The organism is Streptomyces sp. NPDC001157 (assembly GCF_053598255.1).
Genome location: NZ_JBSFJW010000032.1, coordinates 57011 through 112295 on the forward strand (window position 1 = coordinate 57011; position 55285 = coordinate 112295).

General features: G+C 71.0%; 51 protein-coding genes and 1 pseudogene (1 of these 52 only partly in view). 20 read left to right on the plus strand and 32 right to left on the minus strand.

Going from position 1 to position 55285, the window contains the following annotated elements; all coding sequences use genetic code 11:
* The 8 genes from ACWDAG_RS37345 to ACWDAG_RS37380 form a co-directional block, all read left to right on the plus strand.
* On the plus strand, positions 1-71 hold the final stretch of the coding sequence (locus tag ACWDAG_RS37345) for a phosphoadenylyl-sulfate reductase (RefSeq protein WP_450700005.1). Its footprint begins 640 nt before the window's first position; only the last 71 of its 711 coding nucleotides appear in the window; its start codon lies off the left edge, out of view; its stop codon occupies positions 69-71.
* Positions 72-94: 23 nt separating this feature from the next.
* On the plus strand, positions 95-631 hold the full coding sequence (gene cysC / locus ACWDAG_RS37350; protein WP_450700006.1) for an adenylyl-sulfate kinase: 537 nt from the start codon (positions 95-97) through the stop codon (positions 629-631).
* Positions 628-1566 (plus strand): sulfate adenylyltransferase subunit CysD, encoded by a 939-nt coding sequence (gene cysD, locus ACWDAG_RS37355; protein ID WP_450700007.1) that lies wholly within the window; start codon positions 628-630, stop codon positions 1564-1566. The genes cysC and cysD overlap by 4 nt, the downstream gene beginning before the upstream one ends.
* A gap of 2 nt (positions 1567-1568) precedes the next feature.
* A complete protein-coding gene (locus ACWDAG_RS37360; protein WP_450700008.1) occupies positions 1569-2897 on the plus strand; it encodes a sulfate adenylyltransferase subunit 1 in 1329 nt (442 codons plus the stop codon).
* A gap of 231 nt (positions 2898-3128) precedes the next feature.
* Positions 3129-4238: an aliphatic sulfonate ABC transporter substrate-binding protein gene (locus tag ACWDAG_RS37365; protein WP_450700009.1), complete on the plus strand. Its 1110-nt coding sequence runs from the start codon at positions 3129-3131 to the stop codon at positions 4236-4238.
* A 34-nt stretch (positions 4239-4272) separates the two neighbouring features.
* The gene (locus ACWDAG_RS37370; RefSeq protein ID WP_450700010.1) at positions 4273-5058 is read left to right on the plus strand and encodes an ABC transporter ATP-binding protein; all 786 of its coding nucleotides are present in this window, start codon (positions 4273-4275) and stop codon (positions 5056-5058) included.
* Positions 5045-5923: an ABC transporter permease gene (locus ACWDAG_RS37375; RefSeq protein WP_450700011.1), complete on the plus strand. Its 879-nt coding sequence runs from the start codon at positions 5045-5047 to the stop codon at positions 5921-5923. The genes ACWDAG_RS37370 and ACWDAG_RS37375 overlap by 14 nt, the downstream gene beginning before the upstream one ends.
* Before the next feature lie 5 nt (positions 5924-5928).
* Complete coding sequence (locus ACWDAG_RS37380; protein WP_450700012.1) at positions 5929-6678, plus strand: sirohydrochlorin chelatase; 750 nt, start codon at positions 5929-5931, stop codon at positions 6676-6678.
* A 27-nt stretch (positions 6679-6705) separates the two neighbouring features.
* Here ACWDAG_RS37380 and ACWDAG_RS37385 read toward each other — a convergent pair whose 3' ends face one another.
* The 4 genes from ACWDAG_RS37385 to ACWDAG_RS37400 are packed head-to-tail and all read right to left on the minus strand — an operon-like array spanning position 6706 to position 9648.
* Positions 6706-7335 (minus strand): mycothiol-dependent nitroreductase Rv2466c family protein, encoded by a 630-nt coding sequence (locus ACWDAG_RS37385; protein ID WP_450700013.1) that lies wholly within the window; start codon positions 7333-7335, stop codon positions 6706-6708.
* Between the two features lie 55 nt (positions 7336-7390).
* Positions 7391-7987, minus strand: coding sequence for a TIGR03086 family metal-binding protein (locus ACWDAG_RS37390; protein ID WP_450700014.1), 597 nt, complete (start codon positions 7985-7987; stop codon positions 7391-7393).
* A 25-nt stretch (positions 7988-8012) separates the two neighbouring features.
* Complete coding sequence (locus tag ACWDAG_RS37395) at positions 8013-9041, minus strand: ketopantoate reductase family protein (protein WP_450700015.1); 1029 nt, start codon at positions 9039-9041, stop codon at positions 8013-8015.
* A 58-nt stretch (positions 9042-9099) separates the two neighbouring features.
* Positions 9100-9648, minus strand: coding sequence for a DUF1697 domain-containing protein (locus tag ACWDAG_RS37400; protein WP_450700016.1), 549 nt, complete (start codon positions 9646-9648; stop codon positions 9100-9102).
* Between the two features lie 389 nt (positions 9649-10037).
* Here ACWDAG_RS37400 and ACWDAG_RS37405 point away from each other — a divergent pair, with 389 nt between their 5' ends.
* Positions 10038-12296, plus strand: a complete 2259-nt coding sequence (locus ACWDAG_RS37405; protein WP_450700017.1) for an MMPL family transporter — start codon at positions 10038-10040, stop codon at positions 12294-12296.
* A 73-nt stretch (positions 12297-12369) separates the two neighbouring features.
* Here the strand turns inward: ACWDAG_RS37405 and mgt are convergent, their stop codons facing one another.
* From mgt to ACWDAG_RS37425, 4 genes are all read right to left on the minus strand, one after another.
* The gene (mgt, locus tag ACWDAG_RS37410; protein WP_450700018.1) at positions 12370-13590 is read right to left on the minus strand and encodes a macrolide-inactivating glycosyltransferase; all 1221 of its coding nucleotides are present in this window, start codon (positions 13588-13590) and stop codon (positions 12370-12372) included.
* 189 nt (positions 13591-13779) lie between these two features.
* Positions 13780-15087, minus strand: a complete 1308-nt coding sequence (locus tag ACWDAG_RS37415) for an ABC transporter substrate-binding protein (RefSeq protein WP_450700019.1) — start codon at positions 15085-15087, stop codon at positions 13780-13782.
* Positions 15087-15938, minus strand: coding sequence for a carbohydrate ABC transporter permease (locus ACWDAG_RS37420; protein ID WP_450700020.1), 852 nt, complete (start codon positions 15936-15938; stop codon positions 15087-15089). Before ACWDAG_RS37420 ends, ACWDAG_RS37415 begins: the two co-directional genes overlap by 1 nt.
* Entirely contained in the window at positions 15935-16870 is a 936-nt protein-coding gene (locus tag ACWDAG_RS37425; protein WP_450700021.1) for a carbohydrate ABC transporter permease, read from the minus strand. The genes ACWDAG_RS37420 and ACWDAG_RS37425 overlap by 4 nt, the downstream gene beginning before the upstream one ends.
* 187 nt (positions 16871-17057) lie before the next feature.
* On the opposite strand from ACWDAG_RS37425, the gene ACWDAG_RS37430 reads away from it, so the two are divergent.
* A complete protein-coding gene (locus ACWDAG_RS37430) occupies positions 17058-17930 on the plus strand; it encodes a phosphotransferase enzyme family protein (RefSeq protein ID WP_450700022.1) in 873 nt (290 codons plus the stop codon).
* Positions 17931-18033: 103 nt separating this feature from the next.
* On the opposite strand, the gene ACWDAG_RS37435 is transcribed toward ACWDAG_RS37430, so the two are convergent.
* The 4 genes from ACWDAG_RS37435 to ACWDAG_RS37450 all read right to left on the minus strand — a co-directional run bounded on the left by ACWDAG_RS37435 (position 18034) and on the right by ACWDAG_RS37450 (position 22395).
* Positions 18034-18756 (minus strand): exonuclease domain-containing protein, encoded by a 723-nt coding sequence (locus ACWDAG_RS37435; RefSeq protein ID WP_450700023.1) that lies wholly within the window; start codon positions 18754-18756, stop codon positions 18034-18036.
* 102 nt (positions 18757-18858) lie between these two features.
* Positions 18859-20136 carry an SAV2148 family HEPN domain-containing protein gene (locus ACWDAG_RS37440; protein WP_450700056.1) on the minus strand — a complete coding sequence of 426 codons (1278 nt, stop codon included), beginning with the start codon at positions 20134-20136 and terminating at the stop codon, positions 18859-18861.
* An 80-nt stretch (positions 20137-20216) separates the two neighbouring features.
* Positions 20217-21539, minus strand: a complete 1323-nt coding sequence (locus ACWDAG_RS37445; RefSeq protein ID WP_450700024.1) for a copper amine oxidase — start codon at positions 21537-21539, stop codon at positions 20217-20219.
* A gap of 55 nt (positions 21540-21594) precedes the next feature.
* Complete coding sequence (locus tag ACWDAG_RS37450) at positions 21595-22395, minus strand: Tat pathway signal sequence domain protein (protein WP_450700025.1); 801 nt, start codon at positions 22393-22395, stop codon at positions 21595-21597.
* 193 nt (positions 22396-22588) lie between these two features.
* On the opposite strand from ACWDAG_RS37450, the gene glgX reads away from it, so the two are divergent.
* Positions 22589-24718, plus strand: a complete 2130-nt coding sequence (glgX, locus tag ACWDAG_RS37455) for a glycogen debranching protein GlgX (protein WP_450700026.1) — start codon at positions 22589-22591, stop codon at positions 24716-24718.
* On the opposite strand, the gene ACWDAG_RS37460 is transcribed toward glgX, so the two are convergent.
* Together ACWDAG_RS37460 and ACWDAG_RS37465 are read right to left on the minus strand one after the other, a co-directional pair.
* Entirely contained in the window at positions 24715-24954 is a 240-nt protein-coding gene (locus ACWDAG_RS37460) for a hypothetical protein (RefSeq protein WP_450700027.1), read from the minus strand. The genes glgX and ACWDAG_RS37460 overlap by 4 nt on opposite strands.
* A gap of 199 nt (positions 24955-25153) precedes the next feature.
* Positions 25154-25702: a hypothetical protein gene (locus ACWDAG_RS37465; protein WP_450700028.1), complete on the minus strand. Its 549-nt coding sequence runs from the start codon at positions 25700-25702 to the stop codon at positions 25154-25156.
* 253 nt (positions 25703-25955) lie between these two features.
* Here ACWDAG_RS37465 and treY point away from each other — a divergent pair, with 253 nt between their 5' ends.
* Positions 25956-28313, plus strand: coding sequence for a malto-oligosyltrehalose synthase (gene treY / locus ACWDAG_RS37470; protein ID WP_450700029.1), 2358 nt, complete (start codon positions 25956-25958; stop codon positions 28311-28313).
* 368 nt (positions 28314-28681) lie between these two features.
* Positions 28682-29932 carry a M14 family zinc carboxypeptidase gene (locus ACWDAG_RS37475; protein ID WP_450700030.1) on the plus strand — a complete coding sequence of 417 codons (1251 nt, stop codon included), beginning with the start codon at positions 28682-28684 and terminating at the stop codon, positions 29930-29932.
* 46 nt (positions 29933-29978) lie between these two features.
* Here ACWDAG_RS37475 and ACWDAG_RS37480 read toward each other — a convergent pair whose 3' ends face one another.
* The 3 genes from ACWDAG_RS37480 to ACWDAG_RS37490 form a co-directional block, all read right to left on the minus strand.
* Positions 29979-30398 carry a subtilase-type protease inhibitor gene (locus ACWDAG_RS37480; RefSeq protein WP_450700031.1) on the minus strand — a complete coding sequence of 140 codons (420 nt, stop codon included), beginning with the start codon at positions 30396-30398 and terminating at the stop codon, positions 29979-29981.
* Positions 30395-31759 (minus strand): M14 family zinc carboxypeptidase, encoded by a 1365-nt coding sequence (locus ACWDAG_RS37485; protein WP_450700032.1) that lies wholly within the window; start codon positions 31757-31759, stop codon positions 30395-30397. The genes ACWDAG_RS37480 and ACWDAG_RS37485 overlap by 4 nt, the downstream gene beginning before the upstream one ends.
* 160 nt (positions 31760-31919) lie before the next feature.
* The gene (locus ACWDAG_RS37490) at positions 31920-32471 is read right to left on the minus strand and encodes an FHA domain-containing protein (protein ID WP_450700033.1); all 552 of its coding nucleotides are present in this window, start codon (positions 32469-32471) and stop codon (positions 31920-31922) included.
* A gap of 173 nt (positions 32472-32644) precedes the next feature.
* Here ACWDAG_RS37490 and treZ point away from each other — a divergent pair, with 173 nt between their 5' ends.
* A complete protein-coding gene (treZ, locus tag ACWDAG_RS37495; RefSeq protein ID WP_450700034.1) occupies positions 32645-34390 on the plus strand; it encodes a malto-oligosyltrehalose trehalohydrolase in 1746 nt (581 codons plus the stop codon).
* Between the two features lie 6 nt (positions 34391-34396).
* On the opposite strand, the gene ACWDAG_RS37500 is transcribed toward treZ, so the two are convergent.
* From ACWDAG_RS37500 to ACWDAG_RS37510, 3 genes are all read right to left on the minus strand, one after another.
* Complete coding sequence (locus ACWDAG_RS37500) at positions 34397-35350, minus strand: aminoglycoside phosphotransferase family protein (protein WP_450700035.1); 954 nt, start codon at positions 35348-35350, stop codon at positions 34397-34399.
* Positions 35351-35397: 47 nt separating this feature from the next.
* A complete protein-coding gene (locus tag ACWDAG_RS37505) occupies positions 35398-36525 on the minus strand; it encodes an aminopeptidase P family protein (RefSeq protein WP_450700036.1) in 1128 nt (375 codons plus the stop codon).
* Positions 36526-36642: 117 nt separating this feature from the next.
* Positions 36643-37260: a LysE family translocator gene (locus tag ACWDAG_RS37510; RefSeq protein ID WP_450700037.1), complete on the minus strand. Its 618-nt coding sequence runs from the start codon at positions 37258-37260 to the stop codon at positions 36643-36645.
* 138 nt (positions 37261-37398) lie between these two features.
* Between ACWDAG_RS37510 and ACWDAG_RS37515 the strand changes: the two genes are divergently transcribed.
* Entirely contained in the window at positions 37399-38154 is a 756-nt protein-coding gene (locus ACWDAG_RS37515) for a metallophosphoesterase (protein WP_450700038.1), read from the plus strand.
* Here ACWDAG_RS37515 and ACWDAG_RS37520 read toward each other — a convergent pair.
* The 7 genes and pseudogenes from ACWDAG_RS37520 to ACWDAG_RS37550 all read right to left on the minus strand — a co-directional run bounded on the left by ACWDAG_RS37520 (position 38147) and on the right by ACWDAG_RS37550 (position 45327).
* The gene (locus tag ACWDAG_RS37520) at positions 38147-38716 is read right to left on the minus strand and encodes a PDZ domain-containing protein (protein WP_450700039.1); all 570 of its coding nucleotides are present in this window, start codon (positions 38714-38716) and stop codon (positions 38147-38149) included. The genes ACWDAG_RS37515 and ACWDAG_RS37520 overlap by 8 nt on opposite strands.
* An 83-nt stretch (positions 38717-38799) precedes the next feature.
* Positions 38800-39816, minus strand: a pseudogene (locus ACWDAG_RS37525) (multicopper oxidase domain-containing protein).
* Complete coding sequence (cyc2, locus tag ACWDAG_RS37530) at positions 39720-41876, minus strand: germacradienol/geosmin synthase Cyc2 (RefSeq protein ID WP_450700040.1); 2157 nt, start codon at positions 41874-41876, stop codon at positions 39720-39722. The pseudogene ACWDAG_RS37525 and the gene cyc2 overlap by 97 nt, the downstream one beginning before the upstream one ends.
* A gap of 99 nt (positions 41877-41975) precedes the next feature.
* Positions 41976-42728: an ABC transporter ATP-binding protein gene (locus ACWDAG_RS37535; protein WP_450700041.1), complete on the minus strand. Its 753-nt coding sequence runs from the start codon at positions 42726-42728 to the stop codon at positions 41976-41978.
* A complete protein-coding gene (locus ACWDAG_RS37540) occupies positions 42725-43480 on the minus strand; it encodes an ABC transporter permease (RefSeq protein WP_450700042.1) in 756 nt (251 codons plus the stop codon). The genes ACWDAG_RS37535 and ACWDAG_RS37540 overlap by 4 nt, the downstream gene beginning before the upstream one ends.
* An 89-nt stretch (positions 43481-43569) precedes the next feature.
* Positions 43570-44388, minus strand: coding sequence for an ABC transporter permease (locus ACWDAG_RS37545; RefSeq protein ID WP_450700043.1), 819 nt, complete (start codon positions 44386-44388; stop codon positions 43570-43572).
* A gap of 6 nt (positions 44389-44394) precedes the next feature.
* Positions 44395-45327 carry an ABC transporter substrate-binding protein gene (locus ACWDAG_RS37550; protein ID WP_450700044.1) on the minus strand — a complete coding sequence of 311 codons (933 nt, stop codon included), beginning with the start codon at positions 45325-45327 and terminating at the stop codon, positions 44395-44397.
* A gap of 285 nt (positions 45328-45612) precedes the next feature.
* Here ACWDAG_RS37550 and ACWDAG_RS37555 point away from each other — a divergent pair, with 285 nt between their 5' ends.
* Positions 45613-46875, plus strand: a complete 1263-nt coding sequence (locus ACWDAG_RS37555; protein ID WP_450700045.1) for a cytochrome P450 — start codon at positions 45613-45615, stop codon at positions 46873-46875.
* A 17-nt stretch (positions 46876-46892) separates the two neighbouring features.
* On the opposite strand, the gene ACWDAG_RS37560 is transcribed toward ACWDAG_RS37555, so the two are convergent.
* The 3 genes from ACWDAG_RS37560 to ACWDAG_RS37570 form a co-directional block, all read right to left on the minus strand.
* Positions 46893-48077 carry a damage-control phosphatase ARMT1 family protein gene (locus ACWDAG_RS37560; RefSeq protein ID WP_450700046.1) on the minus strand — a complete coding sequence of 395 codons (1185 nt, stop codon included), beginning with the start codon at positions 48075-48077 and terminating at the stop codon, positions 46893-46895.
* Between the two features lie 195 nt (positions 48078-48272).
* The gene (locus ACWDAG_RS37565) at positions 48273-48920 is read right to left on the minus strand and encodes a ScbR family autoregulator-binding transcription factor (RefSeq protein ID WP_450700047.1); all 648 of its coding nucleotides are present in this window, start codon (positions 48918-48920) and stop codon (positions 48273-48275) included.
* Positions 48921-48989: 69 nt separating this feature from the next.
* Positions 48990-49733 (minus strand): AfsA-related hotdog domain-containing protein, encoded by a 744-nt coding sequence (locus ACWDAG_RS37570; protein WP_450700048.1) that lies wholly within the window; start codon positions 49731-49733, stop codon positions 48990-48992.
* A 264-nt stretch (positions 49734-49997) separates the two neighbouring features.
* Here ACWDAG_RS37570 and ACWDAG_RS37575 point away from each other — a divergent pair, with 264 nt between their 5' ends.
* A complete protein-coding gene (locus ACWDAG_RS37575) occupies positions 49998-50930 on the plus strand; it encodes a lytic polysaccharide monooxygenase auxiliary activity family 9 protein (protein ID WP_450700049.1) in 933 nt (310 codons plus the stop codon).
* Positions 50931-50948: 18 nt separating this feature from the next.
* Here the strand turns inward: ACWDAG_RS37575 and ACWDAG_RS37580 are convergent, their stop codons facing one another.
* Positions 50949-51602, minus strand: a complete 654-nt coding sequence (locus ACWDAG_RS37580) for a Tat pathway signal sequence domain protein (protein WP_450700050.1) — start codon at positions 51600-51602, stop codon at positions 50949-50951.
* A gap of 662 nt (positions 51603-52264) precedes the next feature.
* Between ACWDAG_RS37580 and ACWDAG_RS37585 the strand changes: the two genes are divergently transcribed.
* Together ACWDAG_RS37585 and ACWDAG_RS37590 are read left to right on the plus strand one after the other, a co-directional pair.
* Positions 52265-52921, plus strand: coding sequence for a DUF6230 family protein (locus tag ACWDAG_RS37585; RefSeq protein ID WP_450700051.1), 657 nt, complete (start codon positions 52265-52267; stop codon positions 52919-52921).
* Positions 52921-53349: a DUF6114 domain-containing protein gene (locus ACWDAG_RS37590; RefSeq protein WP_450700052.1), complete on the plus strand. Its 429-nt coding sequence runs from the start codon at positions 52921-52923 to the stop codon at positions 53347-53349. The genes ACWDAG_RS37585 and ACWDAG_RS37590 overlap by 1 nt, the downstream gene beginning before the upstream one ends.
* Positions 53350-53447: 98 nt before the next feature.
* On the opposite strand, the gene ACWDAG_RS37595 is transcribed toward ACWDAG_RS37590, so the two are convergent.
* A complete protein-coding gene (locus tag ACWDAG_RS37595; RefSeq protein ID WP_450700053.1) occupies positions 53448-53939 on the minus strand; it encodes a magnesium transporter in 492 nt (163 codons plus the stop codon).
* A gap of 159 nt (positions 53940-54098) precedes the next feature.
* Between ACWDAG_RS37595 and ACWDAG_RS37600 the strand changes: the two genes are divergently transcribed.
* Positions 54099-55118 (plus strand): Lrp/AsnC family transcriptional regulator, encoded by a 1020-nt coding sequence (locus tag ACWDAG_RS37600; RefSeq protein ID WP_450700054.1) that lies wholly within the window; start codon positions 54099-54101, stop codon positions 55116-55118.
* Positions 55119-55285 lie beyond the last annotated feature (167 nt).

The window sequence follows — 55285 nt, forward strand, 5'->3', positions numbered from 1 at the left end:
TGGAGGGCGAGGACGCGCGCGCGGGCCGCTGGGCGGGCAGCGCCAAGACCGAGTGCGGGCTGCACGGATGACGACGACGATTCAGGAGACGAACGTGACGACCGGAGCCACCGTCTGGCTCACGGGTCTGCCGAGTGCCGGCAAGACCACCATCGCGTACGAGCTGGCCGGCCGCCTGCGCGCGGAGGGCCACCTCGTCGAGGTGCTCGACGGTGACGAGATCCGCGAGTTCATCTCGGCGGGCCTCGGTTTCAGCCGCGAGGACCGGCACACCAACGTGCAGCGCATCGGCTTCCTCGCCGAACTGCTCGCCCGCAACGGCGTCAAGGCGCTCGTCCCGGTGATCGCGCCCTACGCGGACAGCCGCGAGGCGGTGCGCAAGCGCCACCAGGAGGGCGGGGCCGCGTACATCGAGGTGCATGTGGCGACCCCGGTCGAGGTGTGCTCCGTACGTGATGTGAAGGGCCTGTACGCCAAGCAGGCGGCGGGCGAGCTGTCCGGGCTCACCGGGGTGGACGACCCCTACGAGGAGCCCGAGACGCCCGATCTGCGCATCGAGTCGCAGCACCAGACCGTCCAGGAGTCCGCGGCCGCGGTCCACGCGCTGCTCACCGAAAGGGGACTGGCATGACGACGACCGTCGCTGCGGTCGAGGAGGGTACGGCCGCCCCGTACGCCCTCTCGCACCTGGACGCGCTGGAGTCCGAGGCGGTGCACATCTTCCGCGAGGTGGCCGGCGAGTTCGAGCGGCCGGTGATCCTCTTCTCCGGCGGCAAGGACTCCATCGTCATGCTGCACCTGGCGCTGAAGGCGTTCGCTCCGGCGGCCGTTCCCTTCTCGCTGCTGCACGTGGACACCGGGCACAACTTCCCCGAGGTCCTGGAGTACCGCGACCGCACGGTGGCCCAGCACGGGCTGCGGCTGCATGTCGCGTCCGTGCAGGACTACATCGACCGGGGTGTGCTCAAGGAGCGACCGGACGGGACCCGCAACCCGCTGCAGACGCTGCCGCTGACGGAGAAGATCCAGGCGGAGAAGTTCGACGCGGTCTTCGGCGGCGGCCGCCGCGACGAGGAGAAGGCACGGGCCAAGGAGCGGGTGTTCTCCCTGCGGGACGAGTTCTCGCAGTGGGACCCGCGCCGCCAGCGCCCCGAACTGTGGAACCTGTACAACGGCCGCCACGCGCCCGGCGAGCACGTCCGTGTCTTCCCGCTGTCCAACTGGACCGAGCTGGACGTGTGGCAGTACATCGCCCGCGAGGGCATCGAGCTGCCGGAGATCTACTTCGCACACGAGCGTGAGGTCTTCCAGCGGGCCGGGATGTGGCTGACCGCGGGCGAGTGGGGCGGACCCAAGGACGGCGAGACCGTCGAGAAGCGGCTCGTCCGCTACCGGACCGTCGGCGACATGTCCTGCACGGGTGCCGTCGACTCGGACGCCGTGACGCTGGAGCAGGTCATCACGGAGATCGCCGCCTCCCGGCTCACCGAGCGCGGTGCCACCCGCGCCGACGACAAGATGTCCGAGGCCGCGATGGAAGACCGTAAGCGCGAGGGGTACTTCTAAGCATGAGCACCACCACGGAACTCTCCGAGACGACCCTTCTGCGGTTCGCCACCGCCGGTTCGGTCGACGACGGCAAGTCCACCCTCGTCGGCCGGCTGCTGCACGACTCCAAGTCGGTGCTCGTCGACCAGCTGGAGGCCGTCGAGCGCGTCTCCGCGAGCCGCGGCCAGGAGGCCCCCGACCTCGCGCTGCTCACGGACGGTCTGCGCGCCGAGCGCGAGCAGGGCATCACGATCGACGTGGCCTACCGCTACTTCGCCACGCCCCGGCGGCGGTTCATCCTCGCCGACACCCCCGGCCATGTGCAGTACACCCGCAACATGGTGACGGGTGCCTCCACCGCCGAGCTGACGGTGATCCTGGTCGACGCCCGCAACGGCGTCGTCGAGCAGACGCGTCGCCACGCCGCGATCGCGGCCCTGCTCCGCGTCCCGCACGTCGTCCTCGCCGTCAACAAGATGGACCTGGTCGACTACCAGGAGTCCGTCTTCGCGGCGATCGCCGAGGAGTTCACGGCGTACGCGCTGGAGCTGGGCGTCCCGGAGATCACCGCGATCCCGATCTCGGCGCTGGCCGGCGACAACGTGGTGGACCCGTCGGCGAACATGGACTGGTACGGCGGCCCGACCTTCCTGGAGCACCTGGAGACGGTCCCGGTCACCCACGACCTGAGCCACTGCCACGCGCGCCTCCCCGTGCAGTACGTGATCCGCCCGCAGACCGCCGAGCACCCGGACTACCGGGGCTACGCGGGCCAGATCGCCGCGGGTTCCTTCCACGTCGGCGAGGCCGTCACGGTGCTCCCCTCGGGCCGTGCCTCCCGCATCGCCGGCATCGACCTGCTCGGTGAGCCGGTCGACGTCGCCTGGACCACCCAGTCGGTGACGATCCTCCTGGAGGACGACATCGACATCTCGCGCGGCGACCTGATCGTGCCCAGCAAGGACGCCCCGGCGACCACGCAGGACATCGAGGCGACCGTCTGCCATGTCGCCGACCAGGCGCTGACCATCAACCACCGGGTGCTGCTCAAGCACGGCACCCGCACGGTCAAGGCGATCGTCAAGGACATCCCGTCCCGTCTCACGCTCGACGACCTGTCCCTGCACCCGCACCCGGGACAGCTCGTCGCCAACGACATCGGCCGCGTGAAGATCCGCACGGCGGAGCCGCTGCCGGTGGACTCCTACGCCGACTCGCGCCGCACGGGCTCCTTCATCCTGATCGACCCGAACGACGGCACCACGCTCACCGCGGGCATGGTCGGCGAGTCGTTCGCGTCCCCGGAGCCGGTCAAGGACGAGTCCGAGGACGACGGGTGGGACTTCTGACATGAACTCCACCGATTACTTCTCCACGTTCGCGAAGGAGGGCGGCCGCGTCGGCAGCGGTGCTCTCGGCAGCGGGCAGGGCGGAGTGGCGCGATGTGTGCGTTGACGTACGCGCACTGCCTGCGCGCCCCGTCCCCCCACCCGACGTCCCGGAAGCGACGAAGACCTGCCGACCTCCCGGCCACGACCTGAAAGACCGTGACCGCCGGGCCTCCGAGAGGAACACCTCCCGTGCCTGTCAACCGCTCAACGCTCCTTCGCCGCGGCGTAGCCGTGGTAGCCGCACTTCCCCTGCTCACGCTTGCCGCTTGCGGCTACGGGTCCAAGTCCGACAACAAAGAGACCACGAAGGTCGCCGCCGGGGCCAAGAAGATCGACGGGCTCGACTCCGTCAAGATCGGGTACTTCGGGAACCTGACCCACGGGACCGCGCTGGTCGGCCTCCAGAAGGGCTTCTTCCAGAAGGAGCTCGGCGCCACCAAGGTCTCGCCCGCCGTCTTCAACGCCGGACCGTCCGAGATCGAGGCACTCAACTCGGGCTCCATCGACATCGGCTGGATCGGCCCCTCCCCGTCGATCAACGGCTACGTCAAGTCCAACGGCAAGAGCCTGAAGATCATCGGCGGTGCGGCGGCCGGCGGCGTCAAGCTGGTCGTGAACCCGAAGAAGATCAAGTCCCTGAAGGACGTCAAGGGCAAGAAGATCGCCACCCCGCAGCTCGGCAACACGCAGGACGTGGCGTTCCTCAACTGGGCCGCCGACCAGGGCTGGAAGGTCGACGCGCAGAGCGGCAAGGGCGATGTCACGGTCGTCCGTACGGACAACAAGATCACCCCGGACGCCTACAAGTCCGGTTCCATCGACGGCGCCTGGGTGCCGGAGCCAACCGCGTCGAAGCTGGTCGCCGAGGGCGGCAAGGTGCTGCTCGACGAAGCGTCGCTGTGGCCGGACAAGAAGTTCGTGATCACGAACATCATCGTGTCGCAGAAGTTCCTCAAGGCGCACCCGAAGGCCGTCGAGGCCGTCCTGAAGGCCTCCGTCGAGGCCAACAAGTGGATCAACGCCAACCCCGACCAGGCGAAGGCCGCGGCCAACAAGCAGCTGGAGGTGGCCTCGGGCAAGGCGCTGAAGCCGAACGTCCTGGACCCGGCCTGGAAGTCGATCCAGTTCACCAACGACCCGCTGGCCTCCACCCTCAACACCGAGGCGGAGCACGCGGTCAAGGCCGGTCTGCTGGAGAAGCCGGACCTGAAGGGCATCTACGACCTCACGCTCCTGAACAAGGTCCTCAAGGCCGCGGGCGAGAGCCCTGTCGACGCCGCCGGCCTCGGCACCAGCTGACGTAGCACCGACCAGTTCCCAGGAGGTGACGACCATGGCCACGACCACGACGCTCGCCAAGGCCGAAGAGTCGGTCGAATACGCGGCGCGCCTTGAGCACGTCTCGAAGTCCTTCGCGACTCCGGGTGGACAGCAGCTCGTCCTGGACGACATCAGCATCGATGTCGCGCCGGGCGAGTTCGTCACCCTCCTGGGAGCCTCGGGCTGCGGCAAGTCCACGCTGCTGAACCTGGTGGCGGGGCTCGACCGGCCCACCGCGGGCTCCATCACGACGGACGGGCGCCCCGCCCTGATGTTCCAGGAGCACGCCCTGTTCCCGTGGCTGACCGCGGGCAAGAACATCGAACTCGCCCTGAAGCTCAGGGGAGTTCCCAAGCCGGAGCGGCGCGAGAAGGCCGAGCAGCTGCTCGAACTGGTCCGGCTGAAGGGCGCGTACGGCAAGCGCGTCCACGAACTGTCCGGCGGTATGCGCCAGCGCGCGGCGCTGGCCCGTGCGCTCGCCCAGGAGAGCAATCTGCTGCTGATGGACGAGCCGTTCTCGGCGCTCGACGCCATCACCCGGGACGTGCTGCACGACGAGCTGACCCGCATCTGGGAGGAGACCGGGCTCTCCGTCCTGTTCGTCACCCACAACGTGCGCGAGGCGGTGCGGCTCGCACAGCGGGTCATCCTGCTGTCCTCGCGTCCTGGCCGGATCGCGCGCGAGTGGGCGGTCGACATCCCGCAGCCGCGCCGGATCGAGGACGCGCCGGTGGCCGAACTGTCCCTTGAGATCACCGATGTACTGCGTGGGGAGATCCGCCGTCATGGCCAGCACTGAGACGACGCCGGTCCAGGACGCCGGGAGCGTCGAGGCGGGCCTGGACGCACTGGAGACCACGGCAACCGGCCGCCCGACTCTGCGCCAGACCTTCGTCAACAAGATCCTGCCGCCGATCACCGCGCTCGCCGTGGTCCTCGTGGCCTGGTACCTCCTCTACCCGATCGTCGACGACCCGACCAAGCTGCCCTCGCCGGGCGCTGTAGCCGGCACCTTCAAGGACGCCTGGCTCAAGGGCGACCTGCTCGGCTACATCTGGACCAGCGTCTCGCGCGGTCTGCTCGGCTTCTTCTTCGCGCTGCTCATCGGCACCCCGCTGGGTCTGCTGGTGGCGCGGGTGAAGTTCGTGCGGGCGGCCATCGGCCCGATCCTGTCCGGCCTGCAGTCCCTGCCGTCGGTGGCGTGGGTGCCGCCGGCCGTGATCTGGCTGGGCCTGAACAACTCCATGATGTACGCGGTGATCCTGCTCGGCGCGGTCCCGTCCATCGCCAACGGCCTGGTGTCCGGCGTCGACCAGGTGCCGCCGCTGTTCCTGCGCGCGGGCCGCACGATGGGGGCGACCGGCCTGAAGGGCATCTGGCACGTCACCCTGCCGGCCGCCCTGCCCGGCTATGTGGCCGGCATGAAGCAGGGCTGGGCGTTCTCGTGGCGCTCGCTGATGGCAGCGGAGATCATCGCCCAGTTCCCCGACCTGGGCGTGGGCCTCGGCCAGTTGCTGGAGAACGGGCGCACGGCCGGCGACATGGCCATGGTGTTCGAGGCCATCCTGCTCATCCTCTTCGTCGGCATAGCCATCGACCTGCTGATCTTCAGCCCCCTGGAGCGCTGGGTACTGCGCAGCCGCGGTCTGCTGGTGAAGAGCTGAGTCCCATGCACCCTTCGAAGCCCGTCCTCCTCGTCATCGCCCACGGCAGCCGCGACCCGCGGCACGCCGCGACGGTGCACACTCTCGTACGCCGGGTGCGCTCGCTGCGCCCGGACGTACGGGTGGAGACGGGCTTCCTGGACTTCAACGTCCCCTCGGTGCACGGGGTACTGGAGTCCCTGGCGGCGGAGGACGTCCGTGACGTCGTGGCGCTCCCCCTGCTCCTGACGCGCGCGTTCCACGCGAAGGCGGACATCCCGACGGTGCTGCGGGATGCCCCGCCGCAGCTGCGGATCCGGCAGGCCGAGGTGCTGGGCCCGTCCCCGCTGCTTCTGTCGGCGCTCGAACGCCGTCTGCACGAGGCGGGCCTGAGCCCTGCCGACAAGTCCTCGACCGGGGTCGTACTGGCCTCGGCGGGGTCCACCGACCCGGAGGCGATCGCAGTGATCGCAGAAATCGCGCGGGAGTGGCGGCACACCGGCTGGTGCGCCGTGCGGCCTGCGTTCGCCTCCGCATCGCTGCCGCGCACCGAGGACGCGGTCCGCGAACTGCGGGCGCTGGGCTGCAAGCGGGTGGCCGTGGCGCCGTACGTCCTGGCGCCCGGTTTCCTGCCGGACCGCATCGCACGGGGTGCGGCGGAGGCGGATGTCCTCGCCGAGGTGCTGGGGGCCGCGCCGGAAGTGGCGCGGGTCCTTCTGCACCGGTACGACGAGGCGTCCGCTCGGGCGCTGCTGCCGGTGAGGGCGAGCGCCTGAGGGGTTACAGGCCCTGGTCGACAGGCTCTAGTCGAAGGACAGCCCGCCCGTACGGGTGCGCTTCAGCTCGAAGAAGTCGGGGTCGGTCGCCAACACCCGGAAGCTGTCGAAGAGTTCGGCTGCTCGCGCGCCGCGCGGGATCGCCCTGAGCACGGGTCCGAACCACACCGTTCCGTCGACATGGATGGTCGGCGTCCCCACATAGCCGCCCGATTCCGGCTCCGTGCCCGTCTCGTGGCTGCGGCGTACGGCCTCGTCGTACGAGGGGTCGTGCGCCGCGGACGCGAGATCCGCGGGGAGGCCGAGCTCGGCGAGGGAGTCGGTGATCACCGCGTCGAAGTCCTCGTCCTTGCGTTCGTGGATCCGGGTGCCGAACGCCGTGTACAGGTCGCGCAGGACCTTCTCGCCGTGCCGCTCGGCGGCGGCCACCGCGACCCGTACCGGGCCGATCGACTTGTCGACCAGCTCCCGGTACCAGTCGGGGAGTTCGTTGCCGAGGTTGTGCAGGTAGAGGCTCATCGCGTGGAACCGGAGGTCGAGCGGGCGCTCGCGCTCGACCTCCAGGAGCCAGCGGGAGGTGATCCAGGCGAAGGGGCAGGCCGGGTCGAACCAGAAGTCGACTCGGGTGGGCGAGGTGGCGGGCGAGGTGTTCGTCATGGGGTCGACGGTAGTGGCCAGGTGGTGCAGCGTCTCGACCCAATCCAGGGACTCTTCACTGGCCCAATTCGGGGTTCCGTCCACTCGCGGCGAGCGCCCGGTCGAACACCGGGGCATCGTCCGGCACCGGCACCGGGTCGGCGAAGCCGTCGTACTGCCGGTAGAGCTCACCGTGCTTCTCGACCACGTCGAGGACGAAGCGGGCCGCGTCGTCCGAGACGTGGAACCGCTGGCCGGTGGCGGTGGCGACGTCCCAGCCGTGCACCGCCATCTCCTTGATGACCATCGAGGCGATCTCGGCGGCGGGGATCTTGGCCATGCCCAGGTCGACCTCGCCCTCCCACACCGCGGGGTCGGCCCAGGCCGCGACGGCACGGTCCAGTTGGGCGGCATAGGCCGCGGGCCAGTCGGGGTCGGCGGTGAAGTCGCGGGCGGTCAGCTCCTCGGGGAGCTGTTTGCGCAGGGCGCGGTGCTCCAGGCCGTGGGAGGTGTACAGGACCCAGTGGTTGACCAGGGCGCGGACGTCCCACTCGGGGCAATGGGTGCGGTCGCCGAGGTGGTCCGCCGGGACGCCGCGCGCCACGCGGGACGCCTCGGCGGCACACTCGGTCATGTACGTGTGCAGGTGCTTCGGGTCGTCGTCGTACGTCATGCACCCCACGTTAGGAGGAGGCCGCTCAGGGCTCTTGAACAAACGCGACAGCCTGGTCGGCCAGCGCAGCGAGCTCGGCGATCGGCATCGATCCCGCCGCCCGACCCTCCCGGGCGAACCTGTTGGCGAGGTGCTGCAACAACTCGTTCAGCGGGGTCGGTACGCCGTGCAGACGGCCCAGCAGGGCGATCTCGCCGTTGAGGTGGTCGGCCTCGACGGTGCCGGTGCCGCGGGCGAGGGACTGCCAGGTGGAACCTCCGGTGCGCGGGACGCCGTCGAGCGGCACGAGGTCGACCTTGTGACCGCGTACCGCCTGCTGTTCCTCGACGCTCGCGTACGCGATCCCGGCCGCCGCCAGCACCGCCTCGCCCTCGGCCCTCACCCGTGCCCGCACCGCCGCCGCGGCCTCGGTGCCGTCGGCGGGGCCGCTCAGCGCCATGACGGTGTTGTTGAGGTTGGTCAGCAGCTTGGCGTACTGCCAGCGCGCCACGTCCGGCACGACCGGCGCCTCGAAGAACCCCGTCTTCTCCAGGTCGGCGGCGACCAGCCGGGCCGTCTCGTCGGTGCCGCGCGGGTGGCGGCCCAGGTGCAGGATGCCGGTGAGCGGGGCGCCCGCGGCGGAGACGACGCCCGGTTCGACGAACGTCGACGGCAGCCAGACACAGACGCCGTACACCCGCCGGAAGACGCGCAGGGCGAGCCGCTGGCCCTCCACCCCGTTCTGGGCGCAGAACAGCGGCAGCCGCTCGGCCGCCGTGCCGCCGCCCGCGACCGGCGCCGGGCCCCAGGCCTGCAGGGCGGCCACGGTGTCCTGCGTCTTGACGGCGAGGACGAGCACGTCGTCGGGCCTCAACTCGCCCAGCTCGTCCGGTCCTTCGACGGTCGGCAGGCGATAGGTGTACTCACCGTCCGGCACCTTCAGTCGCAGCCCGCCGTCCCGCAGCGCTGTGTGGTGCGCACCCCGCGCGACCAGGACCACCTCGTGCCCGGACCCCGCAAGACGCCCGCCGATCGAACCGCCGACGGCTCCCGCTCCAATGATGATGTAACGCATGGGGCGAGCCTCGCACAGTCGTGTGTACCTGCCATGAAGAGCCGGGCTTTTCACACGGTCACTCTCCCGTGAGCTCCACCAGCTTCAGGACGGTGTTCCAGTTGCGGCTCGTCGCGATCAGGCCTTTGTTGATACGGGGTTTGGCCAGGTGCACGGCGAGTCGGGAGCGGCCGAGGCCCTCCGGCGCGTACAGGTACAGCGCGCGGTCGCCGAGTCGGAACTCCTCGGGGAGGTAGGCCTCCCGGTCGATCTCCGCGAAGCGTTCGGCGTCGACCGGCGCGGAGAAGTAGGTGACGTGGAGCTGTTTGGCCTCCAGTTCGGCGGCCGGGAACGGGCAGGCCTCGGCGATCGCCTTGAGGTAGGCGTGGTCGCGCACGATCACGTCGACGGCGAAGCCGAAGTGCTTCTGGATGGCCTGCGCGAGTTCGGTGGCCAGGGTCTCCTCGTCGCCGTGTCCGGACGCGAAGACGGCCTGGCCGCTCTGCAGATGGGTGCGTACGTCGTCGTAGCCGAGGCCGTCCATCAGCTGCCGCAGTTCGGCCATCGGGAGCTTCTTCTTGCCGCCCACGTTGATCCCGCGCAGCAGCGCCGCATACGTCGTCGTCATGGCGCACACCATAAAGCGGCCGTCGTGCCCCGTGGGGGTGGGCACGACGGCCGCCACGTCCGCACGGGCGGACTGCCCGAAACTCTGTCCGAACCCGGGGCTCCGGATCAACAGATACACGCACCTGTGACTTGTTCAACAAGGTTTCGCAACAACAAAGAGGAGCGATGCCGACGGACCGGACACCCCGATCTTCATCCCCGAGAAGTCCCGATAGATGTAAGGGGCCGAAATCCTCCCCAGCGGTGAGACGGCGGGGTCCGAGGGGAGGACCCGTGCCTGCCGCACTTCACCGGGCAGCACGACGAGACGTGCTTATCGCGCCCATACCTTCGAAGCTGAAGGTGACGGCAGGGGGCTGTCACCGCAGACGAGGGGGCAAGCCCGTCATGGGGAACGGAGATTCGCGGGTGCGGGGCATAGCCGCCCGGGCCGGCGGCTGGAGCGCCCGGCACCGATGGGCTGCCGTCGGCATCTGGGTGCTGTTCGTCGTCCTGGCGATGGGGCTCGGTTCGGCCGCCGGCCGGGTCGACGTCAAGGAGAGCGAACAGCTCAAGGGCGAGACACACACCGCCGCCAAGATCATCGAGGATGCGGGGATCGAGGAACCGGCCAGCGAGACGATTCTGATCCAGGCGAAGGACGGAAGCGTCAGGGCGACGGACGCCGAGTTCAAGGCGGCTGTGGGCGCGGTCGTGAAGGCGGTCGACGGGACCGGCAAGGCCACGGACGTGAAGTCGCCGTACGCCACGCACACGATCTCCAGGGACGGGCGCAGCGCGCTGGTGCAGTTCGACATGCGCGGCGACGCCGAGACCGCGTACGAGCGCGTGGAGCCGGTGCTGAAGGCCGTCGCAGGGGTGCAGAAGGAGCACGGGACGCTGCGGATCGAGGAGATCGGCAGCGCCAGCATGAACAAGACGTTCAAGGACGCGTTCGGCGACGACTTCAAGAAGGCCGAGCTCTCCGCGGTGCCGGTGGCGCTCGGCATTCTGCTCATCGCCTTCGGCGCGCTGGTGGCCGCACTGCTCCCGGTGGCGCTGGCGATCACCGCGATCATGGCGACGATGGGTCTGATGGGCGTCGTCAGCCATGTGATGCCGATGAGCGACACCGCCAACTCCGTGATGCTGCTGGTCGGTCTGGCGGTCGGCGTCGACTACTGCCTGTTCTATCTGCGCCGTGAGCGCGAGGAGCGCGCGGCCGGACGCGACGCGCAGACGGCCCTGCGGATCGCCGCCGCCACCAGCGGCCGGGCGATCGTCGTCTCCGGCATCACCGTGTGCGTGGCGATGGCGGGCATGCTGTTCACCGGGCTCGTCACGTTCCAGGGGATGGGTCTGGCCTCGCTGATCGTCGTGGCGGTCGCCATGGTCGGGTCGGTGACGGTGCTGCCGGCGCTGCTCTCGCTGCTGGGCGAGCGGGTCGAGAAGGGGCGGATCCCCTTCCTGCGCAAGGCGATGGAGCGCCGGGCCGCCCGCACGGGCGGGGAGAGCCGGTTCTGGACCGCGGTCCTGCGCGGTGTGCTCGCAAGGCCGCTGGTCTCCGTGCTCGTCGCGGCCGGTGCGCTGCTGGCCGTCGCGGCTCCGGCGCTGGGCATGAAGACCCAGAACCTCACACTGGACCAGGAGTTCGGCGACTCGCTGCCGATCGTGCAGACGTACAACCGGGTCAACGACGCCTTCCCCGGCGGTTCCGAGCCGGCCGAGGTCGTCGTCAAGGCGAAGGACATCAACGCGCCCGAGGTGAAGTCCGCGCTCGCCGACTTCAAGGCAAGGGCTATCAGTTCGGGTGCCTCGCGCGGTCCGGTCGAGATCAAGCTGCACGACGCGCAGAACATCGCCTACGTGTACGTCCCGCTGGTCGGCGGCTCGGACCTGGAGAAGGCCGGTGCCAGCCTGGAGAAGCTGCGTGACGAGGTGCGGCCCGCGACGCTCGGCAAGCTGGACGGGGTGCAGGCGCCGATCACCGGGCAGGTGGCCGGTTCGAAGGACTTCAACGACCAGCTCGGCGGCGCGGTCGTCCCGGTCTTCGCGTTCGTCGTGGTCTTCGCCTTCGCGCTGATGCTGCTGTCGTTCCGCTCGCTGACGGTCGCGATCACGTCCATCCTGCTCAACCTGCTGTCCGTGGGTGCGGCCTACGGCATCCTCGTCGCCGTCTTCCAGCACGGCTGGGGTGCCTCGCTGGTGGGCGCGGAGGGCGTCGGCGCGATCATCACCTGGCTGCCGCTGTTCCTGTTCGTGATCCTGTTCGGGCTGAGCATGGACTACCACGTGTTCGTGGTCTCCCGGATCCGCGAGGCGCGGCTGCGCGGCCGTACCACCAGGGATGCGATCCAGCACGGCGTGGTCACCACGGCCGGTGTCGTCACCAGCGCCGCGGTCATCATGGTCGCCGTGTTCGCGATCTTCGGCACCCTGTCCATGCAGTCCATGAAGCAGATGGGTGTCGGCCTCGCGGCCGCGGTGCTCATCGACGCGACGATCATCCGGGGTGTGCTGCTCCCGGCGGTGATGGCGCTGCTGGGCGAGCGCAACTGGTACCTGCCGAAGTGGCTGAACCGGCTGCCCGACCTGACGCACGACGAGTCGGCGGAGGCCATCACGCACTCGGTGCGGCGCGACGAGGGTGAGCGACTGGGCGTCTGAAGGGCTTGAAACCCTCACCGACCGAGAGCCCGCCGGCCACAGGGGAGCCGGCGGGCCCTCGTCATGCCCGGAACTACCCGATTCCTACGGGCAGTTCGGCCTCGATCAGGTCGGCCGCCCGCGAGGTGCCGCCTTCCTTGGCCATGTCGGCCTGGATCTCCCCGAGGCGGCGGGCGACCTCGGGGTCGTCGACGAGAGCGAGGGCGGTCCTGCGGAGAGTCTCTGCGGTGGCCTCCTCCGTGGGGACGTGGCGGGCGACTCCCAGGGCCTGGAGCATGTCCGCGTTGCCGAACTGGTCGACGGCCTGCGGTACGGCGATCATCGGTGTGGCCGTCGCCAGGCCCTCCTGGCTGCCCCCCGCCCCGGCATGGGTGATGAACAGGTCGGCCTGCCGGAGCACCGCCAACTGCGGGATCCAGGACCGTACTTCCACGTTCGCCGGTACGGCCCCGAGGGCCTCGGGGTCCACGCGCCTGCCGATCTGCAGGACGAGGTGCCAGCCGGGCAGGCCGCCGAACGCCTCGACGCACTCGCGGTAGAAGCCGGGCCGGTCGGTGAAGGTCGAGCCCAACGACACCAGCGCCACTTTCTCGGCTCCGGCGGGCCGCTGCCAGTCGCCCTCCGCGGTGCGGTCGCCCTGACAGGCGCCGACGAAGGTGTGGACGGTCTCGTCGACCCGGTCGGCGTGGGGCTGCAGCGCCTTGGGAATCAGGACGAGTGAGCGGTCGGGGCGGCCCGAGAAGTGGTCCGGGTGCTGGGTGATCCCGTTCTCCTCCAGCCAGGTCCGGAAGCGCGCGTAGTACGCCCGGCCGCGCTCGGTCCGCTTCGGCTCCGCCCACATGGGCTCGGCGACCTCCTCCTCGTATCCCTCCCAGGCGACGAGGTTCGGCGAGAGCGAGATCGCGGGGACACCCCAGCGGTGGGCGAGGACGCGGGCCGGATACGCCGTGATGTCGTGCAGCACGAGGTCCGGTACGTCGCCGTCGTACGCCTCGGCGAGCTGCGGCAGCGCCTGGATCGCGTCGTCGAGGAACAGCTCGACGTGGTCCAGCAGTTCACTCCCCCAGGCCGCCGGGTCCGCGTCGGGCCCCGGCAGCGTGGACTTCCACGGCTTCGGCTCGGCGCCGGTCTCGGCGACCTTCTCCGCGAACGCCGGCGGAACGGCGTACGTGACCCGGTGGCCACGGGCGACCAGCTCGCGGATCACCTCCAGGCTGGGGTTCACATGGCCGTGGGCGGCGATGGAGAACATGGCGATATGGGCGGGACGGGGTGTGGGGGTCGGGGTAGGCATGTCGTCGAAAGTAGACGAGACGATACGTCTCGTCCAATCATTTTGAAGCTCACCCGGCCGGCACCTCGTGCAGCGTCGACCACCGCCCCGGTGCCACCTCCGTTGTTCGCTGCCACGAACGGCACGCCAGGGGGGCGGCCGTACGCCGGGCAACGGGTTCTCCAAGGCGGCTGCCCGGCCCGCCGGCTGTCAGCGCTGGTAGCGGGCGAGCACCAGGTTGCCGTCCTTCTCCAGCCGTCTGCGCAGTTCGTCGAGGCCGATGGCCCCGCTGTAGTACTCCTGGAACGCGGGGGTCGCCACCTTGTCCTTCCACTCGGGGTAGCCGCGGACGGACTGGGCGGGCGCCGAGCGGAGGTGGGCGGCCAGGGCTGTGCCGGTCGCCCAGCCGTTCTTGGCCGTGTGCAGGGCGGGGTCCTGGAGCGCCTGGGTTCCCGTCGGCAGCATCCAGTCCCCCAGCGCCAGCCGCACCATGTTCTTCGGCCGGAGCAGGTAGTCGACGAACTCGGCGGCCTCCTTCTTGTGCGGGCTGTCCTCCGCGATGGACAGCGTCTGCGGGCTGACGCCCTGGGCCGGTCCGTCGACGCCTGCCGGGGCGGGCAGCACCTGCCAGTCGAAGCCCTTCGGCGCCTGCTGCACGATCTGCTGGCGGTAGGAGAACCCGAGCGGCACCATCGCGTACTTGCCGCCGAAGAAGCCGGGCAGGGTGTCCGAGCCGCCACTGCCCAGGGTGGTGGGAGAGGCGCTGCGGTCGGTGTTCGCCTGGTCGTGGATCGTGCGCGGCACCACCTGGTCGGCCGCCCCGAAGCGGACCCTCACCTTGCCGTCCGTCCCCCGGTGGAAGAGCTGACCGCCCGTCGACAGGGACAGGTTGAGGGTGGCCGAGACGGGCTCCTTGAGCGGCCAGGCGACACCGTACTTCCCGTGGCCGCTCAGCCGTTTCGTCACCTGCCGGAACTCCGCCCAGCTCCAGGGCCGTTCGGGCGTCGGTATCCGTACGCCCGATTTCTTCAGCCAGGTGGCGTTGGCGACGAGGACGCGCGGCTCCTGGAGGAACGGCACACCGTAGATGCCGTCGCCGAAGGTCGCCGTCCGCCAGCTGCGCTGTGGGATCTCCGACTTGAGCCGCGGGGGGAGCAGGTCGGTCAGATCGGCGAGGTAGCCGCCGTAGGCGAAATCCGCGAGGTCGTCCGAGGCGTCGTGGATGATGTCGGGCGCCTCGCCGCCCTCGAAGGAGGTGAGGAGCTGGTCGTGGACGCTGTCCCAACTCCCCTGCACATACTCGACCTTGACGTCCGGATGGCTGGCGTTCCACTCCTTCACCAGATCCTTGTTGGCCTCGACGGACTCCTGCTGCCAGGCCAGGGACTGGAAGCGGAGGGTGATCCGTCCCCCGGTCGGGCCCGCGCTGCCGCCGCTCGTACAGCCGGCCAGCAGCAGCGTGAGGACGAGAGCCAGTACCCCTCCTGCGTGGCCGGTGAATCGGGTTGTGCTGCGCATCAGTTCTTCACCGCCCCGGTGAGCATGCCACCCGTGATCCGCCGCTGGATGACCGCGAAGACGACCAGGGAGGGGAGGGTGGCGAGGAACGCGGCCGCCGCCAGTGGGCCCAGGTCGGCAACGCCCTCGGCGCCGACGAAATGGCTGAGCACGACCGGCAGTGTCTGTCTGTCCGGCGTCTTGAGCAGGACCAGCGCGAAGAAGAACTCGTTCCACGCGGTGACGAACGCGAACAGCCCGGTGGCCGCGATCCCGGGCGCGAGCAACGGCGCCACCACCGACACCAGCGTCCGCACCCGCCCGGCCCCGTCGACCGCCGCGGCCTCCTCGACCTCGGGCGGCACCGCCCGGACGTACCCGGCCAGCATCCACAGCGCGAACGGCAGCGCCCACACCACGTACACCAGCGTCAGCCCCGCCAGCGAGTTGATCAGCCGCAGGTTCTTCAGCACGAGGAACAGCGGGATGATCACCAGGACCAGCGGAAACGCCTGGCTGACGACCACCCATGCGGTGGCGGCCCGGGTCAGCGGTGTGCGGTGCCGGGCCATGACGTATGCCAGCGGGGTCGCGATCAGTACGGCGATCACCGCCGCCCCGGCCGCCGCGAGCAGGGAGTTGAACGCGGCGTGCAGCAGTGGCTGCTCGTCGAAGGCCTGCCGGAAGTTGCCCAGGGTGGGGTGCCGGGGGATCCAGGCGGGGTGCAGACTCCCCAGTTCACGCGGTGACTTGAACGCCGTGGAGATCAGCCAGAGGAAGGGGAAGGCGAGGAAGACGAGATAGGCGAGCAGGGCGGCGTACTGGCCGACGCGGGTGCCGGTCCTGGTCCTCCTTCCGCTCGTGGTCGTCATGTGTCGTCCCCTCCCCTGAGCCGGCCGGCCAGGAAGACGGCGAGGAGCACCGAGATCACTGCGACCATGACGCATCCCATGGCCGCCGCATACCCGAACTGTCCGTATCGGAAGGCCTCTTCGTAGGCGAACAGCATGGGCAGGCGGGTGCGCCCGCCGGGCCCGCCGTTGGTCAGCACGTAGACCAGGGCGAAGGAGTTGAAGTTCCAGATCAGGTTGAGTGCGGTGATGGCGAGGGCGACCGGCCTGAGAGCCGGCCAGGTGACCGTGCGGAAGCGCCGCCAGGCGCCCGCCCCGTCGACCGCCGCCGCCTCGTGCAGTTCGCGCGGGGTGTTCTGCAGTCCGGCCAGCAGTGCGACCGTGGTCTGCGGCATGCCCGCCCAGACGCCGACGACGACCACCGCGGGCAGAGCGGTCCCGAGGCCGCTGAGCCAGTCCCGCCCGTCGCCGAGTCCGAGGTCGTGCAGGGTCTCGTTGAGGACGCCCGCGTCCGGGTTGTACACCAGCCGCCACATGATGCCGACCACGACCTCGGGCATGGCCCAGGGGACGATCGCGAGGGCGCGGGCGAGCCATCTCAGCCGCAGGTCCTGATTGAGCAGCAGGGCGAGGCCCAGCGCGAGCAGGAACTGCGGGACGGTCACGCCGACCGCCCACACCAGCCCGATCCGGAACGACTCCCAGAACAGCGTGTCGTGCAGCAGGTCCTGGAAATTGAGACCGCCGATCCACTGGGTGGACCGGGTGCGGCCGGACTGGGCGTCGGTGAAGGCAAGCAGGATCCCGTAGAGCAGTGGTCCGACGCTCAGCACCAGGATCGGGATCAGCGCGGGCAGCACCAGGAACCAGGCCCCGCGGTCGCGGAGCCGACGGTCCCCGGCAGTGCGCGGCACGCCCTGTGCCGACCGCCTCGTCGCGGTCACCAGTGTCACGTGATCGGCTCCTTTGCGCGGCTCGTGACGTTCGGACCCGGCGGGCCTCCGTCATGGTCGTGAAGGGGGTTTGCACCGTCAAGGCCGTACGCACACGGTCCGACCTGTGCGAATGCGAGACTGGGCGGGTGGGTGGCGCGAACTCGACGCCGTTCACCGATGCATACGCGGACGTGGGAGGAAGGCGATGGACGAGTCACGGGCGCGGGGCGTACTGGCCGCGGCGCGCGTACTGCCCGGTCCGGCGCGGGACGCACGGCTCCTCGCCCTGGGCGAGAACGCGGTGTTCGCCTCCGGGGACCTGGTCGTCAAGGTGGGCCGGGACGCCGAACTCCTGGACCGGGCGCGCCGCGAGCTGGACATCGCGCTGTGGCTCGCCGAGGCGGGCGTGCCCGCGGTACGGGCGGCGGAGCCCAAGCCACTGCTGGTGGAGGGTCACCCGGTGACGGTGTGGCACCGGATCCCGGATGCCGTACGGCCGGCCGAGCCGCGGGATTTGGCCGAACTGCTACGGGTCGTCCACGCACTGCCCGCTCCCCCCGTCGATGCCTTCGAACTGCCGCCCCGCGAGTTGCTGGGCGGTGTGGAACGCTGGTTGCGGCTCGCGGGCGACGCGATCGACCCCGCGGACGCGGCGTATCTGCGCGAGCGGCGCGACGGGTTCGCCGCGGCGGCCGCGGCGCTCGTTCCGCATCTGCCGCCCGGGCCCATCCATGGCGATGCGCTGCCCCGCAACGTCCATGTCGGCCCGGACGGCCCGGTCCTGGTCGATCTGGAGACCTTCTCCGCCGACCTGCGTGAGCACGACCTGGTGGTCATGGCCCTGTCTCGCGACCGGTACGGCCTGCCGGCCGAGGCCTATGACGCCTTCACCGAGGCGTACGGCTGGGATGTGCGTGAGTGGTCGGGGTGCAGTGTGCTGCGCGGGGCGCGGGAGACGGCGAGCTGTGCGTGGGTTGCGCAGCAGGCTGCGACCAATCCTGACGCTCTAATCGAGTTCGAGCGGCGGGTGGCGTCGTTGCGGGACGGGGACGAGGCGGTGCGGTGGTATTCGTTCTGAGCGCCTATTGATTCGGGACTTGGGGTTGTCGGGCGACTGCAGGTTCTTTGTAGCTGGTCGCGCCGTTCCCCGCGCCCCTTTGGGGCGCTCCCGCACCGGCGGTTCAGACCGGTTCGTCCGCCGGCTCCCGCAGGGGCCACGTGCCGTCGACCACCGCGGTGGGGTCCCCCTTGCGGCGCAGGAAGTTCTGGAAGTCCGCCGCCCACTCCGCGTACCACTCGATCTGGCGGCGGTGCAGTTCCGCCGGGCCGAGGGCTGCGATCTTGGGGTGGCGGGTGGCTATGGCGCAGGCCAGGCCTGCTGCGGCCAGGGCGTCGGCCGAGGCGTTGTGGGCGGACTCCAGGACGACGCCGTATTCCGTGCAGACCGCTTCGAGGTTGCGCTTGCCGCGGCGGTAGCGGTCGACCCAGCGGTCGATCGTGTACGGGTCGATGACCGGGGCGGGGTCGATGCCGCCCAGGCGCTCGCGGAGGGACGGCAGGCCGTAGCGTCGCAGTTCCGCGGAAAGCAGAGTCAGGTCGAAGGCCGCGTTGTAGGCGACGACCGGGACGCCCGTCTTCCAGTAGGTCGTCAGGACGTCCGCGATGGCGTTCGCCACCTCGTCGGCCGGGCGGCCCTGAGCCGCCGCGCGTTCGTTGCTGATGCCGTGCACCGCCACGGCGTCCGCCGGGATCTCCACGCCCGGATCCGCCAGCCACTCCCGGCGCCCTATGGGCTGTCCGCCCCTGACCTCGATCACGGCCCCCGTGACGATGCGCGCCTCGCGCGGATCGGTTCCGGTCGTCTCCAGGTCGAAGCCGATCAGCAGCTCCCGGTGCCAGCCCATGCGTGGCCCCCCTTCTTGGTGGTGCTTTCCCCCAGTGGTCTCCACCTTCCCATGGGCCACTGACAATCCGAGGACCGCATTCCGCTTGGCCGCGGCGACAGTTCAGGACACAGGTCGCGAATCCGCCCAGGACGTTTCGAACTCCTCGCGGTATGTCGGGAAGAGCCCGCTCTCGACTCCCTTGTCCATGTCGTCCGGCTTCACCACCCGGCTGCCGTTGCGCAGGACCAGCACCGGAGCCTCCATGCCGCGCGAGCGCCGCAGATAGGACTGCACGACGGCGACGCCGTCCGTACCGTCCCCGTCGACGAGGTAGGCGGTGAAGCGCGGGGTCTCGTCGTAGACCTGGATCTCGAAGGCGGCCGGGTCGCGCAGCCTGGAGCGGACGCGGCGCATGTGCAGGATGTTCATCTCGACCGCTCGGCTCAACTCACCGCGTTTCATGCCGAGTTCCCGCTCGCGTCGTTTGACGGCGCTGGAGGCCGGGTTGAGGAACAGCAGCCGGACCCGGCAGCCCGCCTCGGCCAGGCGCACCAGCCGGCGTCCGGAGAAGTTCTGCACGAGCAGGTTGAGGCCGATGCCGACGGCGTCGAGGCGGCGGGCGGCGCCGAAGATGTCCTCGGCAGGGAACTGGCGCAGCAGTCGCACCCGGTCGGGGTGCACGGCGACCACGTCCGCGTACCGGTCGCCGACCAGTTCCTCCACCGCGTCCACGGGCAGCCGGCGGGCCGAGGGCACGTCCCCGGACGCGCCGAGAACGTCCAGCAGCTTCGCCGAGGCCCGCTCCGCCTGGTTCAGGACGGCCTCGGACAGGGCCCGGTTGCGGGAGACGACGTTGCGGGTGACCTCGAGCTCGTCCAGGGCGAGTTCGACGTCACGGCGGTCGTCGACGTACGGCTCGAAGCAGGGCCAGTGCTGCACCATCAGCTCGCGCAGTTGGGGCAGGGTGAGGAAGCTGAGCACGTTGTCGTCGGCCGGGTCGAGCAGATAGCCCTTGCGGCGGCTGACCTCGCGTACGGCGACCGCGCGCTGCACCCACTCCTGGCCGGCCGGCCCGGCCGCGGCGACCACCCAGTCGTCGCCGTGGACGGGTTCGTAGATGGGTCGCAGAACAGCGGCCACGACCGCGCGCAGCCGCTGTTCGACGAGGTTCAGCCAGATGTAGGCCCGGCCGGCTCGCTGGGCGCGCGTACGCACCTCGCGCCAGGCGTCGGCATCCCAGTCCAGCTCCGGCCCGATGGAACTCGTCGCCATCGGCCGGGCCAGGGACACCGTGCCGGGCGGGACATCTGTGGAGTTCCCCTCGTGACCCTCGTCACCAGGGGGCAACTCCAGCCCTCCCGACCCCACCCGCGCACCGCCTTCCGCTCCCCCGAGCATCCCCGTGTCAACGATCAAGGAAGGGTACTCCGGGAGCGGTCAGCGGTGCAGCCGGATGGACAGGTCGGTTCTCAACTGCCTTAGTGCCAGTGTCCGTTCTGAGCGGCCAGGGCCGCCGGAGTGAGCGGATTCATAGCCGTGACGTCGCGCGGGGCGATGGAGAAGCCCTGCCAGTGGACCGGCATCGGCTGCTGGTCCTCGTCCCGGGCTATGTGGTGGAAGCCCACGTTCACCCAGACGATGGGGTGGGTGAGGGTCTGCCCGTTGATCCACTTGTCCACGGACTTGCCGTGCCCGGCACCGCAGTTGAGCGGATTGCTGCTGGCGTACTGCTCGCACTTGTTGTACTCGGTGAAGTACACGTCGTGGCTGGTGAAGCTGCGGCCCGGGTACTTCGCGGTGGGGCCCTGGACGATCTCGTACGAGCGCGGGTGGTCGTCCTTGTTCTTGCCGGCCGTGCTGACCACGCGCCACCAGCGCATGTCCTTGGCGTCGCCCGCGAGTTCCTTGGTGACCTTGGTGAGGGTCGTCTTGTTGGTCGGTGCCTGCTGGTTGCCCACCGGGGCACTGACCTTCGAGTCGTACTGCTCGACCTTGGTCTTGGAGGAGCCGTCGAGGCCGAAGTCGAGCCGCCAGAAGACGTTGTGGCTGTGGCTGGTGGCGTAGGCCTTGGCGCCCTTGCCGATGGGCCAGCCGCGGCCGTCACCCGCGTCGTAGTCGTCGGGCGAGAGGCTGCCGGTGGCGCCGGCGTTCATGCTCATCGTGCCGTCGTCCTGGAAGCGCCACTCGGTGATGTACTCGTACCAGCCGACCTTGTTGACCGTGTAGAGGAGCAGGTCCTTGCCCTGCGCCTGGTAGGTCTTGTTCGCGTCGGACAGCAGGTGGTAGGCGTGGCCGCGGGAACGGGTCGTGGCGCACAGACCCTTGACGTCCGAGGAGTCCGAGTAGAAGGGCGTCGCGACCTTGACGGTCTTGATGGTGCCGCCGGGGCATTCGTCGGGCGTGAGGTTCAGCAGGCCGTCGCCGAAGTTGTAGTCCGTGATGTCGTTGTACTCGACGCTGCCGTCGTCGTACGGCACGTCGATCTGAGCGAGCTTGGCGCTGTTGAGGACCTTGATCGGCTGGGACTCTCCGGGCGGCTGGTAGGAGATGTCGTCCAGGATGACCCCGGACCTGCTCTCGAAGCGCCAGCACATCCGCCAGGTGGTGCCGGTGGAGAGCTTCTGTTCGATCTGGTAGGCCGCGCTGCACTGGGGGGCCGCGGCGGCTGCCGCCTCCTTGTGCTGGGCGAAGGCCGGTGCCGCTGCCGTGCCGCCGAGGGCGAGCCCCACCGCGAGCGGGCCCACCAGGGCCCGCCTGCGCAGCGCACTGCGGCGGGCACGGCTGTCTCTGTTGACGTGCATGACGAAGTGACTCCCTTACAGGGGAAGCAAGTGTGAGAAGTGGACGGAGCCCGGTTCAGCCGAGCTTGACGACCTTGCGGGCGCTCAGGTCGATCACGAAGTCCCGGGTGTCGATCCAGGCACCGTTCTTGACCTTCGGGAACAGCCGGGTGCAGCGGTGTTCGCCGCACTTGCCGAGCTCGGCCGGCCGCACGCCGGGAGTCGCCCGGAACACCATGCTGGTGAGCGTCAGCTGGTCCGGGGAGGTGAGCTCCTTGCCCGTGGCGTCCTTGTAGTCCGCCTTCAGGCCCGCGCCCAGCGGGTCCGCGATCAGCAGCCGGGCCGCCTCGGTCTGCTCGGCGATGCTCAGCGGCGGCTGGACGTCGTGCTGGGTGCTCGTCTCCTCGACCTTGCCGGTGTCGAGGTTGACGGTCTTGGTGACGACGCTGTCGCTGCGGTAGTCGTAGAACGTCACGTCCGCGCGCCGGGGCGCGTTCGCGCTGTCCGGCTGGTCGGTGTCCGGCTCGGTCAGCTCCACGGTGAGGCGCTGCGGGCCGCCGGCCCCCTTGACGTTCTCAGCGGAATCGAGCAGCTGCCGGTTGAGCGCGATCTGCTCGACCCGCTTCGTCTCGTCGTCGGTCAGCGGGTCGAGACCCTTGCCCTTCTCGCCCTCGGCCGGGGCCTGCTCGACGACACCGGGAGCGGGCGTGCCGTTCGCCTGAGCCGCCTGCTGGGCCTGCCCTGCCTTGGTCCCTCCCGAATCGTCGGCCCCCGCCGTCCCCGGCAGCGTGATCCCGACCATCACGGCAGTTCCGGCGACCGCTATGGCCGCACCGGCCACCACCTTGCCCAGATGGCGGTGCACTATCTTGCGCACATTTGCCCCCTACTCCCCCTTCATCCCCGGGAGTACTTTTCTGCCCCACTGATAGGCATACGGCGTTGACATACGGCGTATGCACAGGTCGAACGGTAAGAGGGACGTAAGTCATAGGTGGTTCCATCACTTTCGGGGACACTCGACGCCAAGGCGCCCCCTGGGGCGCGCTCCACCTGAAAGAGTCGTGTCCATGCAGGTCTGGCCTGGCGAGGCGTATCCGCTCGGTGCCACGTACGACGGCGCCGGCACCAATTTCGCGGTCTTCACGGAGGCCGCGGACCGAGTAGAGCTGTGTCTGCTGCACGACGACGGCTCGGAGACGGCGGTGGAACTGCGCGAGAGCGACGCATTCGTGCGGCACGCGTACGTGCCCGGCATCATGCCGGGACAGCGGTACGGCTTCCGTGTGCACGGCCCGTACGCCCCTGAGCGCGGCCTGCGCTGCAACTCGGCGAAGCTGCTGCTCGACCCCTACGCGAAGGCGATCAGCGGCGAGGTCCGCTGGGGCGAGGAGGTCTACGGCTACCACTTCGACGCGCCCGACAAGCGCAACGACCTGGACTCGGCGCCGCACACGATGACCTCCGTGGTGGTCAACCCGTACTTCGACTGGGGCGACGACCGGCGGCCGCGGCGCGGATACCACGAGACGGTGATCTACGAGGCCCATGTCAAGGGCCTCACCATGCAGCACCCGGGGCTCCCGGAGGAGCTGCGCGGCACCTACGCGGCCCTCGCGCACCCGGTGATCATCGAGCATCTGGTGGAGCTCGGGGTGACGACGCTGGAGCTGATGCCGGTGCACCAGTTCGTCAACGACCACCGGCTGGTCGACATGGGCCTGAACAACTACTGGGGCTACAACACGATCGGCTTCTTCGCCCCGCACAACGCGTACGCCTCCTGGGGCGACCGCGGCCAGCAGGTCCTGGAGTTCAAGTCGGCGGTCCGGGCACTGCACGAGGCGGGCATCGAGGTCATCCTCGACGTGGTCTACAACCACACGGCCGAGGGCAACCACCTGGGCCCGACGCTGTCCTTCAAGGGCATCGACAACCCGCAGTACTACCGCCTCACCGACGACCCGCGCTACTACATGGACACCACGGGCACCGGGAACTCGCTGCTCATGCGGTCCCCGCACGTCCTGCAGCTGATCATGGACTCGTTGCGCTACTGGGTCACCGAGATGCACGTCGACGGTTTCCGCTTCGACCTCGCGGCGACCCTGGCCCGGCAGTTCCACGAGGTGGACCGGCTGTCGTCGTTCTTCGACCTGGTGCAGCAGGACCCGGTGGTCTCCCAGGTGAAGCTGATCGCCGAGCCGTGGGACGTCGGCGAGGGCGGCTACCAGGTGGGCAACTTCCCGCCGCTGTGGACCGAGTGGAACGGCAAGTACCGCGACACCGTACGGGACATGTGGCGCGGGGAGCAGCGCGCGCTCGCGGAGTTCGCGTCCCGGCTGACCGGCTCCTCGGACCTCTACCAGGACGACGGGCGGCGCCCGCTCGCCTCGATCAACTTCGTCACCTGCCACGACGGTTTCACCCTGCACGACCTCGTCTCGTACAACCAGAAGCACAACAAGGCCAACGGCGAGGACAACCGGGACGGCGAGAGCCACAACCGGTCCTGGAACTGCGGGGAGGAGGGCGAGACCGACAACGCCGAGGTGCTGAAGCTGCGGGCGCGCCAGATGCGGAACTTCGTCGCCACGCTGATGCTCTCCCAGGGCGTGCCGATGATCAGCCACGGCGACGAGTTCGCGCGCACCCAGCGCGGCAACAACAACGCCTACTGCCAGGACAACGAGCTGGCCTGGGTGAAATGGCTCGACCCCGACGCGGAGGAGGACGCGGCCGACGGCGAGCTGCTGGCCTTCACGCGCGCGATGGTGTGGCTGCGCAAGGACCATCCGGTCTTCCGCAGGCGCCGCTTCTTCCACGGGCGACCGGTGGAGGGCACCCATGACGAGCTGTCGGACATCGCCTGGTTCACACCGGAGGGCAAGGAGATGACCCAGCGGGACTGGGACTCGGCGCCGGCCTCGGCGCTGACGGTGTTCCTGAACGGCAACGCGATCTCCGAGCCGGGTACGCGCGGGGAGCGGATCACCGACGACTCGTTCCTGCTGATGTTCAACGCCTCGCCCAGGGCGCTGGACTTCGTGGTGCCCGTCAACCACGGCCGCCAGTGGGAGGTGGTCGTCGACACCGCCCGCTCGGACGGGGTGCCGCCGCACACCGGCCCGAAGGTGCAGGCGGGCGACCGGCTGACGCTGGTGGACCGGAGCCTGACGGTGCTGCAGCGGCCGGTCTAGGTCGGCTCCGGGTCCTGTTTCTGCGTCGGTGTGGTCGGCTGCCGGTCGGGTACGCGCGCGTGGAGGGCGGGTTCGGTGGTGGGCCCGGTGTACGAGGACGGGCGCACCGTCAGGGCGATCGCGCAGGCGAGTGCGGCAGCCGTGCTCGCCGCGGCGAAGGCGGGCCGCCGGGCCGTACGACTCGGCGGGGCGGCCGGTGCCGGCGACCGCGAGGGCCTGCCCGCCGACGATCGCACTCGTCGCGAACGCCATCCTTTCGGCCGGCCGGGTGGGCGACACCGAGGACGGTGACGACCGCGTAGAGACCGCCCATGCTCCGCGTCCACAGCAGGGGCAGCGAGAGCACGTACACGGCCGCGGTCGCCGCCCGCCGGCGGGCCGTGAGGGGGACGCGTGCGGGCACGGCGGCCATTTAAAGGCCCGCCACGGCACTCATCACCCCCATGGCGGCGTACACGAGACCTGCCTGCTCTTCCTGTCCCAGCCGCTCGGCGAGCGCGGTGACACCCGCCTGACAGGCTCCGAACATCGCTCCCATAGGTCGGGAGCGGCACGGACGGCGTGGACGGAGCGGGGCATGCGGGAGCGCGGGACGCTCCGGGCGGGATGGCCCTGCCGTGTCGCCCGCGCTGTCGGGTGCAGTGCGAAGCCGCTGCCGCACAGAGCCACCGGAAGCGCCGCGGCAGCCGGCGCGCAGGCGGGGTGGGCGAGTACGGCGGCCGGGCCGACCAGGGCCGGGCCCAGGACGAAGGAGATCTCGTCGAAGGTGCTCTTGAACGAGAGGGCCGCGCCGACCGTGGACTCCGGGGCTGCGGCCCGGCGGGCCGGCGCCACCAGGCGGGCGTGACCCAGGGGGCCGATCAGTGGCACGGTCGCGCCCGCCACCGCCCCGAGGAGCGCCGGCAACGGGACGGACAGGTCCGCCAGGGCCTCGGCGACGAGCACGGCGATCGCGGCGGCGTCGGCGAGCGAGCAGGCGAGCACGACCGTCCGCCGGCCGTGCCGGCCGGCGACCCGCCCCGCCCGTCAGCCCCGCGGCCGGCGCCCCGCCGGTCCGGGCGACGAGCAGGACGCTGCCGAACTGGATCGTGGCCGTCGGCAGCCGTCCCAGGAACGACACCACCGGCGACAGCGGCCCGGTCAGGCCGCTCCCCATCGCTCGACGCCGGCCACGCGCGCGTGCACCCGTGGAGGGGACGATGACACGAAGGGCGGCAGGGCGGGTACGTAGGTTTGCATGACACCTGAGCGACCCGACCCCGCGGTGCCCACGGCCACCTACCGGCTGCAGCTGCAGCCCGAGTTCCCGTTCGCTGCCGCGGCGGCCGCCGTGCCGTATCTGGCCTCGCTCGGGGTCTCGCACCTGCACCTGTCCCCCGTCCTGGAGGCCGTACCGGGCTCGGCGCACGGCTACGACGTCGTGGACCACGCGCGCGTGCGTGAGGAACTGGGCGGCGAGGAGGGGCTGCGCACACTGGCGCACACCGCGCGGGAGCAGGATCTCGGCCTGGTGGTGGACATCGTGCCGAACCACATGGCCATGGCTCCGCGCCACAACCGCGCCCTGTGGGAGGTGCTGCGGGAGGGCCACAAGTCGCCGTACGCGCGCTGGTTCGACATCGACTGGGAGGCGCAGGGCGGGCAGGTGCTGCTGCCGGTGCTGGGAGGCCCGCTGGGTTCCGTCATCGGTGAGCTGCGGGTCGACGGTGACGTGCTGCGCTACTACGACCATGTGTTCCCGCTGCGCGAGGGCACCGAGGAACTGCCGCTGCCGCAGCTCCTGGACGCGCAGTGGTACCGCCCCGTGTGGTGGCGGCTGGCCCGCACCGAGCTCAACTACCGGCGTTTCTTCAGTATCTCGGAGCTCATCGGGGTCCGGGTCGAGGACCCGGAGGTGTTCGAGGCCACGCACGCGAAGATCCTGCAGCTGCTGCACGAGGGCGTGATCGACGGGCTGCGGGTCGACCACCCCGACGGGCTCGCCGACCCCGACGGGTATCTGCGGCGGCTGCACGAGGCGACCGGCGGCCGCTGGACGGTCGTGGAGAAGATCCTGTCGGACTCCGAGCCCCTCCCGGCCTCCTGGCCCGTCTCGGGCACCACCGGCTACGACGCCCTGCGCCACATCGACGGCCTCTTCACGGACCCGGCCGGGTTCGGGGAACTCCTCGGCCAGTACCGGCGGTTCGCGGCCCCGCAGACCGACCGCGGCGGAGACTGGGCGGCGACGGTACGGCGGGCGGCGTACAAGGTGCTCACGCACGAGCTGGCCACCGAGATCGACCGGCTGACCCGGGTGGCGAGCAGACTGTGCGCCGCCGCCCCCGATCCCGCGCTGCGCGACCGCGCTCCCTGGGCGCTGCGCACGGCGCTGCAGGAGCTGCTGGTCCGCCTGGACGTGTACCGGCCGTACGCCTCCGGGGACGCGGCCTCCGTCGTCACCGAGGAGGCCGCGGCCGAGGCCCGGCTCGCCTTCGTCGTACCGGAGGAGGCCGGTGCGGTCGACGTCGTACGGAATCTGCTCCTAGGTCGCCATGGCGACGGACCCGACCACGTGGAGTTCCGGGCGCGGTTCGCGCAGACCGCGTCCGCCCTGCGCGCCAAGTCCGTGGAGGACACGGCGTTCTACCGCTATGTGCCGCTGCTGTCGGCGACCGAGGTGGGCGGCAACCCGGGGAGCCCGGCGGTGTCCGCGCAGGACTTTCACGCCTACTGCGCGCGCGTGCAGCGCGACTGGCCCGCGACCGGGACCGTCGTGTCGACGCACGACACCAAGCGCAGTGCCGACGTACGGGCCGCTCTGGCCGTGCTCACCGAGTGCCCGCAGCGCTGGGCGGACGTGCTGGCGGAGGTGACGCGCGCGGGTGAGGGCGTGCCGGACGCGCAGGTGGCCTGGGCGGCCTGGCAGACGGTGTTCGGGCTCGGTGCGGCGGCCGAGGAGCGCGTTCAGCAGGCCCTGTTGAAGCATGTGCGCGAGGCGGGGCTGCTGACGAGCTGGACGGAGCAGGAGCCCGCCTACGAGGACGCGGTGGCGGCGTTCGTCTCGGCGGGCCCGTGCGGGGCCCCTGGCGAGCACGTGGTGGCTCTCCGCCGTGCGCTGGAGCCCCACATCCGGGCGAACGTGCTGGGCACCGCACTGGTCCATCTGACGATGCCGGGGGTGCCGGACGTCTACCAGGGCACCGAGGGCGAGTACCTGGCGCTGGTGGACCCGGACAACCGGCGTGCGGTGCGGTTCCCGCCCGCGGCGGACCCCGGCGAGAAGGGCGAGGTGACCGTGGCGGCGCTACGGCTTCGGGCGCGGCGGCCCGGGGCCTTCGGGGACGGGGCGACGTACGAGCCACTGATCGCCGAGGGCCCGGCGGCCGCCCACTGCGTGGCCTTCGCGCGCTCCGGAGAGGTCGTCACGGCCGTGACGCGGCTGTCGCTGCGGCTGGCGGAGGCGGGCGGCTGGCAGGGCACCCGGCTGCCGCTGCCTCCGGGGCGCTGGTCCGACGTGCTGTCTCCGGAGCGGGAGTTCACGGGACACGCGCGCGTGGAGGAGCTTTTCGAACGGCTGCCGGTGGTGCTGCTGGAACGGGCCGACCCGCGGTGAACGGAGCGGGAGCGAGGCCCGGGCGGTGAACCTGCCCCGGGCGTACGGGACTTCGCCGCGCGCCGTCGGATCGTCCTGGCGACCGGATCGCGGCCGCGCACGCTCCCGGGGCTCGAACCCGGCGGACGGCGCGCGGTGACGAACGACTCGGGTCTCCGCACGCCCGGTCTGCGCCGGGATGCGTCCCGCCGGACGAGGCCTGCACCGGCAGTGGGCACCGGTGTCCGCACCTCCTCCGGCAGCAAATGCCCTCGTCGTCGGCGATGAATGCATCTGGGCGCCCCCTGGAGGCTCCCCCCAGGCGTTATTGACACTTCACCAAGAGCGTGGGGTACTGCGGATTGCGAAGCCGGGCGGACGTGACGGGGGTGAGTCTCCTGCCGCAGCTGCGCTACCCCACCCTGACCGAACTCGTCGCGTCCGCACGCGCGCTGGCCGCTCACAGACCCGGCCTGTGCACACTGAGGGAGGTCGGCGTCTCCCGGGCCGGCAGACCCCTGCACCTGCTGTCCGTGGGCCATGCCCGGCGGGCCGTGCTCGTCGTCGCGGGCGCCCACGCCAACGAGCCGACCGGCGGCCCCACGCTGCTCGCCCTCGCCGAACGGGTGCTGTCCGAGCGGGAGTTGCGTGCGGACACCTCCTGGCACTTCCTGCTGTGCGCCGATCCCGACGGGGCGAGCCTGCACCGCACCCCGGCCCCGCGCAGTCTGTTCGACTACCACCTCGGGTTCTTCCGGCCCGCGGCCGAGGAGCAGCCGGAGTGGTCGCCGTCGGTGCTGCCGCCGCACCGGCTGCCGCCCGAGACCCGCGCGCTGACCCGGGTCATCGACGAGCTGCGCCCCTACCTCCAGGCGACCCTGCACGGGACCGACCTGGGCGGCAGCTGGGTCCAGCTGACCAAGGACATACCGGGTCTCGCCGAGCCGTTCGCGAAATCCGCGGCCGAGCTGCACATCCCGGTGGAGACGGGCGCCTCCGACGCCGCGGGCTGGGCCGCGTCCGGGCCCGGGGTGCATGTGATGCCCTCCCCCGGTGCGGGCGCCGCATATCCGAGCATGCCGGACGACGCACGCCACAGCACGTGGTACGACCCCCACCGCCACGGCGGTCTGACGGCGGTGGTCGAGGTGCCGATGTGGGCGAGCGACCTGGTGGACGACCCCGCTCCGCATCCCGCTCCGGCCGCGGCGATGCGACGGCTGTCGCGCCGGCTGCTGCGGGACGCGCTGGAGGTCGAGCAGGTGCTCGCCGAGGCGCTGCCGCGTCTGGAGGGCTTCGACGGTCCGCTGCTGCGGGCCGCCAAGTGGGCGCTGGAGCTGGTTCCGGGCCTGGCCGCGGACTGGATGCACACGCCGCCCGCCGACAACACGATGGCGTACGTCGGCAGTGTGGACGCGTTCGGCCGCCGCCTGCCACTGCGGGCGGCGGCCATGCTGCTGCGGGTCCTGCAAGAGGCCGACGACCGGGCGGCACCGGGTCTGGAACGGCTGGTGGCGACCTGGAGCGACGCCTTCGCGGAGCGCTTCCGCGCCCGCTGGGTGCCTTTGGAGCACCAGGTCGAGCACCAGTCCCGGACGGTGATCGCGGCGGCCCTGTACGCGCGCGACCGGGCGGCCTGACCGCCACGAGTGGCCACGCGCGCGGCAGGCCGCCGCGGTGCCCGTGTCAGTTGTCCATCGCGAACACCGATCCCGTGCGCCCGGCCATGACGCACGAGCTGGAGAAGGTCTGGGTGTACTCGACCGGCCGTCCGTTCCACTCCCCGCGCGCGTGGACGGTCACGGGCGCGTAGATCATCGGGCAGAAGACGTTCTTCTTCGACGGGATGCGGGCGATGTCGCCGTCCGCCGCCGCCAGCTCCGAACACGCGTCGACCGCTCGCGCGTGTCCCTGGGGCGGGTCGCACAGCAGCAGGGTGTCGCGCGTGTGCGGGGAGCGGGCGTCGCCCTTGGTGACCGTGAGGTAGAGCCAGTCGCTCGGCGGGAAACCCGGGGACGCCGCCTGTGCCGGAGCCGCGGCGCCGGCGAGGAGGGCGGCCGCCAGCAGCGAGCCCCGTACCGCTTTCACTGTGGTGCTGATCGTCATTCCCGATGCATCGGCACGGCGGCCTGGGAACCCCACCCCGACTCACCCGAACGGGAGCACGCGGGCGCATGTCGCAGGGCGAGTTCGAACGCGGCGAGCACGACGCGCGACTGGTACTCCACCTGGCGCGCGACCGGGATCCAGCGCGCCCCCATGCCGTCGCGGTAGTCGGCGCACCAGTCGTCGATGAGCCGGTCGAGGTCCGGCAGCACCCCGGCCGGGTCGCGGCCGGCGCGGGTCACGAGCTGGTGCAGCAGCCCCGCGGTGCGCAGGGCGAGCCGCCGTCCGGCGATGCGCAGGGCGGCCAGGTGGGCGGTGCTGAGCTGCGGGAGGGGGCGCGCCCCGCCGGCGACGTCGGGGTCCCATGCGTCGGCGAGCCCTGGGCAGACCAGTAAATAGTCGTCCACCGGGGCGAGCAGGCGGGCCGCGTCCGGCATACCTGCGAGATGGGGCCGCAGCCGCGCGAGGAGCACCTCCAGGAGCCGGGTGTCGTGGCGCAGGGTGTGGCTGACGGTGCGCAGCACGGCGGCCGCGTCGGCGGGCGGGGAGCCGTCCTCCACGGCCGCCACGCCCCACATGGGCGCCTCGACGACCGCCGTGACCGTGCCGTGCCGGTGGGGGTGGAACCAGGTGGACTCGACGGCCGCCTCGGTGATGGCCGCGGCCAGGTCGCCGATGCGGGGCGGCGGGATGCGGTACACGGCGGGGCCGAGGCTCGGCCAGTACAGGGTGTCGTAGGGCCCCAGTTCGCGCGGGATGCCGAGGCGGGCGGCGGTGTGCGCGACGCGTCCCGCGAGGCCCGGCAGGTCGTGGGTGAGCTCGACGAAGCCGCCGCCCACGTCGACGCCGTGCAGGGAGCACTGCAGGACCGGCCGCAGTTCGTCCTGGAGGTCGAGCAGGGTGCGGGTCTCCGGCAGGGCGGCGCCGGCCGCGCCGTCGGGCAGCCACTCGGGCTGTTCCAGGAAGCCGGGCCGGAAGAAGTTCCGGAAGTACCGGCCGAGGGAGTACGGGCCCGGCAGCCAGCCCTCGTTGCGGCGCAGGCCGTCGGGGTCGAGGCTCAGCAGCAGGTTCCAGGTGGCGTCGGCGCCCTCCGTGAACCTGGGGTCGGCGAGGGCCCGTTCGGCCAGCCGCAGCACGGTGCCGCCGCCGACGGGTTCGTTGGCGTGGGGTCCCGCGACGACGAGGGCCTGACGGTTGCCGTGACCGACGGAAAGCAGCCACATGGGGGTGCCGGCGCGTGAGGTGCCGACGCGGCGCAGACGGGCGCCGCCCGGACGCCGGGAGACGAGTGCTGCCGCCCGCGCGCCGAGCTCGTCGACGGTCGGGTAGCGGAGGAGGGGCGGCAGGGCACACCTCCACAATGTGGCGCCGTCGGTTCACCTGATGTACATGGCGTACGCACAGTCAGTCACGACTTGGGGGGTACGTCAACACCACGGAAGGGAAAGCGATTTGCACCATCGCCGCACGTCAACGGGGTGTCATGCTCAGGCCAAAGCTAAGGTGTGACTGAGTGAGGACTCAGTCGACAGCGAGCCGGAACGCCATGCGCCCGAAGCCCACCTGATCGCCCTCGCGGACGACGGCGGCTCCGATGACCCGCCGGCCGTTCACCGTCGTGCCGTTGGTCGAGCCGAGGTCGCGCAGCACCCACATGCCGCCCTGGCGGCTGAGTTCCGCGTGCACGCGGGACACGGTTTCATGCGTGAGGCGCAGTCCGTTGGCCGGATCCCGACCGATGCGCAGCGGGTGGCCGCCCGCCGGGTGGGGCAGCAGCAGCTTGGGGAGGCGCTCGGCCTGCCAGGCCCTGCGCAGCCGTACGGTGAAGCCGGAGACCGCCTCCACGGTGCCGAACACCAGGCGCGCGAGGCGGCTTTCCTGGGGGAGGTCGGCGGTGAGTGCGGCGAGTTCGTCCGAGCGGCGGGCGGTGAGGGCCAGCTCCATACGGCGGATGAACGTGTCGTGCGAGAGCCGTCCCATGGCGACGCCGTCACGCAGCACCTTCAGCGCCTTGTCGCGCTCCACGTCGGACAGCCGCGCGGGGTACGTGTTGAACTCGAAGGACGACGTCACGTTCGTGATTGTCGGTCAGTGGACCCCGGGTGTCCAGAAAACGAAAAAACGACCACCGCGCGCGCGTACCTGACGACACCCGCCGTAAAAGGGGTGATTCAAAAGCGGATTGATCTCGTTTGAAGCACCATGGACGGGCTACATCACGGTGAGCAGACGAAGGGGAACCGTCCGTGCAGTTCGAGGTGTGGGCACCGCAGGCCGGCCGAGTGACGCTCCAGTGCGACGGCGCGACGCGCGCATTGGAGCGTGATCCGGACCGGGAGGGCTGGTGGCGGACGGAGGCGGAGGCGCGGGACGGCTCGCGGTACGGGTTCGCGGTGGACGACGGCCCCGTGCTGCCCGACCCGCGGTCGCGCCGGCAGCCGGACGGCCCGGACGGACTGAGCGCGGTCGTCGAGCACGAGCGCTACCCCTGGCGCACCGAGTGGGCCGGGCGCCCGCTGCCGGGAGCGGTCCTGTACGAGCTCCATGTGGGTACGTACACAAGGGAAGGCACCCTGGACGCGGCCGCCGAGCGGCTCGGGCATCTGGCCGAACTGGGCGTCACCCACGTCGAGTTGATGCCGCTGTGCCCCTTCCCGGGCCGGCACGGCTGGGGTTACGAGGGCGTCTCCCTGTGGGCCGTGCACGAGCCGTACGGGGGGCCCGAGGCGCTGAAACGGTTCGTCGACCGGGCGCACGAACTCGGCCTGGGCGTGGTCCTGGACGTCGTGCACAACCACCTCGGTCCGTCGGGCAACTACCTGCCGGCGTTCGGCCCGTACTTCACGGACACGCACCACACACCGTGGGGTTCCGCGGTAAATCTGGACGCTCCCGGCTCGGACGAGGTGCGGGCCTTTCTGCTGGGCAGCGCGCTGGCGTGGCTGCGCGACTACCGGATCGACGGACTGCGCCTGGACGCGGTGCACGCGCTGGCGGACACGCGCGCGTGCCACTTCCTGGAGGAGCTCTCGACGGCCGTGGACGCCCTCGGGGCCGACCTGGGCAGGCCGCTGTTCCTGATCGCCGAGTCCGACCTCAACGACCCGCGGCTCATCACGCCCCGCGCGCAGGGCGGGTTCGGGCTGCAAGCGCAGTGGAACGACGACTTCCATCACTCCCTGCACACCGCTCTGACCGGCGAATCCCAGGGCTACTACGCGGATTTCGCCCGCGCTCCGCTCGCCGCCGTGGCCCGGACCCTGACCCACGGCTACTTCCACGACGGCACGTACTCCAGCTTCCGCGGCCGGCACCACGGCCGGCCCCTGGACACCACACGCGTGGCCGCGCACCGGCTGCTGGGCTACAGCCAGACCCACGACCAAGTGGGCAACCGCGCCCAGGGCGACCGCCTTTCGGCGTCGCTCTCCCCCGGCCTGCTGGCCTGTGCGGCCGCCCTCACGCTCACCGCGCCCTTCACCCCGATGCTGTTCATGGGCGAGGAGTGGGCGGCCGGTACGCCCTGGCAGTTCTTCACCGACCACACCGATCCGGAGCTCGCCGAGGCCGTACGGCGGGGCAGGCGGCGGGAGTTCGCGGCGCACGGGTGGGCCGAGGAGGACGTCCCGGATCCGCAGGACCCGGCGACCCGTGACCGCTCCTGCCTCGACTGGACCGAACTCGACAGCGAGCCCCACGCGCGCGTGCTGGACTGGTACCGCAGGCTCATCGCCCTGCGGCGCGAGCAGGCCGACCTGACCGATCCCGACCTCGCCGACACCAAGGTGGCGTACGACGAGCGGGAGCGCTGGCTGGCCTTCCGCCGCGGGGACGTCAGCGTGGCGGTGAACCTCGCCAAGGAGCCGGCGGCGATCCCCCTGGGCCCCCGCCACGCGCGCGTGCTCGCCGCGTGGGAGCCCGTCGAGGCGCCGGGTGCGGACGGGGTGCTCCAGGTGCCCGGGGAGTCGGCCGTGGTGCTGCTGCAGGGGTGAACGGCTCTAGATCTCGTCGTCCGCGTCCTCGTCCCGGAACTCCGTCACCCGCTCCAGGAGGATCGCCTCCCAGGCGCGCCGGAGCTGGAGCCTGAGCAGGGGCAGAGGGCCGGTCTCGTGGCCCTGGAGCTGTTCGGCGAGGCGTACGACGGTGTCGCAGCGGGCCAGCCAGAGGCCGCGGAGGCAGGGCCGGGCGGCGTAGCCGGCGAGTGTGGCGGCGCGGACGGCGGCGGGTGAGCCGACCGCGATCGCGAGGCCGGCGATGTCCTCGGCGGGGTCGCCGACGGTCGCGCCGGTCCAGTCGAGGATGCCGCGCACCCGGCCGTCGGCGCTGACCACGAGGTGCTCGCCCTTGAGGCCGTGGTGGACGAGGACCGCGGTGCTCGGCTGCGCGGCGAGCTGGACGGCGGCCTGCGGGGTGAGCTGGTGGAGGCGGACGGGGTCGAACTCGTCGGCCGCGGCGAGGCGTTCGGCGGCGCGCGCGGCGGCCCGGCGCAGCGCCTCCAGGGAGCGCGGGGCGGTACGCGGGACGCCGAGTGTCTCGGCCTGCCGTGCGGGCACCTCGCGCAGCCCGGTGAGCAGCCCCGCGAGGTCGGCCTCGCCGACGGCGGACACGTCGTGCTGCTCCGCCGTCCCGCCGGGCAGCCTGGTGTCGAGCGTGTACGTCAGCCCGGGCGCCCACTCGCCGTGCGCCACGCTGGTCGGCACGGCGACCGGCAGATGCGGGCGTACGAGGTCGCGCAGGCGCAGTTCGCGGCGCTGCCGCAGGGCGGCCTCGCGGTCCGGGGCGAGGCGCAGCACATGGCGGGCGCCGACCCACCAGGTGGAGTGCTCGCCGCCCTCGGCGACGGGCCGCACCTCGGGTCCGGCGGCGGTGGCCCCGCCCCTTGTGCCCTCCTTGAGCAGGGAACTGACCAGTCGGCGGACCGTGTCCGCGGTGGGTGTCGGTGCCTGGGTCATGGTCGCGCCGTTGTCACTCGAAGGTGTGCTGGGGCTCCTGGGATCGCTCAGTCCACTATGACCATCTCGCGGTCGGTGTTGTTGAGGCGGCGGCCGCCGTCCTCGGTGACCGTGACGATGTCCTCGATGCGCACGCCGAAGCGGCCGGGCAGGTAGATCCCCGGCTCGACGGAGAAGCACATGCCGGGCACGAGGGGCTGCCGTTCGCCCTCGATCATGTACGGCGGCTCGTGCGTGGTGACGCCGATGCCGTGCCCGGTGCGGTGGATGAAGTACTCGCCGTACCCGGCCTCCGCGATCACCGCGCGGGCGGCGCGGTCGACTTCCTGGCAGGCGACGCCGGGCCTGACCGCCCGGAAGCCCGCCTCCTGGGCCTCGCGCACCAGGTCGTGCACCCGGCGCTCCTCGTCGGTGGGGTCGCCGACATGGACCGTGCGGGAGGTGTCGGAGCCGTAGCCGTCCTTGAGGCCGCCGAAGTCGAGGACGACCATGTCGCCGCGTTCGATGACGCGCTCGCCGACCTCGTGGTGCGGGTTGGCGCCGTTCGGGCCGGAGGCGACGATGGTGAAGTCGACCTGCGCGTGCCCGAACTGCCGCAGCAGGTCGGCGAGGTCCGCGCCGACCTCTGCCTCCCTGCGGCCGGCGAAGGGAACCTTGCGGATCTCCTCGAACGTTGCATCTGCGGCCGCGGCCGCGGCCGCCATCAGTTCCAGTTCCGCCGGGTCCTTGACGGCACGGAGCATCGGCAGGGCGTCGGTGAGGGATGCGTAGTCGGTGCCCGGCAGCGCGCGCTGCAGTCCGAGGAGGTGCATCGCCCAGGCGTTGTCGCTGATGCCGAAGCGGCCGGAGCCGGCGAGCAGGGCGGCGGTCGCGGCGTAGGGGTCCTTGCCGTCGGTCCAGTCGCGCAGGGCCAGGGCGGGAGCGCCGGGGGACTCGGCCGCGTCCGGGGCCTCCAGGGTGGGGACGACCAGGACCGGGGTGCGTCCCTGGACGAGGACCAGCAGGGTGAGCCGTTCGGTGACCGCGGTGGGCGCATAGCCGGTCAGCCACACCAGGTCCGGGCCCGGCGCCACCAGCAGCCCGGCGAGACCGGCGTCGGCGGCGGCCCGCGCGGCACGGTCCATCCGGACCCAGTAGTCGTCGGCGGTGAAGGGCGCGCGCGTGCTGCCGGTCATCCGGGCCTCCCTGGGCGGGTGAAGGGACCACAAGGGACTACGGGCAGCATCCTGCCCGTACCGCGGGGGCGGCGCGACCGGTCTGCGGGTCTTTCGGGCGCTGCGTCGGCCATGTCGTCAGCTCTCCAGTGCGAGGCGGACACCGAGGAGCAGCAGCACGCCCCCGGAGACCTGCTCCAGGCGCCGGCGCACCCCGGCACGGGACAGGACGGCCCGCATCCGGCCGACGAACCACACGTACAGGCCGTAGTAGCCGACCTCGTAGACCGCCCAGAGCGCGGCGAGAGCCACCATCGCGGGCAGGTGCGGGGCGCCCCGGGGCACGAACTGTGGCAGGAAGGACATGGCGAAGATCGCCGCCTTGGGGTTGGCGAGATTGAGCAGCAGCCCACCGCGGTAGGCGGCCCAGCCGCTCTTCTCGGGGCTCTCCCAGCCGTCCGGGGCCTGGTTGCCGCGCCGTGCCTGCCGCAGCGCCTGGATGCCGAAGCCGACCAGGACGACCGCGCCCACGATCCGCATCACGTCGTACGCCACTTCGGAGGCCGCGAGCAGCGCGGTCAGCCCGAACGCGGCGACCACACCCCAGACGAAGACGCCGGTCTCATTGCCGAGCACGGTCAGGAAGCCGGAGCGCCTGCTGCGCAGCGACTGCTTGATGATCAGCACCGTACTGGGACCGGGCGAGGCGGCGATCAGGGTGCAGGCGCCGAGGAAGGCGATAAGGGTGCTCAGCATGCGGCTCATCGTGGCCCACTCCGTGGACGTGGACCAGTGGTTTCCCGGCGCAACGACGGGTACCGGGCACCTCACCAAGAGAACTAATGCTTAGATGGCCACATAGCATTAGCCACCGATTCGGGGAGGCGTACGGCCGTGCTCGTACTCGCACACATCAGCGATCTGCATCTGGACGGGACCGTGCGGGCGACGGAGCGCGCCGAGCGGGTGCGCGACCGGCTGTGGGCGTTGCCGCGGCCGGTGGACGCGCTGCTGGTGACCGGCGACATCGCGGACAACGGCGCGGAGGCGGAGTACGAGGAGGCCGCCCGGATCCTGGGGCTGCGCGAGGCGGACGCGCCCTTCCCGGTGCTGACCTGCCCGGGCAACCACGACAGCCGGGCGCCCTATCGCAAGGCCCTGCTGGGGCAGCCCGCGGCCGACTCGCCGGTCAACAGCGTGCATGTCTTCGACGACGGCGCCGTGCTCATGTGCGACTCCAGCGTCCCCGGGAGGGACGAGGGAGCGCTGGACGAGGAGACGTACGACTGGATCGAGGCGACGCTCGACGAGCTGGACGGGAGCCTGCCGGCGCTGCTCGCCTTCCACCACCCGCCGGTCGCGCTGCACCATCCTCTGCCCGACTCCTACCAGTTGGGCGATCCCGGCCGGCTCGCCCGGCTGCTGGAGCGGCGGCCGGAGATCGCGGGGCTGGTCACCGGTCATGCGCACACGCCTGCCGCGAGCGTGTTCGCCGGACGGCCGCTGATGGTCGCTCCCGGCGTGACCTGGACACTGCGACTGCCCTGGGAGGGCGAGCAGATCGCCGACCGGGACGCTCCGGTCGGTCTTGCCTTCCATGTGCTCGACGACGACGGGCGACTCACCACTCACTTCCGAGTCGTCACGTGACGACGCCCGGGATCGCCGTCAACTGCTGGTAGCCGCCGCTTCGATGACGAACCGTCAGCGTGATCCCGACGCCAGGGCGGGCGCGGGCGACGGCGCGTGCGAGGTCGGCGGCCGAGTCGATGCGGGTCCTGCCGAACGCGAGGAGTACGTCTCCCCGCACGAGGCCCGCCGCATAGCCCGGGCCGGGCACGTGCACGCCGACGACCAGGGCGCCCGCCCTGTCCGCGTCCACGGCCTCCAGGCCCAGGGTCGCGGTGGCGGGCGCCGGGGACGCGGACGCCGGCGGGGACGACGGACGGGGGTGCGCCCTGGCCGACGGGGTGGCCTGCGCCTGGCGTTGCAGGTCGGCGAGTTTGCTCATGCCGATCACCGTGGCGCCGACCGTGCCGAGACCGACCCCGGACAGCACCAGGACCGTCCCCACGAGCAGGCCGAACAACGCGGCCCTTAGCCGTCGGCCGCGCCGACGCAAGGCGTGCGGGCGCCGGGCGGTGCCGGGTTCGGTGCCGCCGCCGGGCTCCCCACCGGGCATCGGCTTGGGACGCAACGCAGTCTGTTCCATGGATCGCCTCCGGCTGGAGCTCTACCCGGAGCCCCGGCGCCCGACGAGCCACGAACGAGTGAGACTGCGACGGCCCGCGAGGGTCAGCCCGTGTGGCCCTCGCCATGGCCGCCGTGCGCGCCGCCGTGGTCGAACGTCATCGCCTCCTCGGGCATGACGACGAAGGGACGCATCATGCCCATGTCCTCGTACTCGAGAAGGTGGCAGTGGTACATGGACCGGCCGTACGCACCGTCGAACTTCCCCATGACACGCAGTATCTGACCGCCCGGCACCCGGAAGACGTCCTTGTAGCCGCGTTCGTCGGGCGCCAGCGGAATCTGCGTGGCCACGTCGAACGCGATGGGCGCGCGGGTGCCGCCCACCGCCGGGTCGAAGCCCGAGTCGTCGTGGGCGCGGCGATGGTGAAGGCGAGGCCGTCGTTGAACGTCCGGGACGTGCGCCGGTACGTCTTCGTCGTGCCGTCCGGGTCCTTGAGCTGGATGATGCCGTCGGTGGGGACCTGGATGCCGGCGGGGTCGGTGACCTCGGTCATCTCCCAGATCTCCGGGTGTCCGCCGGCGCCGCCCTTGGTGGCGGGCGGGGTGAGCACGACCAGGCGGTGGCCGTGCGGGATGTCGTGGGTGAGTCGCGTTGTCCGCCCATCCGTCGTTGCCGCCGCCCGTCTGCGCTCCGTGCAGGTGCGTCACCGGCCAGGCGGGCAGGGCGGCGACGTCCTTGTTCGGCTCGACGCCCTCCCGGCCGGGCTCGGTGGTGGCCGGCGGGGTGCCGGGCGCGCGGACCGGCACCTCCACCGAAGTCACCGGATACTCGCTGCCCTTGGGAAAGCGGTTGGTCCGGGCGATGCGGACGCGCTGCCCGCGGCGCACCTCGATGGTCGGGCCCGGCACCTGCCCGTCGTACCCCCACATCAGGGTCGGCGGAAGCTGCGGGTGCAGCCGGACCCAGGTCGGACGCAGGGCGATCTCCATCTCCCTGAATGTCCCGTTCCGCGCGAAAAGGTTCAATGTGCGGTCACGACGGCGGGGCGGTCCGGAAGGAAGCCGTGAGTGCGGCGGGCCAGATGCTCCGGCTTGTAACGGTCCACGGCCCGGTGCCAGTTGAGGATGCCCGCCATCCAGTTCTGCAGGTCCTTCACATAGCCGTCCATCGCCTTGCGTGCCTCGCCGGAGAGCTGGAAGTCGTCGTAGACCACGGGCAGTTCGTGTGCGGCGATGTGTTCGAACTGCTGCATGCGCTGGGTCATCAGGTCGTGGACGACGGAGAGTGCGGTCGGGTAGTCGATGCCGAAGAAGTTCTGCACGACGAGGATCGCGTTGTGGATCTCGCCCTCGTACTCGATCTCCTTCTGGTACGAGAAGACGTCGTTGATGAGGCACCCGTAGTCGATGGCGGCGTTCTCCAGGGCGCGGACGGGGCCGCTGCGGTAGATCTCGGGCGGGATCGCGGGGCCGTGACCCATCCGGCACATGCTCAGGGTGAGGTCGGAGCCGAAGGTGGCGCGGCGCATCTCCAGGTAGTCGACCGGGTCGGGGATGCGGTTCTGCAGCTGGTTGGACAGCTCCCACACCCAGCTCTCGGTCATGACGTTCACCGAGTCCTTGAGGGTGCGCCGCTGCTGGGGGGTCATCTGCGCCGTGGTGCGCGCCCAGAGGTCGGTGAGGCCGCGTTCCATGCCGTTGAGCGGGGCGGGGGCCTCCTCGCCGTCGACGGGCATGCAGTCCGCCAGGCGCCGGGTGGTCAGCCGGGCGGCGGCCAGATCGCGGCGGTGGCCGTACACGAGCGGGTAGTAGTCGTCGCCGTAGGTCCCCCAGGCCAGCCACTGCGAACTCAGGTCGAGTTCCTCGGGTGTCGCGTCGGGGTCGAGCCCCGCGGAGCACAGCGGGAGGTCGGCGGCGGCGAGCCGGTCCTCGTCCCAGACGCCCTCCTGGAGCATGCCCATGGCGTGCATCCAGTCGGTGAGCCGGTGCCGGGCGCCGTCCAGGTGGGGGCTGAGTTGGACCTCGAAGGGCATGTGGAAGTCGGGCAGCAGGGACGGGCCGACCTTCTGGTACGGCACGTGCGTGTAGGCGCGCAGGCGCTCGGCGCCGGCCGCCGCGAGCAGCGCGCCGACGTCGGCGGCGGAGGTGCCGGGGCCGGTCAGGCCGTGCCACGGCTGCGTGGTCTGCGCGCGGGCGTTCATGTAGCGGCTGGAGCGCATGTGCCATTCGTGGCCGCCGGACTGCCAGTCCTGAAGTCCCTGGGTGTACTTGGCGACGGCGGCCACCTCGTCCGGGGTGAGGCCCTTCTCCAGGGCCAGTGCGGGCACCTCGGTGAGGGCGGTGTGCTCGAACTGGTGGAGGCGGGAGGTGAGGACGTCGTTGACGGTGTCGGCGGCCTCCTGGGTGGTGCAGTCGAAGAAGGTCTCCAGGACGAGCACGCCGTTGCTGTTCTCGCCCTCGTCCTCGACCTCGCGCTGGTAGGAGAACAGGTCGTTGCGCAGGTGGACGGCGTCGGAGAACGTCTCCATCAGCACCCTGAGCGGCCTCGAACCGGCCACGGACGCGGGGACCTCGGCCGTCGCGTACTCCACAAGCCCCGCCGACCAGGGGGCGCCGCCCACCTTGCGGCGCATCTCGATGTACTCGACGGGGTTGGCGATCCGCCCCTCGTTGATGTTGGACAGCTCCCACAGGGACTCGTTGAGAAGGTGCTCGGTCGCCACGGCGAAACGGCGGCGCCAGTCCACCGACATCGACGGCACGGTGCGGGCCCACAGGTCGGCGAGTCCGGCCTCGACCGGGTTCTGCGGCTCCGGTACGGGAGTTGCGAGGTCGAGCGGCATGAACAGGGGCAGCCGGTCCAGGTAGGCCTTGCCGCCGACGCGGTCCTGGGTGCGCTTGAAGGTCTCCAGGAAGTGGTCGTCGAAGAAGAAGACCCACACGTACCAGTCGGTGATCAGGGAGAGGGCGGGGCCGTCGCACTCTGGGTGGGTGTAGGCGCAGAGAAGTCCGTAGTCGTGCGCGTCGAGGTCGGACTGCTCCCAGATCCCGGACCCCTCCAGCATGCCCATCCCCCGTGCCCACTCGGTCGAATGGGCACGCGCCTCGTCGACATGCGGGTTCAGCCGCGCGGGGTACGGCATGTAGAAGTGCGGGAGTTCGAAGGGCTGCTGCGTCATGGCCGGGGCCCTACCCGTGACTCTCCGGCACCATCCGCGGGCCGGGACATGATCACACCATCGCGTGAATCGCGGGCGAACCGGGAACAGGGCGGGGCCCTACGAACCCCGCACCGCCCGCCCCACCTCCGCGCGCAGCGCCACGAACTCGGGCAGGCCCCGGGTGGCGATCTGGTCGCGCTTGCCCGGGAGTTCGACGGGCAGGTCGAGGACGATGTGGGAGGCGGGGGCCGGGGAGAGGACGACGACGCGGTCGCCGACGTAGACGCTCTCGTCGATGTCGTGGGTGACGAACACGATGGTCGTGCCCTCGGTGCGGTGGACCTCCAGCAGAAGGTCCTCCAGGTCCTCGCGGGTCTGGGCGTCCAGAGAGCCGAAGGGTTCGTCCATGAGCAGCAGGGAGGGGCGGCAGACCAGGGCGCGGGCGATGGCGACGCGCTGCTGCATGCCCCCGGAGAGCTGCCAGGGGTGGCGGCGCCCGGCGCCGTCGAGGCCGACGCGTTCCAGGATCCGCTCGGCCTCGGCGCGGCGCTCGGTCCGTGTGAGGCCGCGACGGCGCAGCGGGAGGGCGACGTTGTCGCGGACGGTGAGCCAGGGGAAGAGGGAACGACCGTAGTCCTGGAAGACGACGGCCAGTCGGTCGGGTACTCCGGTGACCGGCGTTCCGTCGATGGTGACGGTGCCCTCGCGCGCGGGTTGCAGTCCGGCGACGGTGCGCAGGAGGGTGGACTTGCCGCATCCGGACGGGCCCACCACACAGAGGAGTTGGCCGTCGGGCACGGTGAGGGTGATGTCGCGCAGGACGCGCTGATCGCCGTAGCGCTGGCCGAGGGAGTCGAGGCGGAGCGTCATGCCGTGCTCCTTCCCCGTCCGACCATCCGCCTCTCGACCGCCAGAAGCGCGGTGTTGAGGAGGTGGCCGAGGACTCCGAGGAGGAGCAGTGCCGCCCATACGGTGAGCAGGTCGGAGCGGGACTGGGCGTCGGTGAGGGTGTAGCCGATGCCGTTGGCGGTGCCCGGCAGCAGTTCGGAGAACACCATGAGGATGAGGGAGAGCGAGAGGCTCAGGCGCAGGCCCGCGAAGAGGCGGGGCAGTGCTGAGGGCAGGATCAGGAAGCGCAGCCGTTCGACGGGGTTCAGGCGCAGCACGGCGGCGACATCGAGCCGCAGCGGGTCGGTGTTGCGTGCCCCTTCCGCCGTGTTGACCAGCACCGGCCAGACGGCGCTGAAGGCGATCGACGCGATCTGCATCGGCGTGCCGAAGTCGAGGACGACGACGAAGACGGGCACCAGCGCGGGCGGCGGCACGGCCCGCGCGAACTGCAGGACGGGGTTGCAGAGGGCGTACGCCCGTCGCGACCGCCCGACTGCGACACCCATCGCGATCCCGGCGACGGCGGCGATCCCGAATCCGGCCGCCATCCGTCCGAGGCTCGGCAGTACGTCCCCCACGGCGGCCTCGGTGAGAAACGCGTGCCGGACCGGCCCCGAGAACCACAACTCGTAGGCGCGGTGCGCGATGCGACCCGGGGGCGGGAAGTACACGCTGCCGTGGGCCTGGGCGGTCACCTGCCACAGGGCGAGGGCGAGGAGGAGGACCAGCACGCGGAGAAGCAGGTGGCGCCCAGAGGTACTCCGGACGGGCTCCCCCGGCCCCCGGCGTGCCGCGGTTCTCTCCCGCCGGATCATCTGCCTCACGACCGCACCCCGCGCCCTTCCGCCCGCCGCTCCGGTGTCCACGGGAACAGCCGGCGTTCGCACCGGACCAGGACGCCGTTGATGACCAGCCCGAGGGCGCCCGCCCACACCACGCCGGCCAGGACGTCCCGGGTGCCGTCGGTGGACTGGCCCGCCTGGGCGATGAAGATGCCGAGGCCCTCGCCGAAGCCGGAGAGGAGTTCGGTCGCCACGGCGAGGATGAGGGCGACGGCCGCCGAGATACGGATGCCGGCGGCGATGAACGGTGCCGTGCCGGGCAGTTCGACCCGCAGCAGCACCGAGAGCCGGCCAAAGCCGAAGGCCCGCAGGGTGTCCTTGGCGAGCGGGTCGGTCTCGCCGAGGCCGTAGATGGTGTTGAAGAGAACGGGCCAGACCGACGCGTACGTGATCAGCGCGACCTTGGTCTCGGTGCCGGTGCCGAGGAGCAGCGAGACCAGGGGGATCAGTGCGACCGACGGCATTGGCCGCAGGAACTCCACGATCATGCGTACGGCGGAGTCGACGACGGGCACGCTGCCGAGCAGCAGCCCGAGCGGGACGGCGATCGCGACGGCGAGGCCGAGCCCGAGCGCCCAGGCCCGCAGGGTGGCGCCGATCCCGTCCAGGAAGGCGCCGTCGCCCGCCAGCTCGACGGCGCGGGCGAGTACTTCCGAGGCGGGCGGAAGATAGCTGCGCCTCACGACGCCTGCCCGGCCGACCGCCTCGCAGGCTCCGAAGGCCAACAGCACCCCGAGCAGACCGAGCCACAGCTCCTGATGCCGTGCGAGCCGTTCCCGCCGTTTCAGCCGCTTCACCTGGCGTCACTTGACCAGCAGCGTCGCCGGGTCGAGGGCCTTGGTCAACAGCCCCTGTTTCTTCATGAGTTCGGTCAGCCGCCGCAGCTGCGCGGCATCGGTGGAAGCCGGATACGCGGGCAGCCCGATGGATGTGGCCTGGTGGGCGGTCACCTTGGTGTACTTGGGGAGTTCATCCCGTACGGCGTTCGGGTCCTGCGCTGCGATCTTCGAAGCGGCCTCGACGGCACGCTGGAAGGCGGCGGCCTCCTTGGGGTGTCCGGCGGCGAACTTCTGTGTGGTGACGTACCCGCTGATGGGCAGCGACTGGACGGGCGCCGACCCGCCGTCCAGCAGCACCCTCGCCTTCAGCTCCCCCCGGATCGCGCTGTCGAAGGGCTCCACCGCGTGCACGGCGTCCACCTGACCCCGCTCCAGGGCGGGCCCCATCTGCGGGAAGGCGATCTGCCGGTAGTCGGGCCGGCCGACGCCCTGCGCGTCGAGGATCGCGTTGAGAGTGAGCGACTGGATGTTGTTGAGGATGTTGACGGCGACCTTCTTGCCCGCGAGGTCGGCGACGGACTTGATGCCCGAGTCCTTCGGCACCAGGACGTCCATCATGTGCGGCGCCACCCGTACGCCCTCGGCGAGGATGCGGAGGTCGAGGGTGCCCTTCTCGTCGGCCTGCAGGAACGTCACGTAGTTCGCGCTCGCGATCACGTCGACCTGCCCCTTGGCCAGGGCGGGCAGGGCCTGGATGCTCTGCTGGACGGGCTGGATCCTGACGTCCAGTCCCTCCTTCGTGAACAGCCCGCGGTCCCGTGCGAGGTAGAGCGCCGCGGAGTCCGTCAGCGGCAGGGCGGCCACGGTGATCTTCGTGCGGCCGTCCGCGGTCGTGGAGCCCCCGCCGTCGTCACCACAGGCCGCGAGGAGCAGTGTCAGGGCGGCCGCGACAGCCACCGTTTTCCCGATTCCCGTCCGCAATCCCCGTAATGCCATGCGGCATGACTATCAGCTAATTGTCATGATCACCACATAGGGCCGGATTGGGCGGCCACTCTTTGGAGAAATACGAAAGCACCGCCGCACTGCAGCGCCCCCGAAGGGGCGCGGGACGGTATCGATCCGCTCTTCCGCCGCCTGGGCGCGCTCAGCCGCGACGCTGCCCCAGACGAAAGACGCCCACCCCGCGGCGCGCCGCAGGTTCCCTTGCCAGAGCCCCGCAGGGAACCCCACCGTGGTCGCATGAATCTGCGCCAGGCCCCGCCGGTCCCGGACGTCTTCGATCCGCGGCAGTACGCCGCCGGGGTGCCCCACGCCGCCTACCGCGTACTCCGCGACCACCACCCCGTGGCCTGGCAGGACGAGCCCGAGGTGCTGGGCTGGCCGGCCGGGCCCGGGTTCTGGGCGGTGACCCGGCACGCGGACGTCGTACGCGTCCTCAAGGACTCGGCCACGTACTCCTCACACCTCGGCGCAACCCAGATCCGCGACCCCGACCCCGCCGACCTTCCCTTCATCCGGCGCATGATGCTCAATCAGGATCCGCCGCGGCACGGGCGGTTGAGGCGACTGGTCAGCCGCGCCTTCGTCCCGAGCCGCATCGACCGCTTCACGACCCTCGCGCGGAAACGGGCCCGGACCCTGTTCACGCAGGCACGGGAGGCGGCCCGGACGACCGACGGCACCGTCGACCTCGTCACCGCCGTGACCGACGACTACGCCCTCCTCAACCTCGCCGACCTGCTCGGCGTCCCGGACGGCGACCGCGGCCTGCTGCTGCACTGGACGCAGCGGGTCATCGGCTACCAGGACCCCGACGAGGCCGGCACCCCCGTGCTCGACGCGGCGGGCAGACCCGTCAACCCCCGCTCCCCCGCGCTGCTCCGGGACATGTTCGCCTACGCCCAGCAGCTCGCCGCGCACAAGCGCCGCCACCCCGCCGACGACGTGATGACGACGCTCGCCCAGGATCCCGAACTCGCCGACGCCGAGCTGGAGATGTTCTTCTTCCTGCTCACCGTCGCGGGCAACGACACCGTCCGCAGCGCCGCGCCCGGCGGACTGCTGACCCTGGCCGAGCACCCCCAGGCGTACGAGCTGCTGCGCTCGGGGAAGCTCGAACTCTCGGTCGCCGTCGACGAGTTGCTTCGATGGCATCCTCCCGTCCTCACCTTCCGCCGCACCGCCTCCCGCGACACCGAGCTGGCGGGGCGGCTCATCCGTGCGGGCGACAAGGTGGTCGTCTTCCATGCCTCGGCGAACCGCGACGAAAGGGTCTTCCCCGAGCCGGACCGCCTCGACCTGTCCCGTACGCCGAACCCGCACGTCTCCTTCGGGGACGGTCCGCACGTCTGCCTGGGTGCGCACTTCGCCCGGTTGCAGCTGCGGGTGCTGTACGGGGAGGCACTGCGCGCCCTGCCGGTCCTGCGCACGGCGGGGTCGGCCAGACGGCTGACGTCCAACTTCATCAATGGTCTCAAGTCGCTGCCCGTGCAGGTGACTTGAGGTTCAGGGGCGGGCCTTCACACACGCACCTGGATCAGTGCGTGGGTGCCGCCGGTCCGCCACCGCTGCCCCTCGGCCGCCACGAGCGAGGCCTCGGTGTCGGGGTCCAGGCCGGTGATCACGTCAGACTTCAGAGTGCGCAGGGCGGCGACCGGTCCGGGGAAGTGGTCCGTGACGTCCGCGAAGGGTGTGGTCGGATCCCACAGCCGATCTCCCACCAGGCGGCGGTAGTTGAGGTCGCCCTTGACGACGGTCAGCGCGGCGGTGGCGAGTTCCGCACGGAGGTCGCCCGGCATGTCCGCGTACGGCAGCGGCCCGGCGGAGAAGGGATGGGCGCGCAGGGTGAGGCGGCCGTCGGTCATCGCCGACCACAGGATGCGGCCGTACTCGGCGGCTGCTCCCCGCGCCCCGGCCAGCCTCCTGAGCGCGTCGAGCACGTCGGCCGTCGTCGCGTCGGAGACGTAGTAGGGGTACGGCTTGATGTGCAGGACGGCCCGCCCGATGCGCCCGCGTTCGAGGAGGCGGGCGATGAGGAGCAGGTCGGGGATGAGTTCGCGGCCCGCGTTGTCCGCGATGAGGCAGAGCGTGCCCACGCCGGACGGCGGGAGCAGCGACCAGAAGGTCTCGCTGTCGTCGGCGACCAGGCCCGGGGTGGTGTCCACGGTACCGGCACCGGCGGCGGAGAGGCGGAAGCCGAGGTCGGCGCGGTTGCCCCAGAGGGAGCCGTGCAGCAGGGCGCGGTCCTGGTCGTCGGCGGACAGGGCGTCGAGGGCGGCCAGTTCCTCGTCTGTCTCCGGGGAGTCGAGCTCGGCCAGCTTGAAGGGGCGGAACGGGTCGATGCCCTGCCAGGGACCGGGGCCGAAGTAGCCGACGGCGTCGAGGAGTTGGCGGTAGAAGTAGCTCTCGGACCAGAGCCAGGGGATGTCGTACCAGGAACGGCCTGCGTACCGGGCCATGCCCCACGTCTCCCACCGGTTCCGGTCGTGTGCGTCGGCGGGGAGCGGTTCGACGACGCCCTTGGTGCAGCTCGCGAGGAGCGCGTCGAGCGCGCGGTGCTGTGCGGGGCCGTACGGGAAGGCCTCCCGTACCTGCCGGATGATCGCGGGGTGCCGCTCGGCGAGCACGCTGTGGGGAAACGACCCCGGCTCGTTGCCGAGGAGCACGGGCGCGGACGGGGGGTGGGGCGACGGGGTGTCGGGCATGCGCCCCACGATAGGTCCGCCCCACGACCAGGGCCTGTCCGGCGGATCAGGTCGGCTACAAGGTGCGGCGTGTCTTGGCCACCCCGAGCGGGGTCATGGGGGTCCCCCACACCCTTGAGGCACTGGGGAAGTGCGTGCCAGACCCCGCGACGCCGAGCTGATCCGCCGGACAGGCCCTGGCCCCGGCATCCTCCGTCAGACGGTTCTGATCTCGCGCTCCAGCCGGGCGGCGAGACTCACGTAGCGGGCGCGACGGGTCACCGGGACCAGGCCGCGGATCGTGAGGTGCCACATCTCGGCCAGTCTGCGGGGCTGATGGGCAACGGATTCGAGTGAGCGGCCCACGACGCGGGTGCCGACGAAGAAGCTGACGAGGGAGTGGGCGACGGCGTCGACGTCGATGTCCGGGTGGACGTCGGACTCCTTGACGGCGCCGAGGAGTTTGCGGGTGGCGATGTCCCGCCACTCGGTGAAGGGGTGCTGGAGTGGCGGCCGCACGGCGACTTCCCCGGTGGCGAGCCGGAGTCCGGCCCTGGGGATCGGGCCCTCGACGGAGAGACGGGCGATGCCGAAGGTGATGCGCATCAGCGTTTCGAGCGAGGAGTAACCCTGGCCGTCCAGGTCCTTCGTCACCTCGCGCGAGGCCTTGGACTGCAGCTCCATGATGGCGTGCGCGAGGTCCTCCTTGGCCGCGAAGTGGAAGTAGAGGGCGCCCTTGGTGACTTGGGCGTGTTCGACGATGTCGCTCAGGCTGGTCGATTCGTAGCCGCGACGGTCGAACAGGTCTGCTGCGGCCGTGATGATCGTCGCGCGGGTCTGCTCGGCGCGTAACTGCCTCGCCATCGACTGAACACTCCTAGGTCTGGAAACGGGCCGGGCTGTTTGTTTTTCTCACTCCCAGTGAACGATATCTCACCGTGCGGCGGCGCCGACGGCGCACTCGAACACCGTTGACTCACCCTGGGATCGGCAGACCTCCAGACCCGTCCCGGTCTCGTCGGCCACCTCGATCCAGGTGGGTCTGTCCAGCTCAGCATACTGATGGAAGGCCGCATGGCAGGACCCGCCCCCTGCCGGTCCGACGGCCCGGACACGGGCGGCGTGCCGCGCCGCTTTCAGGAGCGGCATGCCCGGGATGCGATCGAGTGGATGGTCGAAGCAAACGGGATGGGCGGTATCTACTCGCAGTTGCCAGCAGCCGGGCCGGACGGGCGGGAGCGGCAGCGCGGTGGCGACGCGCTCGCCGCCGAGGCGTACGTCGGTGTCGTAGCGGAGCGCGGTGGGGCGGCCGGCGCGATGGCGGACGTGGGACACGGTGACGTCCAGGACGGGTTCGGCGGGCACTGCGGCGACGGCGTGGTGCTCGGGACACGTGCTGAGGTGCAGCTCTTTCAGTACGAAGCAGTGGTCGAACGGGGCGTCGTACTCGGCGTGCGCGAGGAGTGCTCCACCCTGCCGGACGGTCTCCGCGACGAGCAGCGGCTCGTGCGCCGACCGGTCCGGCGACACGTGTAACCGATGTGCACGCGGCCACTGTGCAAACAGCGTTAACCGGTCGGGGCCCGCGCACTCCCAGTCGGTGAGCAACGTTTCCGCTACGGCGGCGCGGTGGACGAGCTGACGAGGCACGGTGGCCGTCAAAGCCGGTCGAGGCATGACCCTCCCTCGGTCCCCGGAAGCGGATGACAGACCAGACGGCGAGGTGCCCGTGCCGGTGACCGCCAGAGTACGAGGCGACCGGGTTGGTTTTCAATGTGGCCCGGGTGGCCCCGAGGGACATACGGAGCAGGTGAACGGTCAAGGTTCAAAGGGCTGTTCACTCCGGAACACCCCCGAGCGGTCCCGCGCTGAACGCGCCGGGCCGGTCGTCCGTACTTCACGGGAGCACATCGTTCCGCGCCGGCCGAGGAGACGTTCCGGATGCCCCGGATGACCGCACACCACACCGCCCTGGCGGCCGCCCTCGTGACCCCGTTCCTGCTGCCCCTGTGGGCGGCGGGCACCGCGCAGGCGCACGGCGCGCCCACGGATCCGGTCAGCAGGGCCTACGCCTGCTCGCCCGACGGCGGCAGCAACGCACAGTCGGCGGCGTGCAAGGCGGCCGTCGCCGCGAACGGCGCCCCCTTCACGTTCTGGGACAACCTGCGGGTGGCGGACGTGGGCGGCAGGGACCGGCAGATGATCCCCGACGGAAAGCTGTGCAGCGGCGGCCTGCCCGCCTACAAGGGCCTCGACCTCGCCCGCTCCGACTGGCCGTCGACGCCCCTGAAGCCGGGCGCGACCCTGACGATGAAGTACGCCTCGACGATCCCGCACACCGGCACGTTCAAGCTCTACCTCACCAAGCCCGGCTACGACCCGAGGAAGCCGCTGACCTGGTCCGAGCTGCCGGACAAGCCGTTCGCCTCGGTCAAGGACCCGGCGCTGACGAACGGCGCGTACCGCATCACCGCGAAGCTGCCGTCCGACCGGACCGGGCACCACGTGCTCTACACCATCTGGCAGAACAGCAGCACGACGGACACGTACTACTCGTGCTCCGACGTGGAGTTCGGGACGGCCGGGAGCGGGAGGAGCGGTGGTACGGCGGCGTCGAAGTCGACCTCCGCGCGTGGCGGGAAGAGCGCGAGCAGCAGCCCCACGGCCAGGCCCGAACCCCGTACGACTCCCTCCCGTACGGCCGAGGCGGCCGCGACCCCTCGGCAGGAGCCCACCGCCCCCGACAGCACCCCGGTGGCCTCGACCTCCACCGCCGACTCGGGGCCGTCCTCACCCATGCTGGCGGGCGGCGCCGCTGCGGTGTTGGTGCTCACCGGCGGCGCCGCCCTGGCGCTGCGTCTGCGTCGACGCTGAACTACGCCTGGCTGGGCGTCAGTTGACGTAGACGGTGGCGCCGTTGTCGGTCACCGGGGCGTACTTGGCGGTGAAGTAGCCGCTGCTGAAGCAGAGCGACGAGCCGGACACCTTGCTGAACTGCTGGTTGGTGAAGTTGATGCTGGCGTCGCTGTTGCTCGTCGTGCCGGTCAGGCTCGGAGCCTGGTAGACGCAGGTGATGGAGCCCAGCAGGGTCTTCAGCTTGACCGTGGTCTGGATGGTGGAGCCGCTCGCCGGGGTCACGGTCAGCGTGCCGTCGGAGGCCACGGCGGTGGTGTACGGCAGGTTGTCGACCGTGATGCTGGTGACGCCCGTCACGCCGAGGACGTTGCTGGTGCAGCTGCTGCTGTCGAAGGTCTGCGCGCCGACGGACTCGGTGGCCGTGCCCGGCGCGGCGGGGTTGTCCGTGACCGTGGCGGTGAACGTCGAGGACGTGCAGCTCACACCGCTGGTGCCGGTCGCGCTGGAGTAGAGCGTGGCCTTGGTGCCGCTTGCCAGCGGTGCGGACAGGACGTCACCGACCGCGACGGCGGCGCCGCCGGTCGAGCCGGTGGTGAGGACGGGGGTGTCGGCCGCCGAGGCCGGGACGGCCGCGGGGATCGAGAGCGCGGCGACGGTGCCGACGAGGGTGAGGAGGGTGCGAGTGCGCATGCGGACGTACCTCTTTCTGGTGCGGGGTTCGAGGGTTCGGGGCTTCCGATGTGGCGCGAGGAAAGTGGGGGGACGCCGGTCGGCGTCCGCCGATGCCGGTCCGTGACGCCTTCTCCGTACGCCACGGACCGGCAACGACGACCGGCCGGTGACCGGCCGCAGACCCGGGGGGTGGGCCTCCGGCCGGGCCGGGCGGAAGCGACGGCCTGGCGTGGGCCAGGGGGGAAGTGTCCGTACCGGACCGTCTGGGGGAGCTCGGGCCGTGAAGGGCCCGTGCGGACTGGAAGGGTCCGGGAGACGCGGACAGGGCCGCGTGGCTGGATCCGGCGCCACGGATCTGGGGGAAGCCAGGGGCAGTTGTAGACCTGAGCGTCAGTCAACGTCAAGGCGCGACAAGGGAGTTGACGATCATTCAAGAGATTGGTGCGACCTGCCGGAGCTGCTGAGCCACAGGTGGGGCACAACCAACACCCTTTTTTCACAAGTCCCTTGACCCTTGAAAGTAACCACGGGTAACTTCCTCGCTGGCTACTGCGGAGTACGAGAAAGCCCTTCCACCCGCCGGGAGTTTGGGAGGAGGCGTGCGCCTGCAGCCGCTGTCCGCGCCAGGACAACGCGCCGATGATGCCCAACCCGCACTGACTATGCACATGGGAGCAGAAATGGCCTCGTCCGCCGAACTCACCACCGGGAACCCAGAAAGCGGTTCCTCACCCGACCCCGCGAGACGCGGGCGGGTCCGGCTGCGCCGCGCCGCGGTGATGGCGGTCCCGGCCGTCGCCATCACGGCCGGTCTCGCGATCATGACTGCCGAGGGGGCTCTGGGGGTCTCGTTCTCGATCTCCGGAATGCCCTTCACGGTGACCGCCAAGTCGCTCGACGGCACCGGCTTCGAGCAGTTCGGTGGGCTCGACAGCATGATCGACAACAGCCCCAACGCGGGCGACACCGGCGGTCAGGTGCTGATCGTCACCTCCGCCATCAAGAACGCCACACTGGACAGCCTGTGCCAGAGCGTCGACCTGGGTGGCACCAACCTGCTGATCAAGGCGGGCAGTGGCTCGTCGAAGGTGCAGGCGACCGACCTCACCACGGACTCGACCCTGCTGACCGGCGACGCCGCCTTCAGGAACATCGAGATCGGCAACGACGCGAGCACGCTCAACAAGGCCGGCGTCAAGGGCCCGGCGGGCGTGTTCAGCCAGCAGGCCGACACGGTGCACATCGACAACCTGCGGCAGACCAACTACGCGACCACCGCCGGGGTGTTCAAGCTGCCGGGCCTGAAACTCAGCTTCAGCGACTCGGGTTGCCCCTGATGCCGGACCAACCGAAGCAAGACGCGGAGCCCGCTTTCAGTCAGTGGCGGGCCCGCCGTCCGTTCTGGGGCGGGCTGCTGCTCGCCCTGGGCGGGGCGGAGATACTGGGCACCGAGAAGGCCTCGCTGAAGGTCATCATGCACGCCGCCACGCAGAACCTGGCCGGCTACCTCCTGCCCACCGTGATGCTGTTGTGCGGGCTGCTGACCCTCTTCAACCCCACGCAGCGCCTGTTCTACTCGATCATCGGCGTCCTGGCCTCCCTGGGTACCTGGCTCACCTCGAACCTGGGCGGCTTCTTCATCGGTCTGCTCCTGGGGACCGTCGGAAGCTGCCTCGCCTTCGGCTGGCTGCCGGACCAGGAGCCGCGGGTCAGCCGCCGGCAGCGCAAGAGGGAGGCGCGGGCCCTGGAGGCCGTACAGCCGTAGACCGTACAGCCGTGGGCCGTGCGGCCCGAGCCGTACCGCCGACACGGCAGCCCGCACCGGCCGGCTCGTCTCGGGGCCGGCCGGCGGGCGCGTGGTGGTCAGATGCCCAGTACGGCGCGGGCGGTGAGGAAGTGGATGGCCGGCCCGGTGGCGTCCACCAGAGTCGTCATCATCGGGGCCGAGACCACCGCCGGGTCGATGCCCAGGCGCTTGGCCGGCAGGGGCACGGCGCCGCCCGCGGTCGCCGCCCAGCCGCAGATGACGACCAGCGCCACGCCGACCACGACGGCGATGCGCACGCCCACGAACAGGGTGCCGAGGACCAGTCCGAACAGGGCCAGGATCGAGCCGAGCACCACTCCCACCCGGTACTCCCGCCACACCACCGCGGGCACGTCCGACACGCGCACCTCTCCGACGGCCGGCGCACGGACTGCCACGGTCGCCGCCTGCGCGCCGGCGTTGCCGCCGGTGCCGATCAACAGCGGGATGAACGTGGCGAGTTGGGTGACCTTCTCAAGGGTGCGCTCGAAGGCCTCCCGCATACTTCCGGTGAGCGGATACGGCAGGGCTGATACGACGTGGCTCACATCCGCCGTCCGGCCGGCCCGATCGAGCTCCGCCGGGAAAGCCGGACGATCAACCGGTACGGCGCGAATAGCGCGGCGGTGACTGAAAGACGGCGGCAAGCGCGCCTACGTTATTTCAACTTTGTTCCACGGAGCAGGCCCCCACTGAAGGATGTGTGCATGCTCGACGACCTGGACCGTGCCCTGATCCACGCACTGCACATCGATGCCCGTGCACCGTTCAGCCGGATCGCCGCCGCGCTCGACGTCTCGCCGCAGACCGTGTCCCGTCGCTACCGCCGGCTGCGCACCGAGGCGTCCCTGCGGGTGGTGGGGCTGCCGGATCCTCATCAGGCAGGTCAGACGCAGTGGCTCGTACGGCTCACCGCGGCGGCGAGCAGCGCGCAGGACCTGGCACACGCCCTGGTGCGGCGGCAGGACACCTCGTGGGTGAAGCTCACCTCCGGCGGCACCGAGATCGTCGCGATCATCCACACACCGACCGAGGCGGGCGCGGGCAACTCCCTGCTGCTGCGCGACATTCCGCGCACCAACCACATCACCGCGGTGTCCGCACACTGCATCCTGCACACCTACCTGGGTGGGGCGACGAACTGGCGGCGCAGCGCCGACAGCCTCGACGACAAGCAGCAGCGCGTGCTGCGCGAGCACGAGGCCGCGGACACCTCGTACGTCCCCGTCCCGCGCCAACTCACCCAGACAGACGCCGACTTGCTGATCGCCCTGCAGCGGGACGGGCGGGCCACACACGCCGAGCTGGCGCAGGCCACCGGCTGGTCCCCGGTCACCGTGGCGCGCCGTCTCGCGGATCTCCGGGCGGGCGGCGCGATCTTCTTCGACGTGGAGGTCGACACCGGGCACTTCGGCGCCAACACCCGGGCGCTGCTGTGGATGTCGGTGAGCCCTTCGCGCCTCGAACACGTGGCGACGACGCTCGCCGGCCACGACGAGCTGGCCTTCGTGGCCGCGACCACGGGCCCCACCAACCTGGTGGCCCAGGCCCTGTGCCGCGACCCCGCCGACCTGCACCACTACCTGGCGCGGCGGCTCGGCTCACTGGACGCGATCCACACCCTGGAGACCAGCCCGGTCCTGCAGAACCTCAAGGCGGCGAGCCCGATCATCACGGACCTGGCCCGCACCAGGCGCTCCGCGGCGGCGCCCCGTACCCGGGTCTGAAACCCTCTGCCCATACCCCCTGCCCCTACCGAAGAAGCGGCGGCCCGAAGGCCGCCGCTCGTCCCTGCGCTGATCCGCCGACCCGCCCCCCCCCCCCGGGTGGCCCGTGGCGTGGGCGCGCTCGTAGTAGATACGGGCGGCGGAACCGGCGGTCCCGGTCAGCCAGT

Bases quoted from the DNA above. Each gene is read 5' to 3' on its own strand.
- treY (WP_450700029.1), top strand. From the start codon at position 25,956: ATGACACCTGAGCGACCCGACCCCGCGGTGCCCACGGCCACCTACCGG.
- ACWDAG_RS37500 (WP_450700035.1), bottom strand. From the start codon at position 35,350: ATGACCCAGGCACCGACACCCACCGCGGACACGGTCCGCCGACTGGTC.
- ACWDAG_RS37360 (WP_450700008.1), top strand. From the start codon at position 1,569: ATGAGCACCACCACGGAACTCTCCGAGACGACCCTTCTGCGGTTCGCC.
- ACWDAG_RS37400 (WP_450700016.1), bottom strand. From the start codon at position 9,648: ATGACGACGACGTATGCGGCGCTGCTGCGCGGGATCAACGTGGGCGGC.
- ACWDAG_RS37535 (WP_450700041.1), bottom strand. From the start codon at position 42,728: ATGACGCTCCGCCTCGACTCCCTCGGCCAGCGCTACGGCGATCAGCGC.
- ACWDAG_RS37385 (WP_450700013.1), bottom strand. From the start codon at position 7,335: ATGACGAACACCTCGCCCGCCACCTCGCCCACCCGAGTCGACTTCTGG.
- ACWDAG_RS37395 (WP_450700015.1), bottom strand. From the start codon at position 9,041: ATGCGTTACATCATCATTGGAGCGGGAGCCGTCGGCGGTTCGATCGGC.
- ACWDAG_RS37390 (WP_450700014.1), bottom strand. From the start codon at position 7,987: ATGACGTACGACGACGACCCGAAGCACCTGCACACGTACATGACCGAG.
- ACWDAG_RS37600 (WP_450700054.1), top strand. From the start codon at position 54,099: ATGCTCGACGACCTGGACCGTGCCCTGATCCACGCACTGCACATCGAT.
- ACWDAG_RS37430 (WP_450700022.1), top strand. From the start codon at position 17,058: ATGGACGAGTCACGGGCGCGGGGCGTACTGGCCGCGGCGCGCGTACTG.
- ACWDAG_RS37440 (WP_450700056.1), bottom strand. From the start codon at position 20,136: ATGCTCGGGGGAGCGGAAGGCGGTGCGCGGGTGGGGTCGGGAGGGCTG.
- ACWDAG_RS37560 (WP_450700046.1), bottom strand. From the start codon at position 48,077: ATGCCCGACACCCCGTCGCCCCACCCCCCGTCCGCGCCCGTGCTCCTC.
- ACWDAG_RS37555 (WP_450700045.1), top strand. From the start codon at position 45,613: ATGAATCTGCGCCAGGCCCCGCCGGTCCCGGACGTCTTCGATCCGCGG.
- ACWDAG_RS37505 (WP_450700036.1), bottom strand. From the start codon at position 36,525: ATGACCGGCAGCACGCGCGCGCCCTTCACCGCCGACGACTACTGGGTC.
- glgX (WP_450700026.1), top strand. From the start codon at position 22,589: ATGCAGGTCTGGCCTGGCGAGGCGTATCCGCTCGGTGCCACGTACGAC.
- ACWDAG_RS37565 (WP_450700047.1), bottom strand. From the start codon at position 48,920: ATGGCGAGGCAGTTACGCGCCGAGCAGACCCGCGCGACGATCATCACG.
- ACWDAG_RS37445 (WP_450700024.1), bottom strand. From the start codon at position 21,539: ATGCACGTCAACAGAGACAGCCGTGCCCGCCGCAGTGCGCTGCGCAGG.
- cyc2 (WP_450700040.1), bottom strand. From the start codon at position 41,876: ATGACGCAGCAGCCCTTCGAACTCCCGCACTTCTACATGCCGTACCCC.
- mgt (WP_450700018.1), bottom strand. From the start codon at position 13,590: ATGCCTACCCCGACCCCCACACCCCGTCCCGCCCATATCGCCATGTTC.
- ACWDAG_RS37570 (WP_450700048.1), bottom strand. From the start codon at position 49,733: ATGCCTCGACCGGCTTTGACGGCCACCGTGCCTCGTCAGCTCGTCCAC.
- ACWDAG_RS37480 (WP_450700031.1), bottom strand. From the start codon at position 30,398: ATGACGATCAGCACCACAGTGAAAGCGGTACGGGGCTCGCTGCTGGCG.
- ACWDAG_RS37380 (WP_450700012.1), top strand. From the start codon at position 5,929: ATGCACCCTTCGAAGCCCGTCCTCCTCGTCATCGCCCACGGCAGCCGC.
- ACWDAG_RS37580 (WP_450700050.1), bottom strand. From the start codon at position 51,602: ATGCGCACTCGCACCCTCCTCACCCTCGTCGGCACCGTCGCCGCGCTC.
- ACWDAG_RS37405 (WP_450700017.1), top strand. From the start codon at position 10,038: ATGGGGAACGGAGATTCGCGGGTGCGGGGCATAGCCGCCCGGGCCGGC.
- ACWDAG_RS37510 (WP_450700037.1), bottom strand. From the start codon at position 37,260: ATGCTGAGCACCCTTATCGCCTTCCTCGGCGCCTGCACCCTGATCGCC.
- ACWDAG_RS37375 (WP_450700011.1), top strand. From the start codon at position 5,045: ATGGCCAGCACTGAGACGACGCCGGTCCAGGACGCCGGGAGCGTCGAG.
- ACWDAG_RS37520 (WP_450700039.1), bottom strand. From the start codon at position 38,716: ATGGAACAGACTGCGTTGCGTCCCAAGCCGATGCCCGGTGGGGAGCCC.
- ACWDAG_RS37590 (WP_450700052.1), top strand. From the start codon at position 52,921: ATGCCGGACCAACCGAAGCAAGACGCGGAGCCCGCTTTCAGTCAGTGG.
- ACWDAG_RS37575 (WP_450700049.1), top strand. From the start codon at position 49,998: ATGCCCCGGATGACCGCACACCACACCGCCCTGGCGGCCGCCCTCGTG.
- ACWDAG_RS37420 (WP_450700020.1), bottom strand. From the start codon at position 15,938: ATGACGACCACGAGCGGAAGGAGGACCAGGACCGGCACCCGCGTCGGC.
- ACWDAG_RS37415 (WP_450700019.1), bottom strand. From the start codon at position 15,087: ATGCGCAGCACAACCCGATTCACCGGCCACGCAGGAGGGGTACTGGCT.
- ACWDAG_RS37370 (WP_450700010.1), top strand. From the start codon at position 4,273: ATGGCCACGACCACGACGCTCGCCAAGGCCGAAGAGTCGGTCGAATAC.
- ACWDAG_RS37435 (WP_450700023.1), bottom strand. From the start codon at position 18,756: ATGGGCTGGCACCGGGAGCTGCTGATCGGCTTCGACCTGGAGACGACC.
- cysD (WP_450700007.1), top strand. From the start codon at position 628: ATGACGACGACCGTCGCTGCGGTCGAGGAGGGTACGGCCGCCCCGTAC.
- ACWDAG_RS37585 (WP_450700051.1), top strand. From the start codon at position 52,265: ATGGCCTCGTCCGCCGAACTCACCACCGGGAACCCAGAAAGCGGTTCC.